This window comes from Arthrobacter sp. TmtSoilC79 (genome assembly GCF_059739405.1).
On the sequence record NZ_AP046051.1, the window covers coordinates 166,126 to 222,963 of the forward strand.

Here is a 56,838-nt window from a genome sequence, read left to right on the forward strand (position 1 = left end):
CCGGATACTCGCTGGGAATTGTGGCTGCCGCCCTCGCTGCCCTGTTTGTCTTGCCCGTGGGCGGATGGCGTGCAGTCATCGCCATCGGTGCTGCCCCCGTGGTTCTGCTTCCCATCATCTGGAAGTTCCTGCCGGAGTCCTTGGAATTCCTGGAATCGAAGGGGCGGAAGGCGGAGGCCAAGGCCTTGGCCGGCAAACTGAACATCGCCAACTACACGCCGGTGGTTCCCGCCGCTCCTGTTGCCGGTGTCCAAACGGACCCGTGGTGGAAAACCATCACCACCATGTTCTCCCGCAAGTACCTGCGCTCTACCGTGTTCTTCTGGATCTCGCTCTTCTGCGGCCTGGTCCTGGTCTATGGCCTGAACACCTGGCTGCCGAGCATCATGAAGAAGGCCGGCTACGACCTCGGCTCTTCCCTGACGTTCCTCCTGGTCTTCAGCCTTGCATCAGCCATCGGCGGCCTGCTCCTGGGTCGCGCTGCGGACAAGTACGGCAAGAAGCTCATCCTGGTGGTGTTCTACATCCTGGGCGGCCTGGGCATCATGCTGCTGGTCTTCCCGAACACCATGGTGGTCAACCTGCTGTTCGTCGCCTTCGCCGGTGTCGGTTCCATCTCCACCTCGCTGGTCCTCACCGGATACATCGCCGACTACTACCCGGCCAAGGTCCGCGGCACGGCGACGGGTTGGGCGTTGAGCTTCGCCCGGCTGGGTGCCATCTCCGGACCGTTGATTGGTGGCTGGATCGCAGGCTCCAAGCTTCCATTCGAGGCCAACTTCGCGATCTTCGCCGGCATTGCCGTGCTGGCCGCGGGTGCTGTGGCGATGATTCCCAAGCCGCAACCTGAGGTGCCCATTGCCGCCATCGACGTCGATCCTGACGACGCCGCCGTCGGTGCCCGCTAGGAGTGGTCATGGACAGGTTTCCGGAGGCGAGCGTCGAGCGAACGGTGGAGTGGGTGGACACCGACGCCTCCGGACACCAGCACAATTCAGCCATCCTGCGCTGGGTTGAGGCCGCCGAAGCCGAACTCTTCCGCATGCTGGACTTGCCGGATTATTTTCCCAACGCTCCCCGGGTCCAGCAAGTGATCAACTACAAGGCCAAGCTGTGGTTCGGCCAGCGCGTTACCGCCATGGTGAAGATCCAGGCGCTGGGCCGGACCTCCATGACCATGGCTTTCGAGGTAACGTCCGACGCCGGTGAGGTTGCCGCTTACGGGACGGTCACCACCGTGCACGTCCCCCAGGGGACCACTTCTGCGCAGCCTTGGCCGGAGCATCTGATCCGGGCGGTCAGGGCTGGGCAGGAAAGTTAGCCCCCCTCCGCCGGGATGGCAGTTAATGACAATGTCGAGCTCTGGGACTGTCATCAACTGCCATCCCGGCGTCTGAGGGTGTGGGGCTTCTAGCGCAGGCCCTTGAGGATGTTCTTGGGACGCTGCATCTCGCCATGCTTGGCGCCGAGGATGATGACCCAGCCGGCGAATGCGGGAATGGCCCACTGGAGTGCTTTCAGCTGCGTTTGGGCGGCCTTCAGCTCCTCCGATGCCCCGGCGCGCGGTTCGGTTGCACCCTCGGCCCCTTCACCGGAGAGTTCGTCCACTTTCTTGCCCACAATGCCTGCGTACAGGGTGACGGCAGCGCCTGCCAGGGTCACGGCTGTCTTGTAGACGGTGTTGGCCGCAACACTGTCCTGCTTGGCGATCCGGCCCTTGTTTTCCCATGCAATGGCCAGGTCCGCCGCCAGGTGCCCAGCGAAAGCCGCGGTCTGGATCGGCGCCCACTTGCCCCAGCCCTTGCTTGAAAGGCGGGTCCGCTCGGTGGGGTCTTTTGCCTCTGCAGCGGCACCATTGAGTCCGATGGCCCCCATCAGCGAGCCGCCGAACCATGCTGCGGCGGTGAGGTCGTGAATGGAACGGGCTACAAGATTTCCTGCCATGATGTGCTTCCTATCGTTGATACGGAAAGGACCCTTCGAGGCCGCGGGGCCCCAAAACAGCGTAGTTCTATAGTAAGCATGCTTACTAAGGCGGGGCCACCCGTTCGCGCGGTGGGGCACCTGTTGGTGCGACGGGGCACCTGTTGGTGCGGCGGGGCCGTGGCCGCTCGCACGGTTGATGGCGCCGACTCGATGGGGACGTTGGCCGAACCTATGATGAACTGGACTGGCGCCTGATGAGGGCGCGGAAATGAGGCTCTCCAGATGTTCGTCGTTCCGGCACCCCCGGTGCGCCACCAGCAGTTGCTCGTTACGATCTTCGGCCTCTACGGCCGGAACGCGGGCGATGCCTTGCCGGTTTCTGCGCTGATCTCCATGCTGGGCTCGCTCGGCTATGACGCGCCGGGCGTGAGGTCGTCGGTTTCAAGGCTCAAGGCGAAGGGCGTGCTCAAGAGCGTCCGCGAAGGCGGGATCGCCAAGTACAAGATTTCCGAGTCCGTCAGCGATGTGTTCCGTGAAGGTGACAAGCGCATCTTTGCCCCGGAGCAGCCCGCCCCGGTTGATACCTGGGTGCTTGCCGTCTTTTCGGTGCCTGAGTCCATGCGCAACCGCCGGCACCAGCTGCGCTCCGCATTGCTGGCGCTGGGGTTCGGTTCAGTGGCCAACGGTGTGTGGATCGCGCCGGCCCACAAGCTGGAGCAAGCCCGCGAACGGCTCACTGCCGGCGGGCTGATTGAGTTCGTGGACCTGTTCCGGAGCGACTACGTTTTTGATGGCCCCATGCGGCCCAAAATCTCCGAATGGTGGGATCTCAAGGAACTTGACGAACAATTTACCGAGTTCCTTGGGCTGTATGAGGGTGCGGAACAGCAGTGGACGCAAAGGGTCGGCGACGATCCTGAAAGGGCCCTGGCAGAGTCCACGGAAGAGCTGCGGCGCGACGCTTTCCGTTACTACATTCCCATGCTGACAATGTGGAGGAAGTTCCCTTACCGGGACCCCAACCTGCCCACCGACTACCTCCCGCCGGAGTGGCATGGGCCCGCGGTCCGCAGGACGTTCCAGGCAGTTCACCGCCTGGCAGCACCCCTGGCCGCAGCCCATGCACACGAGATCATCGCAGAAGCGCTGGATCCTGCGGCGGCCTGATTAGTCGCTGGTCCGTGGGGCATCAATGACGCCGAACACTTCGCCTTGCGGTCCCCGGACCACTACCATCCGGCCCAGTGCGTTCTCTTCCACGGGGCCAAGGAGGGTGGCCCCGAGCTCTACTGCCCGGGTGGCTGTTCCGGCAACGTAATCGCTGGCGAACCACGTCATCCAGTGGTTGGGGGTGTGATCGGGAAGTGCGGTGTCATGATGCACTCCGCCCACTTCCCGGCCATCGAAGGGCCGGCGGATCGTGGAGTAGACAAGGCCTTCTTCACTAACGTCCTGGTAGCTGACGTCAAAGACCTCCGCGTAGAAGGACCGGGCTGCGGAGTAGTCCCGTGTATGGAGTTCGTTCCAGCAGAGGGCCCCATGCTCATTGACGCGTTCAGCGCCGATGTGGGTGCCGGCCTGCCACACGCCGAACGTTGCACCAGAACTGTCTGCGGCAAGGGCCATCCGGCCGGATTGGTTGACATCAAAGGGCTCGGCAAGCAGCTGCCCTCCGGATGCGACGATTTTCTTGGCCGTGAGGTCAACATCGTCCGAGGCCAGGAACGTCGTCCAGGACGTAGGCGTGCCGGGATCCTGTTTGGGCCCCATTCCCGCCACGGCGCGGCCCCTCAGCTGGGCCAATTGATAGCCCCCGGCTTCCTGTCCGCCGGACACAAATTCCCAGCCGAACAGGTCTGCATAGAACGCCTTCGCCGCTTCGGGGTGGTCCACGCCCAGGTCCACCCACAGGGGAGTTGCTGCGGGCCAGTTTGAAATCTTGGTGGACATGGGACTCCTCGGGTCGGGGCGCTGGCGATGCAGCTGCTTCCCCAGGTGCTCGATGCGCCAAGCACCTAAGGAAGCAGCCACCCATAAAGTGCGCCCACGGCCCGATTCGTGACACTGTTTTCGGCCCCTTTTTCGGGCCGGCGTGCCGCGCAGCAGCCCATCGCAGGGCGACGCGGGAGCGTCGGCCGCGCCCCGCCGTCGTGCGTGAGGGTTAGACGGTGCGGCTCGCCTTGGCGAGGTTGTCCTGAAGCTCGACGGCGGTCTGCCGGACGACATACGCGGGACGGTCGCGTTCAACGCGCCAGCTGTCTTCCAGGGGGCCAACGTTGACGGTGTCGAAACCGAATTCGTCGTAGAGCTTGGTGACGAGCCCGGCGGCGTCCGGGAAGTCGCTCGCGGTGGCCAGCGCCCGACGGTTGGGCGTGCCTGCAGGGGTGCCGTCGGTAGTGATGTCCTTGGCGAAAATGTGGTTGAAGCCCTTGGCCACCTTGGACGTCGGGAGATGCTTCTGGAGCAGGCCGGAGGTGGTGGCTTGGCCGTTGTCCAGCTCCGGAATGCGGCCATCGCGCTCCCAGTAATAGTTGTTGGTGTCGATGACGATCTTGCCCTCGAGCGGCTCTACCGGGATGTCCTGATAGTTCTTGAGGGGAACGGTCACGACGGCGAAATCGCCTGCCGCTGCTGCCTCACCCGGCGTGGCGGCACGGGCCCGCGGTCCCAGTTCTGCCACCAGTTCACCGAGGGTTTCAGGTCCCCGTGAATTGCTGATGACGACGTCGTAGCCCAGTTCCACGGCTTTGCGCGCGATCTGGCTGCCAATGTGTCCTGCTCCGATGATTCCGATTGTTGTCATGCAGGCGGCAACCAAAAGTTGCACGCGCGTATTTCCCGCGTTACGCAATATTTCTATGAGGCCTATACTAAGGAGTCTTACTATGCTGGTTGGCATCGAAGACGAGGAGGTAGCGATGGCCGGACATTTGGAACTGGTTGAAACGCCTGATGGGGAATATCGGATTCTGATGGTGGACGGCGAGGACGTCCTGATGGGACTTTCCAAGCAGTTTTCATCAATGGATGAGGCTGTGGAGGGAGTTGCCGCCATCAGGGAGGTGGCGGGAACGGGCCTTCTTCGCCCGGCTTCAGCTGAGCGCTACGCGGTGCTGATGCTGGAAGAACCCGTCATCGATTCCGCACTCGCCGAGCAAGGGGCGCGGACCCAAGAGAAGGCGGTCAACTGTGGCAGCTGAGTCAACGCCGCATGAGAAGCGCGGGATTCTCTTCGACGTGGACGGAACCCTGATCGATTCCAGCTACTTCCACGCCATGGCGTGGTGGCAGGCCTTCCGGCGGGAAGGCCTGGACATCGAGATGTCGGCCATCCACCGGCGGGTGGGCATGGGAGGCGACCGGCTGATCCAGAGCCTTCTGCCCGACTGCACCGACGAGATGCAGGAAGACCTGAAGAGTGCCCACGGCGCAGTCTTTTCAACATTCTGGCCGACGCTGAGGGCATTCGACTCGGCGCGCGACCTCCTCGCGGCATGCTCCGATGCTGGACTGGCCGTGGGCTTGGCGTCGTCGGCTCAACAGCGTGACCTCGAGGTCAGCCGGCATATCCTCGACGCCGGATCCTCGATCGACGCCTGGACCAGCTCCAACGACGCCAAGGAGAGCAAGCCGGCGCCGGACATCCTGGTTGCGTGCCTGGAAAAGCTCGGAATCAGCCCCGAGGATGCCGTATTTGTAGGCGACGCAGTGTGGGACGTGAAAGCCGGCGCGGCCATTGGTGTTCCCGTGGTTGGACTGACCTGCGGCGGAATCAGCGAAACGGAGCTGCGCGACGCAGGTGCCGCGGAAGTTTACGACAATCCACGGCACCTGCTGGAGCACCTGGAAAGCAGCATCGTGGGCCGGCTCGCTGCGGGGTCGCGCGGGGCTTAGCGGGGCGAAAGCAGCATCGTGGGCCGGCTCGCTGCGGGGTCGCGCGGGGCTTAGTTGGACGCAAGCGCCTGCGGGTCGGAGTGGCGGCCGCGAGGGCCCGCCGGTGCAGGCTGGCTTCAGCGCGCGGGGGCTTAGCGGGGCTGCTGTGTTGGTTGGACGCAAGGCGGAGCTGCGGAGCCGTGGAGCTGTCCCGGGCGCCTACCGCTGGGAATCGCTGATGCCCTTGTCCCGTCCACGCCGGTTGCGTGCGGTCCAAATAATCAACGCAATGATAATTACCGCGGCTACACCGGCCAGTACCCAGGGAGTGGCGTTGGTGCGGGTCTGTTCCTGGGGATCGGACTCGCCGGTCCCGGGGTTGGCCGGGCCGCTGCCCGCAGGGTTGGGTGTGCTGGGCGCACCGGATGAGGGTGCGGGGTTGGTTGGCGTTTGAGTCGAAGGGCCGGACGGGTTGGTGGAATCCGCGGTGGGCGTCGGCGTCGTGGCGGCCACGTTGCCGTGGGTGGCGCCGGCCTGGGCGACACTGGCCTGAGCAGCACTTGCTTGATAACCGGGCGCTGCGCTGGCTGCGGCCGAAGTCGCGAGCATGGAGCCTGCAATAAGGGCGAATGCCGCTGTAGTGGTGGCTAGTCTTCGAAACATCGTTACCTCCAGGGGTCTAGGGGTTTTTCGTTATCCTCACACTAGTAAGGATACTGACTAAACCGTCCTGGTGGGTGATTTTCGGGGGTACCGCCCGGGCACAGGGGCGGCACCCATTCCTTTCCTAGCGGGTGAGTTTGGCGGAATCCGGTTCCTGGTCGCCGATGTGGCCAGGTGCGTTGGCGGCGAGGACACGCTGCACGAACGCGCTGTATTCCTCCATGTAATGCCGCAACAGGGCAGCGGTGCCTTCGTCCTTAACTGAACCGTCGTCGTCGTACGCGTCCGCGACAAAGCGGATGTACGCCTCAGGTGCGTTCAACTGCGGCGCGTCCAGGAAGCTCAACACACTGCGCATGGACGACTGCATCACCGCTGTCCCGATACCGCCCGGCGATGCGCCAATAATTCCCGTGGGCTTCCGGGCAAACGAGTTGGTGCCCCACGGACGCGAACCCCAGTCGATGGCATTCTTCAGGGCGCCGGGGATGGAACGGTTGTATTCAGGGGAGATGAAAAGGATCCCGTCCGAGGCCGCGATCGCATCCTTAAGTTCGCGTCCGGCCGGCGGGAAATCGGCGTCGTAGTCGGAACTGTAGAGGGGAAGGTCCTTGATGGCGATCTCATGGAACTCAAGCTCCGGAGGCGCAACGCTGATCAGCGCCTTGGAAAGAACCCGGTTGATCGAATTGCTCGCCAGGCTTCCCACGAAATAACCGATTTTGAAGGTATCCATAGTGGCGTTCCTTTCCGACGGCACGGCCGGAACCGGCTCGTCGACGGTGTGGTGGCTGGTTGCCCCCAGCTTCCACCGACCCTAATGGAGTTGTGCACATAGCGCAGCCCCCTACTCCCGCACGGACCTTCGCAGTCATAGACTCATGCCAACTGGTTCAGGAGCGTTCGGGAGAGTTCAGGAAGTGGGGTGGCGGATGAGAGCAGGCATTGCGCGCGAGGCGCTCGACGGCGAGAGACGCGTGGCCGCCACGCCGGAAACGGTCAAGCAATTGATCGGGCTGGGCCTGGAAGTTCAGATCGAGTCCGGTGCCGGATTGGCATCCGGACACAGCGACGACGATTACCGTCAGGCAGGCGCATCCGTGGTGCAGTCCCTGGATCTGGGGGCCCTGGATGTTTACTGCCACGTCCGTCCCATGGAACCGTCGACGGCGGCAGCCCTCCGCCGGGGTTCGGTCACCGTCGGATTAGGGTCACCGGCCTCCGAATTGCCTACCGTGCGGGCGCTCGCCGCAGGCGGGATCACCGCTTTTGCCCTTGAACTGGTTCCCCGGATCTCCCGCGCCCAATCCATGGACGCGCTGACGTCCCAGGCCCTGGTGGCGGGCTACCGGTGCGTCCTTGAAGCGGCCATGCGCTTGCCCCGCTTTTTCCCGCTGTACATGACGGCAGCCGGGACCATTCCGCCCGCCCGGGTGCTGGTGTTGGGCGCCGGTGTTGCCGGACTTCAAGCGATCGGCACAGCGAAGCGGCTTGGGGCCAGGGTTTCGGCCAATGACATTCGTCCGGCGTCGGCGGATGAAGTAGCCTCCATGGGCGGAACGTTCATCAAGCTGGACCTGGAAACAGCTGAGGCTTCCGGTGGGTACGCACGCGAACTCAGCGCAGACCGGGGGGCCTTGCAACGGGCACTCCTGGCACCACATGTGGCCCAGTCCGACGTCTTGATCACCACCGCCGCCGTTCCCGGCAGGAGGGCGCCGCTCCTGGTGAGCCGGGACATGGTCCAGGGCATGAAACCTGGCTCCGTGGTGGTGGACTTGGCTGCTGAATCGGGCGGCAACGTCGAAGGAAGCATCCCGGGGCAGGATATCCCTATCCCCACAGCCGACGGCCAGGGCGTTGTGACGCTGGTAGGCATCAAGGACGCCGCCTCCGCAATGCCCGCGGACGCCTCCCGCCTTTACGCAAAGAACGTGGCCAACCTGCTGGCGCTCATGACCAAAGACGGCAAAGTGTCCCCGGATTTCTCGGACGAAGTCGTGGCCGGGACTTGCCTGACCCACGACGGTCAAGTCCGGCACGCCCCCACCGCAGAGGCGCTCACGGCGTTTGCTGGCGAGACTGTGCCCGTCGTCGGTGGGAGTGCCGGCGGAGTTCCACGCGGCGGTCCCTCGCCAGGCAGTGTTCCGCCGGGCGGTGCCGGTTCCGGCAGTCTCCCGCCGGGCGATGCGGCTTCCGGCAGTTCCTCGCCTGGAGGTGCCGGTTCCGGCAGTTCCTCGCCTGGAGGTGCGGCTTCCGGCAGTGTTCCGCGCGGCGGTCCCGCACCCGGCAGTGAAGGAGTGCGCTGATGGACGGCATGAGCCTGCTGACCATTACAGTCCTGGCAGTGTTCGTGGGCTTCGAGGTTGTTTCCAAAGTCTCCAGCACCCTGCACACGCCCCTCATGTCAGGCGCGAACGCGATCCACGGGATCATCCTGGTGGGTGCCATCATTGTTGCGGGACAGGCTGCGGATCCGGGGGTGTTGGCGGTCGCCCTGCTGGCTGTCGTCCTCGCTACGGCCAACCTTGTAGGCGGGTTCGTGGTGACCGACCGCATGCTGGAGATGTTCCGCGGACGGCAACGGCCGCCGTCGAACGTTGGACAGCTTGGCGGCACTGGCGGCACTGGCGGCACTGGAGGTGCAGGAGGCGCGGCAAGGTCTGCAGGTCAGGCAAGTTCTGCAGGTCAGGCGGGTTCCGCGGCAGCCCGGCCGGTCGACTCCGCGGGTCCAATCAAAAAGGGGCGCCGGCAATGACGCTGCTGAACCCCACCTGGACCGCGCTTCTGTATCTCGCCGCGGCAGCCTGCTTCATCCTGGCCCTGAAGGGCCTGAACTCGCCCCGGACGGCGCGGCGCGGAAACCTGATAGGAGCCTTGGGTGCCCTGGTGGCCGTGGTCACGGTGTTCCTCTCCGTGAAACTGGATAACATCCCCTGGATCCTGGGGGCCATTGCCGTTGGCTCCGGCGTTGCCGCCCCTGTTGCCCGACGGGTGCAGATGACGCAAATGCCCCAGCTCGTGGCACTCTTCAACGGTGTGGGCGGTGGGGCTGCGGCGCTCGTGGCCTTGCTGGAACTTTCCCACACGGATGATCCATGGGTTCGGCTGGCCATCGTCTTCACCTTGCTGGTGGGGGCAGTCTCCTTCGCCGGTTCCGGGGTTACTTTTGCCAAGCTTCAGGGGCTCATGACCACCCGGCCCGTGACATTCCCCGGACTTCCCGTCCTCATGGCCGTGGTGCTGCTTGCTGCAGTGGGGGCAGGGGTGGGCGTGATCGTCACAGGCTCGCTTGCGCTGGCACTGGTGCTGCTGGTCCTGGGTCTTTGTGCCGGCATCCTTTTGGTTCTTCCGGTGGGTGGCGCCGATGTCCCGATTGTCATCTCGCTCCTGAATGCGTTTACCGGCCTTGCCGTGGCAGCGTCCGGGCTGGTGCTGGGCAACGTTCTTTTGGTGGTGGCCGGGACATTGGTGGGCGCATCTGGCACCATCCTGACCCGGGCCATGGCCGCCGCGATGGGGCGGAGCGTGGCGGGCATCATGTTCGGAGCGTTCAAGGGCGGCTCCACTGCCGGATCCACAGAGGTCAGCGAGCGGCCGGTCCGGTCTTCCAGCGCGGAGGATGTGGCGGTGCTCCTGGGGTATGCGCAGCGGGTCATCATTGTGCCGGGGTATGGCTTGGCAGTTGCCCAGGGACAGCACACTGCCGCCGAGCTCGCCTCAGCCCTGGAAGCGCGGGGCATTGAAGTCGACTTCGCCATCCATCCCGTGGCAGGACGAATGCCGGGACACATGAATGTACTGCTGGCCGAGGCCAATGTGCCCTATGAGTCGCTGAAGGAAATGGGTGACATCAATTCCGAATTCAAGACCGCCGACGTTGCTTTGGTAGTTGGGGCCAACGACGTCGTGAACCCTGCAGCGAAGACCACCTCCGGATCGCCGATTTACGGAATGCCAATCCTCGAGGTCGCCGACGCCCGGCAGGTGGTATTCCTCAAACGCTCAATGCGGCCAGGATTCGCCGGAATCGAAAACGAACTCCTTTACGAACCACAAACCACCTTGCTCTTCGGAGACGCCAAGGATTCCCTGACAAAGGTCCTCGGTGCCGTGAAGGGACTCTAGGAAAAATCGTTGAACCGCGTCATGTACTGGGCCGTGGCGGCACAAGTCTCTACAGAAGGCTTGTGACCGCTAGGAGTATTGACGTGCAGGACAGTAAGAAGGAGTCGGCGCCCGGGCCGCGTTTCGTCGAAGCGGAAGGCCGGGCCGTGACCAATTGGCGGATCCTCGTGGGTCAGACGGTTCAGGTTTGGCGGTACAACGAGATTGTCGACCAAGGCTGCGTGGAGTCTGTGACCTATGACGGAAAGGTTCTCTGGCTTGCCCAAAGCGGACCCATAGAGCGGCGGTTGGTTGAGAAAGAACGCGGAACCGGTCTCCGGCTCAGGCTCATGGACTGAAAGGCTTTCCTGGCCGGTCGGACTGATCCTAAGCTGGGCTGCACGAAGTACCCAATCATGTACGGCCCACATCCAAGGGAGGTTCCGACGTGACCGTAAAACTCAATAAGAAGGCCTATGATCACGCGAAACGTTTGATTCAGGACGGCAAAGTAGTCAAGGACATCCGCGATGACTGGAGTGAGCACGCCCCCTCCACCAAACAAGAGAGTGCCTTTCTGGACAAGCACGGGCACGCCGAATATTCCAAGTGGTTCCTGGGTGTGGACGACGAACACCCGGAGGACCAAAAGGGCCACTACAAGTTCCCCATCGGGGATTTCAAGAAGATCCACCGCTGCGGTGTGATCGCGGCCGAGAGCCGGGCGGGGCAGTACGACCACGACGACATTCGTGAGGCGCTGGGCAAACTGCTGGAGAAGATCGACCAGGACTGAGTCTAGCCACCCGGCTGATCCACTCCCGCCTACTTAGGAGAGTTCAAGCGGCGTCCACCCGCCCCGCAAGTGGCCCTTTGTTCCCCTACCCGGGCGGGAACACCGTGACCCGAGCGGGTGGGCTTTCCATGGAGCCCGGACTGTGTGCCAGGATTTCCGCGAGCTCCGCCAGCCGGTGTGCCCTCGCCGATTCTGCCAGCGAGAAGGGCTCACCTGGCCGGGAGAATACCAAGGGCCCGTGCCAGGCGGTCGGGATCTTGAGGATGTCAGCGGACGGCCCGACGGCGGCACTCAGGTTGGGGGCCGGGTGCTCGGGATCCACTTGGACGATTTTCGCGGACAGGAGCTCGGCAACCGCGTGTGGAAGTTCCTTCGGGTTTCCCGCAATACGGGTGGCGAGGCTCAAAGCCTTGGTTTGGCCATCAGCCATAGCCAAGGCGGTGGTGGGCCACACCTGGGAATCCCGCCCGCCGCCGTCGTCCAGTGCCTTTAGCAGTTCAAGCTCGGTGAGCTCTCCAGGGGCGGACAGCACAAACTCATCCATCACCGCCTGGGTAAGCTCCCCGGAAGGGGACTGCGTTCCCGGCATCGGATGCACGTGGACGCTGAGGATGTTGCTGTCCAGTTTGGCCAGGGACTTGGTGATTTTCTGCAGGGAACCAGGCTGGTCGAGAAGCACAGTCCGGGCACGCCAAAGGGAAGGTGCCAGATGCAAGGTGCGTCTCTGGCGGAGGGCTGCCGCGTGCAACCACCGCCTGAGCACCTTGGCAGCCGACGGCTCTGCTACCCAGATGACCAGCACGGTTGCGGTGACGGCCAGGAGCACGACCTTGGCTGCGTACGGGAGGTGGGTTCCCACCACGGCAGCATGGACCAGCAGTTCGATGGGAAGCATCACGGCGATATTGGCCAGGGTGAGCCGGGCCTTGGGCGGTTCGGGCAGTTGGCCACAGGCATCGCAGAGGAGATCCGCGGTGGCCGGAGTGCTCGCGCTGGGCTTCATGCTTTCATGCTGGCTTGTCCCTGTTTCGAACCCGTTGCTTGTGCGTCACGTTCCTGGGACAGTCTCGTGAACACGCAAGAACCCGGCGTTCTCAATGGGAGAACACCGGGTTCCTGGCGAAGAAACGGGAGGGATCGCTCGCGGAGAGCGGCCAGTTCCTACCGGGTGCGGTCGGAATCGAAGTCCGGATCCACGCCTTGGGATTGTCCTGCGTTGCGGGCGGCAGCAGCATCCTTCAGGAGGTCGCGGATCTCGGCAAGCAGGGCGGTGTCTGCGGGAAGCGGCTCTTCCTCGGGCTCCTCGGTGGAGAGACGGTCTTTGACCAGGGAATTGATCTTGTTCATGGGGGCCACGAAGATGAAGTAGACCACGGCTGCCGTGATCAGGAAGGTCACCAGGGCGGTCAGGACGGCGCCGAAGTTGATGAACGTTGCCGGGTTGTCCTGCCAGATCCGGAAACCGAGCCCGTCGGCGTTCATGCCGCCGGCTGCCGCGATCACGGGGTTGATGATGTTGTTGGTGAATGCTGCAACGAGCGCGGTGAAGGCACTGCCGATAACCACAGCAATGGCCAGTTCGATCACGTTGCCGCGAAGAATGAAGTCTTTGAAGCCCTTGAACATGGATGGTCCTCCCAATAGGTGCAGTGTCTGCCTCCAGCAGTGATCAAAATACCACTCGGAAGTTTCCAGCTGGTGTAACCGGGATGTGAGAGATGGTTGGCGGGAAGGGGGTGGGATGTGAGTGAGGGTTGGCGGGAAGGGGGTGGGATGTTGAGAGATGGTCAGCCGAGCAGCGACCTCGTGTGGTCGTTGAGGAACGTCCCCTTGGGATCGAACTCCCGCCGGACCTGGATGAAGGTGTCCAACTCCGGGTAGAGGCGTTCGAGGCGGCTGCGGGTCATGAAGTGGATTTTCCCCCAGTGGGCGCGCGGCTCGAATTCCTGCAGCACGGCGTCGGCGTCACGGAAGAACTGCCAGTAGTCGGTTCCGGGCTCGGTGGTCAGGGTGATGACAGTGCTGTCGCGGCCTTGGAACTGGGACATGTAGGCGTCGTCGGACTTCACCCAGCGGACCTCCACAGGGTATTTCTGCTCGGGGTACCTGCTCCGGATCAGCTCCTGGATGGCTTCGACGGCCACCAATCCGTCCTCGCTGCGGACAAAGTACTCCAGCTCATGGAACTGCGTTGTGAATCCGCCCGGATAGATGCGGTAGGAACGGTCCAACCGGGCACCTTCAACAGTGGAAAGCTGGCTCTCGTCCTGGACTGAAGCCGCGTTGTAGCGCTTGGTGTAGCTGCGGCCTCCCATGCTGTGATCAGGCGAACCGGGCAGGTCAAGGAGTTCACACGAGTCGTCCCCGGGGCACCACAGGAAGGAGTAATGCCGGTTGTTGTCGATGTCGGCCTGCCACGTGGACCTGGTTTCCGCCCACGTGGGGTAGGTGATCTCTTCCTGCAGGTAGTAGCTGTCCTCCACGGCCAACTCGACTTCCAGGAAGATCCCCAATGTGCCCAGGGCTGTCTGGGCTGCACGAAGTTCCCGTAGCTGGTCCTCGCCGATTTCCACGATCTCGCCGTAGCCGTTGATCAGCTTCACCCAGCGCAACTTGGAAGAGAAGCTGCCGAGGTCCTTGCCGGACCCGTGCGTGCTGGTGGCCAGTGCGCCTGCGATCTGCTGTTTGTCGATGTCGCCCTGGTTGCTCAGCGCCAAGCCCTTGTCCCACAAGGCGTCCCCGAACGCGTTGATGGTGGTGCCGGCCAATGCCCGGGCTCGGCGCCCCAAACGATCCGTGCCGGTGATGGCTGAGAGCCCGGACATGTCCATCAGGACCCCGCCGGTCTGAACCAAAGGCGAGGATGAGTGCCCTGAGCCGACCGCCCGCACAGGCAAGCCCTCGCGGATGGCGAAACGGACGGCGTCGAGCGCTTCTTGTTCATTCCCGGGCCGTACGGTGAAGGCGGGGGTAGCACTTTGGTTCCCGCCCCAGTTGGTCCACGTCGCGTCCGTGGTGAAGGGGGCTGCAGGGGTAGCTGCGGCAGGTACGCCCGAAACATTGGTGGTCATGGTGAAAGCTCCGTTGCTTGTCCGTGCGCTCACGCGCCGTGGTTGATCATGACGTGCTTGGTGAGCGAGTAGTCATCCAGGGCGTAGAGCGAGAGGTCGCGGCCGTAGCCGGAACCTTTGAATCCGCCCCACGGTACCTCGCAAGCCAGGACCAGGTGGGCATTGACCCACACGGTGCCGAAGTCCAGCTGCTTGGGAATCCGGAGGGAAAGGCTTGAATCGCGTGTCCAGACCGAGGCTGACAATCCGTAGGGGCTCTCATTGGCGCGGGTCACCGCTTCTTCGGTGGTGCTGAAGGTTTCCACGGTGACCACCGGCCCGAAGATTTCATGCGTGGCGATGTGCGCCCCGGCGGGCACGTCGGTGATGACTGTGGGCTCGATGAAGTAGCCGGGACCGTCCAGCGCGGAACCGCCGATGGCGACTGTGAGGCCTGCGGCCCGTGCTTCAGCCAGCGCTTCCTTGACCCGTTCAAAGTGCGGGAGGGAGATCATGGGGCCGATTTCGACGTCGTCCCCGGCGTCGGGCGCGCCGATCACCAAGGTGCTGACTTCCCGGACCAGGTGACTGGTGAATTCTTCGGCTACGGACTCGTGCACCAGGACACGGCAGGCGGCACCGCAGTCCTGGCCGGCATTCCAAAATCCGGCGTTCCGGACACCGGCAGCAGCTGCGCGGAGGTCGGCGTCGGAGAAGACCACAACAGGGGCCTTGCCGCCGAGTTCCAAGTGGACGCGTTTGACCGACTTCGCCGCCGTTTCGGCCACCGCCTGGCCGCTGACCACGCTGCCGGTGAGGGCTACCAGCGCGATGTCAGGGTGCTCGGAAAGGCGCTGTCCAACGGTCCGGCCGCGGCCGGTGACCACGTTGAGGATGCCATCCGGAATCCGTCCGGCCAGCACTTCCACCAGCTTCAGCGTGGACAAGGGGGTCTGCTCGGAGGGCTTGATGACGATGCTGTTGCCAGCGGCAAGGATGGGGGCGATCTTCCAGGCAGCCATCAGCAGCGGGTAGTTCCATGGCGTGATGACGCCCACCACGCCTACAGGTTCACGCAGGATCACCGAGGTGTGGCCGGTGGCGTAGTCACCGCCGGCCATGGAGGTGAGGGTCCGCGATGCGCCGGCCATGAAGCGGAAAGTGTCGATGGTGCTGGAGACGTCGTCCTCGGCCACGGCTTGCGGCTTGCCGGTGTTTGCGGACTCGATGGCCTCAAAGTCGGCCCGGTTCTCCTCGATGATGTTGGCAATGAGGTTCAGGACGTCGGCGCGTTCCTTCGGGGTAGTGGCACCCCAGGTTTTTTGGGCCACGACGGCGGCGGCAACCGCGGCGTCCACGTCATCGGCGGTGCCCGCCTGGACTGAGGCGATGACGGCCTCGGTGGCGGGATCAACGACGTCGATCAGGAGCCGGGTGGAGCCTGGGACGAAGGAACCGTTGATGAAGTGCCCCGCCGGAGGCAGGGGGAGTCCGAGTTGCTGGGGAAGAGAGGTGTGGGCGTCTGAGCGTCGCACGGTGAACTGCGCGGTCTGGGTGGTTGTCATGATGCGTCTCTTTCTGGGGAGGTTCAGGGGAGGTCTAGCGGGGGCTAACCCGGCGGAGGGCTGTTCAGATCAGGTCCGGGGTGAGTGCCGTTGCTGGGAACGTGGCTGGTTCAGTCTTCTTGCCGAACACCCGGGCCGCCACGTAATAGAGGGGAGCGACAACCACGAGTCCGACGATCCAGGAGATGTCCACTCCACCCATCGCCGCAGCCAAGGGGCCGGTGTAGATAGCTGTAGCCGAGAAGGGAACCTGGATCAGGGCGCCTGCCAGGTATGAGCCGATGGCGATCCAGTTGAACCGTCCGTACACGCCGCCGTCGCGCTTGAAGAAGTCTTCAACCCGATAGTCTCCGTGCCGCAAAAGGTAGTAGTCCACCAGGTTGATCGCCGTCCACGGAACCAGCACGTACATCAGGAAGGAGAGGAAGTTGGTGTAGAAGAGGATGAAGTTGTCGCGGGCAAAGAGGGCAATGGAGACAGCCACAACGAAGAGGATGATGGCGGCGATGGTGCGGGTCTTGGCACGTGGCAACCACGAGGGCCTGAAGGTCTGCCCGATGGTGAGGGTGCACAGGACACCGCAGTACAGGTTCATGGCGTTCGAAGCCGCAACTCCCAGACAGAAGATGCCCACGATAATGAGGGTCCACGGCTGCAGCAGGGTGCCGAGGCTGCCGACGATTTCGACGTCGCCGGTGCTCATGGACACCGCGAGGGTACCCACCAAAGCACCCAGGATCATGGGGAACAGCGTGCCCAGGACGCAACCTGAGTAGGAAGCCCAGAAGGCCGGGCCGGAACCGGTGCCCTGAGGCATGTAGCGGGAGTAGTCGGAGACGTAGGGCGCGTAGGCCAGCTGCCACAACGCGGAGACGGAGATGGTGCCCATGAAGCCCACCCAGTTGAAGTTGCCCGTCTCCAGGAAGTTGCCCGGCAAGCCATGGACCATCAGGATCCAGCCGAACGCCAGCAGCAATGCCAACCCTGCCGCGACGCTGAGGACGCGGGCATAGGCGTGGATGAGCCGGTAGCCAAAGATCGTGGCGATCACGCTGACCACGCCGATGATGATGATTCCGCCGTCAACGCTGATGCCGGGACTGACCGCGGCCATCGCTTCGCCGCCGAACACCAGGTTCGCCGCGAAGAAGCCCACGTACATGACCACCACAATGACCACTATCAGCAGGGCACCAAAGGAACCGAACTGGCCGCGGGTCTGGATCATTTGGGCCACACCCAGTTGCGGGCCCTGGGCGGAGTGCAGCGCCATGAAGATGCCGCCCACCACGTTGCCGATGATGATGCCCACGATCGCCGGAACGAATCCCAGGCCGAACACCGTGGTGGCGAGCCCGCCGGTCACGATGGTCATGATCATGATGTTGGAGCCGAACCAGATGGTGAAGAGATCCCGCGCCTTGCCGTGCCGCTCGTTGAGGGGGATCGGCTGGATGGTCTTGTCCTCGAGGCGTGGCACCTCGGTTGTGGTGGGCACGGTGTTCATGACGCACTCCGGGATGCTGAAGCGAGTTCGCGGACAGCTGCGCTGTTTGACTCGCTGCGGTTTGACTTGCTTCGGTTTACCATCAGCCCCAGCAGATCGAACACCAGGGTGGCGGCGGCAACGGTGGTGATGTCCGCGTGATCGTAGGCAGGGGCGACTTCCACGACGTCGGCGCCCACGATGTTGATGCCGTTCAGTCCGCGGAGCAAGGCCAGGAGTTCGCGGGAGTGGAGCCCGCCCATCTCCGGGGTGCCGGTTCCGGGAGCGAAGGCCGGGTCCAGGACGTCGATGTCGATGGAGACGTACACGGGGGTGTCCCCGAGCCTGTCCTTCACGCGCTGGATGGCGGCCGGAACGCCGATCACGTCCAGGTCCGAGCACCGAATGATCTGGAACCCGAACTCGTGGTCCCGGAGGAAGTCGTTGCGGTCATAGACCGGCCCGCGGATTCCCACGTGCATGGACTTGTCCTCCACCAGCAGGCCTTCCTCGAACGCCCGCCGGAAGATGGTGCCGTGCGTGATGGGCTGGTCGAAATAGGTATCCCAGGTGTCCAGATGCGCATCGAAATGCAGCAGTGCCACCGGACCGTGGACTGTGTTCAGGGCCCGCAGCATGGGCAGGGCGATGGTGTGGTCGCCACCGATGGAGATGAGCCGCTTGTCCTCGCTGATCAGGGGCAAGGCCTGCTCCTCGATCTCACGGACTGCCCGGGCGATGTCGTAGGGGGTGCAGGCGATATCGCCGGCGTCCACAACCTGGGCTTCGTAGACAGGTTCAACGTCCAGCTCCGGGTGGTAGCCGGGGCGCAGGAGGCGGGAGGCCTCGCGGACCGCGGCAGGACCGAAACGGGCGCCGGGCCGGAAGGAGGTTCCGCCGTCGAACGGTACGCCGACGATCGCAATGTCGTAATCCGGGACGCGGTCGATTTGGGGGAGGCGGGCGAAGGTGCCGAGGCCTGCATACCGGGGGACTTTGGTTGCATCAACCGGGCCGATGGGCTTGTGCGTTGTCATTGACGGATCCTTGGGGTGAGGGGTGCTCGCCGTTGAGCGGGAAGTACGTAATTCCATTGTTGGTGACGTGGATCACTCCGGATAGCGGTACATTGACTACAAATGGCCGAGCCGTTTAGACGAATGTCTAAGTCCCGCTGAACCGCGTGGCAGGACCCAACACAAAGGCCAGGAACCGGAGCGGAAACATGGCGATTACCGTCGCTGAACTCATCGCAGAGCCGCAACTAGGACTCACCCTCCTGGCCGGAAAAGCCGGCCTGGACAACCGCATCACCTGGGCCCACACCTCAGACCTGCCCAAGCTCTGGGAATGGGTCACCGGCGGAGAACTCATGATGACCAACGGCCTCTCCATACCCGCCGACGCAGCAGGCCAAGTGGCGCTCGCCGAGGCCCTCATGGACAGCGGTGCCAGTGCGCTGGCCATTGGCGAGAAAATGCACGCACCGCCCCTCACCCGGGAATTCCTGGCCGCCTGCGAGCAGCTCCCCTTGCCCCTGATCAACATCCCGTACCCGCTGCCATTCATCGCGATAGCCCGGTCGGTAGCCGAGTCCTCCCTGCTCGAAGAGTCGCGCCGGCTGCGGCAAACGGCCCGCGTCTACGATCTCCTCCGCACCGCCGGGGCCTCCGAGGACCATTGGCAAAGCCTGGTCCAGCGGCTGGCCACCGAACTCGACGCGGACCTGTTCGTGGTGGACCGCCGTTGCCTCCACCCCTGGCATCCCGACGGGCAGTCCCTCCCGGTGTTCCTGGCTGAAGAGTGGGCTCCCTTGTCCGGGCAGGTATCCCTCGCGGGGAAGAACTTCCAATGGCACCGCATCCGCGGCCGGCACGTGCTCACCATGGACATTCCCACCCATGCCAACGCGCTCCTGGTGGTGCTGCCCAACAACGAACCGCACCCGGACGCCGTCGTGCTTCTCCATGCCGCAACGGTGCTGGGACTGCAGTTGTCGCGCATTGTCTTGTCCCTGGAAGGCCGCCATCGCCTTGCCGGCGAGTTCCTGCTGCAGGCCATGGACGGGCGCCTCGGGGCCGCGGAGATGGAGAGCCGGCTGGCTGCATTCGACGTTCCGCCCGAGGAATTCCTGCTCGCCTCCCTGACGGCGGCCGCCGAACCAAAAGCGACCGACCAAAAAACTGCGGACGACGGCGACAAGCTGGCCAACGTACACATCGAACTGTGGCGGCACGGGGTTGCGTCGGCGTCGCTGAAGCGGAACAACAGGCTCCACGTGGTGGTCCCGGCAGGCGTGCCGGACGACGTCCTGGTTCATTGCGCCGGCCTGGAAACCTCGATCGGAATCAGCGCACCGGCAGCAGTGTCCACTATCCAACGCGCATTGCAGGAGTCCCTCTGGGCACTTGGTTCCGCCCGGGCCAACAAGCTGGGGCTGGCCCGCTATGCCGAAGGGCCGTCGTGGCTTGGGCTTACCGGATTCGAGGAAGGAACGGCGCTGGTGAGACGGTTGCTCGGGCCGATTTTCGACTACGAACAGAGCCAGGAAGGCGACCTCATCCTGACGTTGAGGACGTATTTGGACTCGCAGCGTTCCTGGCAAAAGACCGCGGCTGCGCTCTTCGCCCACCGGCAAACCATCATTTACCGGATGCGGAAAATCGGCGAACTGACGGGGCTGGACATGGGTGAAACGTCCACAGTTGCCCAGCTCTGGTTCGCCCTGCAGATCCACGAGGCGATGCATCAGTAGCCACACCTTGCTTGCGCTTTTTCGCGGGAAGCGGCTATGGTGTGAAGCGTGTCACTCATGGTGATGCAACGCTTTTGATCTGCGGCGGGAGAGTCCTGCCGGTACATCCAGTCAGGCGCCGTAGGAGCAAATCCTCCCCAGGAATCTCTCAGGCCCATGTACCGCCGCGGGTAGGCAACTCTGGAAAGCAGTCCGGGTAACCGGGCTCACCGACGGTGCAAGCAGACGGCATGTGGAAACACAGTCTGCGGAATCTCTCAGGTCCAATACAGAGCGGGGAGGAACCCCACATCATCGTGGCGCTCACTGGGCGCCTGAATCATGGAGTTCCTCTTGACTGTTCAATCAACCCCCACCGCCTTCGCGGACCGGCACATCGGCGCCCGCCGCCAAGCCGATGTTGACACCATGCTCAAGGTCATCGGCTACGACTCTGTCGACGGACTCGTGGACGTCGCCGTCCCCGATTCCATCCGCCAGGACACGGCCCTGAAGTTGCAGGACGCCCTTACCGAGGTGCAGGTCCTCGCCGAGCTCCGCAAGCTCGCGTCCAAGAACAAGACCGCCGTTCAAATGATCGGCCAGGGCTACTACGACACCGTCACGCCCCCGGTCATCCGCCGCAACATCCTCGAAGCACCCGCCTGGTACACGGCGTACACGCCCTACCAGCCCGAAATTTCGCAGGGCCGCCTCGAAGCGCTGCTGAACTTCCAGACCATGGTGCAGGACCTCACGGGCCTTCCCGTTGCCAACGCCTCGCTGCTGGATGAAGCAACTGCCGTGGCCGAGGCTGTGCTGTTGATGCGCCGGGCCAACAAGTCCAAGACGGCCAAGGACGGCAAGACGGTCCTGGACGCCGACCTCCTTCCGCAGACCATCGCCATTGTGAAGGGCCGCGCCGAAGCCCTTGGCTTCGAGGTTGTCATCACTGACCTTTCGGCGGGCCTTCCCGATGGCGACATCAACGGCATCGTCCTTCAGCAGCCCGGTGTTTCGGGCCGCGTGTTCGACCACTCCGCTGTGATCGCTTCCGCGAAGGAACGCGGCGCGCTGGTCACGGTTGCCGCTGATTTGCTGGCGCTCACCCTCATCACGCCCCCGGGCGAACAAGGTGCGGACATCGCCGTCGGAACTGCGCAGCGCTTTGGTGTCCCGCTGTTCTTCGGCGGCCCGCACGCCGCGTACATGGCCGTCCGCGAAGGCATGGAACGTACCCTCCCGGGCAGGATCGTGGGTGTGTCCAAGGACAACGCCGGCGTCCCCGCTTACCGCCTGGCCCTGCAGACCCGCGAGCAGCACATCCGCCGCGAAAAGGCGACGTCCAACATCTGCACCGCACAGGCCCTGCTTGCGATTGTTGCCTCCATGTACGCCGTGTACCACGGTCCCGAAGGCTTGAAAGCGATCGCCGAGACCATCCACGGCCACGCCCGCGTTTTGGCCGCGACCCTGCAGAAAGCCGGCCGCGAACTCGTCTCCGAATCCTTCTTCGACACCCTCACGGTCCGCGTCCCGGGCAAGGCAGACAAGGTCATCTCCGCCGCCGAAGCCCGCGGTATCAACCTGCGCCTCATCGACGCGGACACTGTTGGCGTTTCCGTTGATGAAACCACGACGCCGGAGGTCCTCGCCGCTGTGGCCGTCGCCTTTGGTGCCGGCCCGGTAGGGGACGCCACCGGATTCGAATTGCCCGCTGAGGTAGTCCGCACCTCCGATTTCCTGCAGCACCCGGTGTTCAACACGCACCGTTCCGAGACGCAGCTGTTGCGCTATATCCGCAAGCTGTCAGACCGGGACCTCGCGCTGGACCGCACCATGATCCCGCTGGGTTCGTGCACCATGAAGCTGAACGCCACCGCTGAGATGGAAGCCATTTCCTGGCCGGAGTTCGCCTCGATCCACCCGTTCGCTCCGGACCACCAGACAGCGGGCTGGCGCGAGCTGATCGAGGACCTCGAAGCGGACCTGACCGAGATCACCGGCTACGACCAAGTTTCCATCCAGCCGAACGCCGGTTCCCAGGGCGAGCTCGCGGGACTCCTGGCGATCCGCGGCTACCACCTGTCCCGTGGCGACGAGCAGCGCAACGTCTGCCTCATTCCTGCCTCGGCCCACGGCACCAACGCAGCCTCGGCAGTGCTGGCCGGCATGAAGGTTGTTGTGGTGGCCACGGCTGCTGACGGCACGATCGATCACGCGGACCTTGCCGCCAAGATCGAGGCCAACCGCGAGGTGTTGTCGGCCATCATGATCACCTACCCGTCCACGCACGGTGTGTACGATGCCGACGTCCGCGAAGTCTGCGACGCCATCCACGCAGCCGGCGGCCAGGTGTACGTTGACGGCGCCAACTTGAATGCACTGGTTGGCCTTGCCCAGCCGGGCAAGTTCGGCGGCGACGTGTCCCACCTGAACCTGCACAAGACCTTCTGCATCCCCCACGGCGGCGGCGGCCCGGGTGTCGGGCCGGTTGCTGCGAAGGCACACCTGGCTCCGTTCATGCCGGGCGACGCGAACAAAGCAGCGCACGAACCCGGTCACGGCGTTGCCATCTCCGCTTCCCGTTATGGCTCCGCCGGTGTGCTGCCGATTTCGTGGGCGTACGTGAAGCTCATGGGCGGGCAGGGTTTGACGGAAGCTACCAAGTCGGCGCTGCTGGCCGCGAACTATGTTGCTTCCTGCCTGGATGAGCACTTCCCTGTTCTGTACACCGGCGAGGGCGGGCTCGTGGCCCATGAGTGCATCCTGGACCTCCGTGAACTGACAGCCCGCACGGGTGTCACGGCCGAAGATGTTGCCAAGCGCCTGATCGACTTCGGCTTCCACGCCCCCACTCTGGCGTTCCCCGTTGCGGGCACCTTGATGGTGGAGCCAACGGAGTCCGAGGACCTTGCCGAGATCGACCGCTTCATCGAAGCCATGATCACCATCCGTGCCGAGATCGACCAGGTAGCCGGCGGTGATTTCACTGTTGAGAAGTCGCCGCTGCGCAACGCGCCGCACACGGCTGCCGCCGTCGTGAGTTCCGCCTGGGACCGCGAATACCCGCGCGAGCAGGCCGCCTTCCCGGTCCACCACCTCAAGCAGGACAAGTACTTCCCGCCCGTCGGAAGGATCGACGGCGCCGCAGGCGACCGGAACCTGGTGTGCTCCTGCCCTCCCCTCGAAGCGTTTGAAAACTAAGGACTCCCCACATGTCTGAGAATTACACCGCTCTCTATGAGCAGCACAAAAAGGCCGGCGCCTCCTTCACCGACTTCGGTGGCTGGCAGATGCCGCTCAAATACTCCTCGGAGTTGGCCGAGCACCACGCCGTCCGCAAGTCCGCAGGCCTTTTCGACCTCTCCCACATGGGCGAAGTCTGGGTCACCGGTCCCGACGCGGCTGCCTTCTTGGACTATGCGCTGGTGGGCAAGTTGTCCGCCGTCGCGGTAGGCAAAGCCAAGTACTCACTGATCTGCAACGCCGATGGCGGCATCATCGACGACCTCATCACCTACCGCCGGCCCTCACCCGAAGACGGCGTGGACAAGTACCTGGTAGTCCCCAACGCGGGCAACGCGAAGGTGGTTGCTGCCGCACTTCTGAAGCGTGCGGCCGGTTTTAACGTTGCGGTGGAAGATGCTTCCGCCGAGACGTCCCTCGTCGCCGTGCAGGGTCCGAACGCCGAAGAGATCCTCCTGGCGCTGGTGCCGGCAGAACAGCACGCGTTGGTCACCGAACTGAAGTACTACGCGGCGGTTGAGGTAGGGATTACTTTCGACGGCGGCATGCAGCAGCTGCTGCTGGCCCGCACCGGCTACACCGGCGAAGACGGATTCGAGATCTACGTCCCGAACCTCGATGCCGCCGGCCTCTGGGAAGCCCTGCTCGAAGCCGGCGAAGGCCACGGACTGATCCCGGCAGGCCTCGCTGCCCGCGACTCGTTGCGCCTGGAAGCCGGGATGCCGCTCTACGGCAACGAGCTCTCCATCCACGCTAACGCCTACGCCGCCGGACTTGGCCCCGTTGTTTCCCTGGCCAAGGAAAGCGACTTCATTGGCCGGGAAGCGCTCACAGCCATCAAGGCTGCCGGCGTCGGATCCACACTGGGCCAGAAGCTGGTGGGCCTCAAAGGCACCGGACGCCGCGCCGCACGCGGACACTACTCGGTCCTCAAGGACGGTTCGCTCATTGGCGAAGTCACCTCCGGCCAGCCAAGCCCCACGCTCGGCTACCCGGTAGCGATGGCCTATGTCGACGTCGAGCATTCAGAGCCGGGCACGATCGTCGAGGTTGACCTGCGAGGAAAAGCCGAACCGTTCGAAGTCGTGGCGCTGCCGTTCTACAAGCGGGTCAAGTAAGTCCCGGCGGGAGTGGCTTGGTGCGTCACGCCCGGCGGGTGTGGCTGGGTGCCTCACGCCCGGCGGGTGTGGCTTGGTGCGTCACGCCCGGCGGGAGTGGCGTCCTCCGCGGGCTCGGTCGCAGGAGCGCCCGCTGGGCGGACGCGATGCTCCCTTGGACGCCCGCTTCCGGACGTCACTCCCGCAGGGGCTTTGCGGCTCACGCCCGACGGGAGTGGCATCCTCCGCGGGCTCGGTCGCAGAAGCGCCGACTGGGCGGGCGCGATGCTCCCTTGGACGCCCGCTTCCGGAGGTCACTCCCGCAGGGGCTTTGTTGCCGGATGGCACTCCCGCAGGGGCTGCGCGGCTCACTTTGCGCTCGGACCAGGATACCGAGGCAACCTGCTGAAAGGCGGGTTCCAAGTCACCGTTCGCGGGAGCGGAGCCCTGTGACTGACAGAAGCTGAGTAACGAACTCCGGAAGCGTGCGCCCAAGGAAGCGGCACGTCCGCTCAGCGGGCGTCTTCGCGACCGAGCACGCGGAGGAGTTCGGTTCTCTGCCACCCAGCCCGGGACCGCGGAACACAACAGTTTTAGGCATACGAGAAGTAAGGAATTGGAATGAGCAAAGTAGTTGCTGGATTGAAATACTCGGCTGAGCACGAGTGGGTTGCCGTTGATGGTGACGGGCCCGTGGGGATTGGAATTTCCGCGGTTGCCGCTGATGCCTTGGGCGACATTGTTTATGTGGACCTGCCCGAGGTTGGTTCCACGGTGACTGCCGGCGAGACGTGCGGCGAGGTGGAGTCGACCAAGTCGGTCTCGGACCTCTACTCGCCCGTGACGGGGGAGGTGACCGAGATCAATGACGCCGTTGTCACCGATCCGGCCCTGATCAACAACGATCCCTACGGCGCGGGCTGGCTGTTCAAGGTGGCCGCCACGGAGGAAGGGCCGCTCATGTCGGCCGAAGAATACGCTGCAACGAACGGTGGAGAACTGTGAACCCTGTGTCTGTAACCGAGTATCAGCAAGTGGTGTCGGCGTCCTTGGATGCACAGCTGTCCGAGCTCGATCCTGAGATCGCTGCGAAGATCGACGACGAACTGGGCCGCCAGCGCGACGGCCTGGAAATGATCGCCTCCGAGAACCACACGGCCGTTGCGGTCATGCAGGCCCAGGGTTCCGTCCTGACCAACAAGTACGCCGAGGGCTACCCGGGCAAGCGCTACTACGGCGGGTGTGAGCACGTTGACGTGGTGGAGCAGCTCGCGATTGACCGGATCAAGGCTCTGTTTGGTGCTGAATTCGCCAACGTCCAGCCGCACTCCGGCGCCCAGGCTAACGCCTCGGTGATGCACGCACTGATCAAGCCGGGCGACACCATCATGGGCCTCAATCTCGCCCACGGTGGCCACCTGACCCACGGCATGCGGATCAACTTCTCCGGCAAGCTTTACAACGTGGTCCCCTACGGTGTCCGCGAGGACACGCACACCGTGGACATGGCCGAGGTTGAAGCCCTGGCGCAGGAGCACAAGCCTGCACTGATCGTGGCCGGCTGGTCCGCTTATGCGCGGCAGCTGGACTTCGCGGAATTCCGACGGATTGCCGACTCCGTGGGCGCCTACCTGATGGTGGACATGGCCCACTTTGCCGGCCTTGTAGCAGCGGGACTGCACCCGTCGCCGGTCCCGCACGCCCACGTCACCACGTCCACCACGCACAAGACCCTCGCCGGTCCGCGTGGCGGCATCATCCTCTCCAACGACGCCGACATCGCCAAGAAGATCAACTCGGCCGTGTTCCCAGGGCAGCAGGGCGGACCGCTCGAGCACGTGATCGCGGGCAAGGCCGTGGCATTCAAGATCGCCGCTTCCGAGGAATTCCGTGAGCGCCAGGAACGTGTCCTCGCGGGCTCGCGCATCCTCGCCGAGCGACTGGTCCAGCCCGACGTCGCCGCCAAGGGGATCTCCGTGGTGTCCGGCGGAACCGACGTTCACCTGGTCCTCGTCGATCTCCGAAACTGCGAGCTCGACGGCCAGCAAGCCGAGGACCGCCTCGCCGCCGTCGACATCACAGTCAACCGCAATGCCGTGCCCTTCGACCCACGCCCGCCCATGGTCACCTCCGGTCTCCGGATCGGCACGCCGGCTTTGGCTACCCGCGGGTTCGGGGAGGCAGCCTTCCGTGAGGTTGCGGACATCATCGCCGAAGTTTTGATCGCCGACGCCGACGCGGACCTTTCCGGCCTGCGGCACCGGGTTGATGTCCTCGCGAAGGCGCACCCGCTGTACCCGGGGGTCGCGAAGCTCGGCTGATTGGTTGCATTGGCCGATGGGCCTGAAGTCCTCGGCGGGCTCGGTCGCATAGGCACCCGCTGAGCGGCTGCGATGCTCCCTTGGACGCCCGCTGCCGGATGCCTAGGCCCGAGGTGGCCTGCCGGGTGGTGTGGGTTTGCTGCTGGGGGTGCCGTGCGCATGGAATGTTTGGCAGTGATTCCTCGAATTGGAGGGTGTGTCAGGGTCCTCGGGGTTGGGCCAGGTGTCCTCGGCGGGTTCGGTCGCTGAGGCATCCGCTGGGCGGATGCGATGCTCCCTTGGACGCCCGCTGCCGGATGCCTAGGCCCGAGGTGGCCTACCTGGCGGTGTGGGTTTGCGCCGGTTCGGGGGTTAGCTGCTGGGGGTGCCGTGCGCATGGCATGTTTGGCAGCGATTCCTCGAATTGGAGGGTGTGTCAGGGTCCTCGGGGTTGGGCCAGGTGTCCTTGGGGGGCTCGGTAGCAGAGGCACCCGCTGGGCGGATGCGATGCTCCCTTGACACGCCCGCTGCCGGACTCCTAGGTCCGAGGGGGCCTGGCGGGTGGTGTGGGTTCGCCCGGTTCGGGGGTTAGCTGCTGGGGGTGCCGTGCGCATGGCATGTTTGGCAGTGATTCCTCGAAGTGGAGGGGGTGTGTCAGGGTCCTCGGGGGTTGGGCCAGGTGTTCTGGGCGGGTTCGGTCGCAGAGGCCCCCGCTGGGCGGATGCGATGCTCCCTTGGACGCCCGCCGCCGGATGCCTAGGGGGGCCTGCCGGGTGGTGTGGGTTTGCGCCGGTTCGGGGGTTCGCTGCTGGGTGTGCCGTGCGAACGGCATGTTTGGCAGCGATTCCTCGAAGTGGAGGAGCGCATGCCGGCGTCCGTGATGCGCACGGCATGTTTGGCAGCGATTCCTCGAAGTGGGGGGGCGTATGCCGGCGTCCGTGATGCGGACGGCATGTTTGGTTGGGGGCCCCGAAATGGGGGCTGAAGGGTTTGAGGGTCCGCTCCGTTTGTTGGGGGCGGGGCGGGTTCTGTTTCGTTTTACTTAGGTTAGGAAATGACCATGGCCGTTGGGGTCTTTGATCTGTTCTCTGTGGGTATTGGTCCGTCGAGTTCGCATACTGTGGGGCCGATGCGGGCTGCTGCGGTGTTTGCTGGTGAGTTGAGGGACGCTGGTGTCCTGGGTTCGGTGGCGTCGTTGCGGGTGGATTTGTATGGGTCGTTGGCTGCGACGGGACGTGGCCACGGGACCATGACTGCCACGCTGTTGGGCTTGGAGGGGTATCACCCTGAGCTGATTCTGCCTGAGGAGGTGGAGGCGCGGTTGGCTGCTATTGCTGAGACCGGTGTGTTGAACCTGGCTGGTGCCTCTGGTCAGGGGGTGGAGCTGCCCTATGCGGTGGAGGACATGGTGTTGCATCCGTTGACGGTGTTGCCGCGGCATACGAACGGGATGAAGTTTGCTGTCTCGGATGCTGAGGGAAACATCGTGCGGGAGGCGACGTTCTTCTCGGTGGGTGGCGGGTTCATTGTCCGTGAGGGTGAGGAGAACGCCGCTCAGCAGGAGTTGGAGGAGTCCAAGAAGGAGTTGCCGTTGCCGTTTAGGACGGCGGCGGAGTTGTTGGGCCGGTGTGCGTCCAAGGGGTTGGGGATCAGCGACATCATGTTCATTAATGAGCGGGCGTCCCGGTCCGAGGAGGAGATCCGGGAGGGTTTGCTGCATATCTGGTCCGTGATGGAGGCCTGTGTTGAGACGTCCTTGAAGCGTGAGGGTGTGCTCCCTGGTGGGTTGCGGGTCCGGCGTCGTGCTCCTGATTGGTTAGAGCGGCTCCTGAAGGAGGACAAGGACCGGAACGATCCGAAGTATTGGCAGGAGTGGGTGAACCTGATCGCGTTGGCGGTCAATGAGGAGAACGCTTCGGGCGGCCGGGTGGTGACGGCGCCGACCAATGGTGCTGCGGGGATCATTCCGGCGGTGTTGTATTACGCGTTGAATTACGCCCCGGGGATGGACAAGGCTTCCCAAAAGGATCGGGATGATGTGGTGGTGAAGTTCCTCCTGACTGCTGGTGCTGTGGGTGTGTTGTATAAGGAGCAGGCGTCCATTTCGGGTGCTGAGGTGGGGTGTCAGGGTGAGGTGGGGTCGGCGTCGTCGATGGCTGCTGCTGGTTTGGCTGAGGTGATGGGTGGTACGCCGGGGCAGGTGGAGAACGCGGCGGAGATCGCGATGGAACATAACCTGGGGTTGACGTGTGATCCGATTGGCGGGTTGGTGCAGATTCCGTGTATTGAGCGGAACGCCATTGCTGCGGCGAAGGCGATCAACGCGGCGAAGATGGCGTTGTGGGGTGATGGTACGCACCGGGTCTCGTTGGATGAGGTGATCGTGACCATGCGGGAAACGGGCAAGGACATGTCCGATAAGTACAAGGAAACAGCGATGGGCGGCCTCGCCGTCAACGTCGTCGAATGCTGAGTTGTGAGGCCCGCTGTGCACGATATGCCGAGGCCGAAGGGCGCAGAACAGGCCCCGCAACGCAAGAATCTACAGATCAACACGAAGGAACCCTATGACTCTCGCACCTGAAGGCCGTAAGTTGCTGCGCGTCGAGGCCCGCAACGCCCAAATCCCGGTTGAACGTAAGCCTGAGTGGATCAAGGCCAAGGTCCAGATGGGTCCTGAGTTTGTCCAGCTCAAGAACCTGGTGAAGAAGGAAGGCCTGCACACCGTGTGTGAAGAGGCCGGCTGCCCGAACATTTTCGAGTGCTGGGAAGACAAGGAAGCGACGTTCCTGATCGGCGGGTCCGAGTGCACCCGGCGCTGTGATTTCTGCCAGATCGATACCGGCAAGCCCTCCCCGGTGGACATGTTCGAACCCACCAAGGTGGCCCGCAGCGTCCAGGCCATGCAGCTGCGCTACGCCACGGTGACCGGAGTGGCCCGTGATGACCTGGCCGATGAGGGTGTCTGGCTGTACGCCGAAACGGTCCGGAAGATCCACGAACTGAACCCCGGCACCGGGGTGGAGTTGCTGATCCCGGACTTCTCCGGCAAGCCTGAGCACATCGCGGCGATCTGTGATTCCAAGCCTGAGGTGTTCGCGCACAATGTGGAGACCGTGCCGAGGATTTTCAAGCGGATCCGTCCGGCGTTCCGGTACGAAAGGTCCCTGGATGTCATCACGCAGGGCCGGGATCTGGGCATGGTGACCAAGTCCAACCTGATCCTGGGCATGGGCGAGACCCGCGAAGAAACTTCCGAGGCGCTGCGGGACCTGCACCAGGCCGGGTGTGACTTGATCACGATCACCCAGTACCTGCGCCCGTCCGAGCGGCACTTGCCGGTGGACCGGTGGGTCAAGCCGCAGGAGTTCGTGGACCTCCAGCACGAGGCCGAGGAGATCGGTTTCCTGGGTGTCATGTCGGGTCCGTTGGTGCGGTCCTCGTACCGGGCCGGGCGTTTGTGGGCCACCGCGATGCGGAAGAAAGGCCGGGACATCCCCGCCGAACTCGCCCACATCGCAGAAGGCATCCAGGACTCCGGAACCACCCGCCAGGAAGCCTCCACCATCCTCGCCGCCCACAGCTAAGCACGGCCAGGCACGGCCAGGCACGGCCAGGCACGGCTAGGCACGGCAGGCACGACTAAGCACGGCCAGGCACGGCTGGGCACGGCCAGACACGGCCAGGCACGGCTGGGCACGGCTGGGCACGGCTAAGCAGGGCCAGGCACGCTCCACGCCCTCCTGCACCAAGCCCGCAAGGGCCACGCCATGCTTTGGAGAACCACTGACGGACATCGCGGAAATTCAGCGGTGGCCGCATGGAGGTGGGCGTCGCCGTATCCAGCTCTACAGCTTCAACTCCCTGGAAGCGCTTCCGCAACCCGGTTTACGCCCTCAGCCAACACCCGGAAACGTTGATTAACGACGGCGGTCAGCAACCTCCTGGAGGCGGCTGACCGCCGTCGGGGGTTAAGTCATGAACCCGCAGGACTCGAACGCCAGCGCAGTTTTTGCTCAAGACGCGCACAATGTTCGCGCAGGGCCGCGTGCCGGTGCGCTTCAGGGGATCCCGAAGCGTGGGGACGGCACTCGGAGCGGCTCAACCAAAAGTGAGTACCCGCCGCCCCGCCGTGCCTGCATTCCCACCTGTCCATCCAAGTAGTCCGCAACCCAAAACTGAGTACTTGCATCCGGAATGAGCGTATTTCCGACTCCTTGTTCGGCCCGAAAAATGGCGTACAGCCAAGGGTAGCCACGCAAGCATGCCGCACAGAAACATTGGGGGCATCGCTTCATCCGACAACAAAGTTCGGATGCTGGGGGTTGCGAGGCGGCTCCCCGGGACAGAGAAAACCAAGGAGTCTTATCATGCGCAAGCTTTCCAAGAAGAGCCGGATCACAGCCGCCGTCGCAGGCGTGGCATTGGTAGCTGTGGGCGGCGGAGCCGCATACGCCTACTGGACCACCACGGGCTCGGGCAGCGGCTCAGCGACCAACTCGGCCGGCGGTGGAACGGTTACCCTCCATGCAACTTTTGCCGGCGGACTTGCCCCCGGAAACCAGGTTGACGTGGCCTACACAGCCGACAACTCCACCACCTCCGGCACAGTGGTTGGCGCCCTCACCGCGAACGTGACCACCAACGTGTCTGGTTGCCTGCCCGCATGGTTTGAGGTCACCGCCGTCACCAGCAACAGCCCCGTGGCAGCAGGCGCCGCAGGAACCTCCGTGGGCAGCGGCGTCCTGAAGTTCAACGACAGCACCACCGTGAACCAGGACGCCTGCAAATCGGCGATCGTGACGGTCAACGTCTCCAGCCTCTAGCACCGGCCTGCCGGGGACCATCCTGTGAGTGGTGGTCCCCGGCTGATCTTCCTGCCCAGCACTGAACCGTCCGAAAAGAGCTTCCATGGACCCCCGGCCAGAGCCCAATGAGCCGTTGCACCGAATCGGAATACCACTGCGCGCGCTGCTCCTGGCGCTGGTAGTGGCTTTCGTGCCGGTTGCGGCACTCGCCGCAAGCGGCGGACAGGGAACAAGCGGCGCGCAGGGAACAAGTGGCGGGCAGGGAAGCCAGGCCAAGGCCGGTAAGGGAATCACGGTGACTTTGTCGCCTTCGAGCCGCACAGTCGATCAGGGGCAGTCAGCCACCTACACGATGTCCGTCGCATCCACTGGAGGATTCACGGGACCGGTAACCTTCGCCGCCGCGGGCCTGCCGGCAGGAGCGGCAGCCGCGTGGTCGCCGTCGTCGGTGGTTTTGACCTCCGGAAGCACCGTCCAGGCCACGGTCACAATCTCCACAGCTGCAGGTACCCCGGCCGGAAAATCGGACTTTACCGTGAAGGGAACGGCCGGAAGCATCGAGTCGTCGACGCAGGCGCAACTGCATGTCCTGGAAGTGAAACGGAGCTTTGACGTGAGCGGTAGTGTCAACGGGCTGCTCGCCCCTGGAGTCACCCGATCCGTGGACCTGCTGATCTCCAACCCCAACAACAAGGCCATCGCGGTGACCAATCTGACGGTTGCCATCAGCCAGGTGGTCAGGACAGCCGCCGCGACGGCAGCCAACCTGCCATGCACCACGGCTGACTACACGCTCACCCAGTACGCAGGAACCTATCCGCTGACAGTGGTGCCAGGGGATCGAACCCTGTCATCGCTGGGAGTCCCCGAGCCGAAGAGGCCCCAGATCACCATGCTGGACACTTCCCGGAACCAGGATGGTTGCAAAGGCGCAACCATCCAGCTCACCTACACCGGCACTGGACAGGCGAACTGACATGACGACGACAGTCCGCACCCCGCGCACCCCGGCCCCACGCACCCAGGCACGGGGCAGAATTGCCCGAACGGCCGCTGCCACCGTGGCCCTGTGCATCCTGGGCGGGGCAGGATCTGCCTATGCCTATTGGGCAGCCACGGGCATCGGCAGTGGCTCAGCCACGAACGGCACCCTGCAGAACGTCACGGTGGACGCCTTGGTCCCGGGCGACACCCTGCAAACCAGCTTGGTCCCGGGCGGAACCGCCGACGTCCTTCTTCGCGCCTCCAACCCGAACCCGCACCCGGTGACCATTTACGGCCTCGCAGGCAACGGGTCTGTGACGGCAGATGCCGCCCATCCCGGCTGCACCACCACTGGGGTCACCTTCACTCCGCCAGTTGCGCCGCTTGCGCCTCCTGTGGTGATCCCGGCCAACTCCTCCATCCTGCTGACGCTTCCCGGCGCAGCCAGCATGGGGGCTTCGTCCCTCTCCGCCTGCCAAGGCGCCCAATTCACCATCCCCGTCACGCTGGAGGTGCGGAAGTGAGCCCGTTCGGTCAGAACCGACCCCTCCCTACACTGTTCGGCTGGAGGAGCAGGCTTGCAATCATCGTGGCCGGCCTTCTCCTTCTCTCGTGGGGCGGACCCGCTGCCAGCGCCTTCTGGGGCTCCATCAGCAGCGGACCGGCCGCAGCAAAAGCGGACTCCCTGGCCCAGGGGGCACGGCCTGCGGCGAGCATTTCCGGCGCCAATGTCACGGTCTCGTGGACGGCAAGCACGACGGCGGCAGGCCGCCCCGTGACCGGCTACAGTATTGCCCGCTACAGTTCAGCGACCGCCGGGACCAGGATCCCGGCTACAGGTGCGTGCGCCGGAACAGTGGCGGCACTGAGCTGCGTGGAGAGCGCAGTTCCCGCGGGAACCTGGTACTACACCGTGACCCCCACGCTTTCCCTGTGGCAAGGAACCGAAAGCCAGCGAAGCACAGCAACGACCCCGGTCACCGACACCACCCCGCCTCTGGCCCCGGTGGTGACTGCGCCTGGGTCCGTCAACCAAGGAAACGTCAGCAGTGTTCCGGTCAGTGGCACGGCGGAAGCCAATTCCACAGTGGTCCTGACCATCACCGGCGGCGGAGCCCAGGCTGTCACGCAAACCATCACCACCGATGCGGCCGGCAACTGGACAGCCGTGCCGGTCAACCTGGGTGCGTTCAGCCCCGGGACCATCACCTTCTCGGCAAAGGCCACTGACGCGGCCGGCAACACAGGTCCCGCAGGCACGGCGACGGCCACCAAGGACGTGTCATCGCCGACGATCACGGGTGTCCAGCTGATCAACGGAGGCGGTACCAGCGGGAGCGGAGTCATGGCCTCGGGCGACAAGGTGGCCCTGACGTTCTCCGAGCCACTCAGTGCAGGGTCCATCTGCACTGCGTGGACCTCCAACACCGCCCAGACCCTGACTGGCAACGGTGTGGTGACGGTGTCCGTCAATGCCGCCAATGAGCTCACTGTCACCAGTAACGGATGCAGTGTTGGCACCGTAGGGCTTGGGGCCATCTACAATTCGGGACCCCTGTCATTCGTCGGGAATGGAAACAACGCCTCCAGCCTCGCCTGGACTCCCACTGCGACCTCCGGCACCCTGACCATCACCCTCGGTGGAGTGAACACCAGCGGTGACAAGGTGATTTCTTCCACCTCGGTATTCCCCAGCTACAGCCCGGCCCCCGGGTTGAAGGACCTGGCAGGAAACGCGGTGGCACCGGGGTCAGTTCCAGGTACTCCTTCCCGGTTCTGAACGCTGGATTTCGTGAACAGGACCCACGATTTCGTGAACAGGACACTCGACTTCGTGAAGCGGACCAGCGATTCGTGGCCGGATAGTGCGCTCTGCCGGCGTGATTCCGGGCACTATCCGGTCGCAATTCCGGAGCAGCCCAGCGTCCGGAGCGTAACCTTGAAACGGACGCCAGCGCCGTCGTCGTACGTTTGATCCTGCGACGAAAGGCGAGCCGCCCCCTTGAAGGCTGTAGCGGAAATGTTCACGATGGGTCCTGGAAACAAGGACCACCATCCCGCCCTCCGCTGCGCCATAGGTGTGTTCGTTCCGCTGATTACGCTGACGCTGATCGGGCGGTTGGACCTGGCTGTGTTTGCCTCCTTCGGTGCATTCACCGGAATTTATGGCCGCAACGAGCCGCACAGCTTCCGCTTCCGGAGCCAATTGCGTGCCGGCGGCTTAATGCTTTTGATCATCCTCCTGGCCGCTTTGATGGCCCGTTTTGCCCAGGCTTCCGGGTTGGAGGGTGCGGCGTATTCCTGGCTCCTGACGGCCGCGACCACCATTGTGGCCGGTGGTTGTTCCGTGGTGGTGGCTGCGTGGCGGCTCCGTCCAGGCGGCTCCCTCTTTCATATCTTTGCGTTCGCCGCCATTGCTTCCATCGCAGCCCAGCCACCACTGTGGGAAGCCATGCTGGTGGCCATCCTGACAACCGGGTTCTGCCTGCTGATCGGCATGTCCTCGCGCATTGCCAGCAGTCATCGAACGCCTTGGAAACGCCCGCCGCCCATTCGTCACACGGGCGCGGAGCGTCGGGCGATCTGGCTTGAGGGCGGCGGCTACCTGGTGGCAGCAGGCCTTGCGGGAACCATCGCGACGTTGGTGGGGGAGCGTCTCGGGTTCGGGCATACCTACTGGGCGATGGTTGCCGCGGTGGTTCCACTGGTGGGCCACTCGACGCGCCACCGGGTAAGCCGGGGCATCCAAAGAATCGCCGGTACGGTGATCGGGCTGGTGCTTTTGGCGGGCATCCTGTGGCTGAACCCTGCACCCTGGGCCATGGTCCTGGTGATTGCGGCATGCCAGTTCGGCGCGGAAATGTTCATTGCCCGGCAGTACCTCGTGGCGCAGGTATTCGTGACTCCGCTGGCGTTGATAGCTACCTTGTTGGCGGCGCCCGTTGATCCTGCGTTGCTCCTGCGGGACCGCATCATCGAGACCGTCATCGGTGCCGCCGTCGGCGTCGCAGTAGTAGTGGCGCCGGCCCTCTGGCGACGGCTGCGTTCGGCACGATCCACTGCCTGAACAGGGGCAGGTCGGCGGACCCTGGAGTTATCACCTAGTATCGATTGGTTAGACAAGCGAGATACATGTCTAGCAAAGGACTGGTGATGAACGACAAAAGTGAACGTCAGGGCTATTGGTACGGGCTGGAGAGCCGCAAGCAAATGGGCGCCGTGGACGTCCTGAACGCGCTCAGGGACTATCGCTCGGCCGAGGCTGACATGCGTCGGCGCACCCGCGCTTCCATGGGCATGGGCGAAACCGACCTCGTGGCCTTGCGCTACCTTCTGGAAGCCGAGCGGGCGGGCCGCGACGTGGGCCCCAAGGAGTTGGCGGTCCGGCTCGGAGTGACGTCTGCTTCCATGACCTCGCTGGTGGATCGCCTGGTGAGGTCCGGTTACGTCACCCGGGAACCGCACCCTACTGACCGGCGCGCCCTGATTCTTCGACCCACTGCAGGCTCGGACCAGGAAGTCCGCAGCACGCTGGGGGACATGCACACCCGCATGATGGAGGCGGCTGAGAGCCTTAGTGGCGAGGACTCTGCCGTTGTAGTGGAGTTCCTCCGGCGTATGAGAAAGGCGATCGACAGCATCGCAACTCCTTAGGCCGCCGACTGGACTTAAGTGATAAGTACACATATAACTAGATAGCCAAGCTACTTACTAGGGAATGTGTGGGAAGACGATGACAGTCGCGCTGCGTGAACCAAGTTCCACACCAGTGGCTGAGAGTGACGTACAGGTTGTGGCCGATCAGGTCATCCCCATGGGACCCGTGCACTGCGGATCGCACATGGCCATCTCGGCTGGACCCGCCTACGACGCCATGAAATGGGTTTCTGTGGAGCCCATTTGGCCGGAATGGGCCTGCGGGTGCGGCTTCCGTATGGACATCGACGCCATCGACCCCGTCAGCGGCGTCTGGATCGCAGCTCTCCGCCGCCAGAGTCTCCAGCACGAACTCGCCATCTCCCAGAACACCCTTGCCCTGGCTTTCCGGAAGGCCGTTGACGCCGGAGCCAACCCCCAGGCGCTTGCCGAGGTGGCCGGCGTACCTGCCGCCGAAATCGAAACCCTCCTGGCATGACCACGCTTGACGTTGCGGCCGTCCGCGCTGATCGCGGGGCCGGGTGTTCAAGCATGGCCAGGCCGGAGGCAGTCGTGGAACATACAGTCCACGGGCCCGCTCCGCGCACAGCGGGGGAACGCGCCACCCTGCAACCTGCGGCTCCCCTTCAAGACGAGGTAGTGCTCGGCGGACGGTACCGGCTTGGTGGGCGCCTGGGCGGCGGCTCGGAAGCCTACGTCAATGAAGCCCTTGACCTGCGCACCGGAAAGCCCGTGGCCGTCAAGATTTTCAGGGCAACAGATCCCGCAAAATCGCAGGCCGCCAAGGACGCGCCCTTCCGGCGGGAGGTGGACATCCACAGCCGTCTTCGCCACCAGAACATCGTGGCGGTGCTCGGTTCCGGTATCTGGGAAACCACAGATCCGCAGGGCAGCCGTAACTATCTGGTGATGGACCTGATGGATGGAAGCGACCTCCGCTCAATCCTCCATGACCGACCGGCCACGCCTGAGCAGACTGTGGCGTGGATGAGCGGGATTGCCAAGGCACTCACGCATCTGCACCGCCGTGGAATTGTCCACAACGACATCAAGCCCGGCAATATCCTGGTGGATTTCAATGCAGCCCCGGACAGCCTCGGGACCGCGAAGTTGACTGACTTTGGGATAGCAATCGACGGTCGCCATGCTGCGCCCAGGTCGTCGTCGGGAACGCCTCACTACCTAAGCCCTGAAGAGGTGTGCGGCGGTACGTCCACATCGGCCAGTGACATCTATTCGCTGGGCTTGGTGGCGCTTGAATGCCTGACCGGAACCAAAGCGTTCCCAGGCCCTCCCCTCGAGTCAATGGTTGCAAGGACTCTGGGGGAACCCCGAATTCCCGGCACGGTTCGGCGGCGTTGGTCCATGGTGCTTCATGCCATGACCGACCCCGATCCTGCCGGCAGGCCGTCTGCCAGCCAAGTCGTCGGAATGCTCCGACGACTCACCTGGTAGCCAACAATCAGGTCGATAGCGGCATGCGTCCTTGTGCCGAACTGGGTCCTACTTATGAAAGAGAGATGAAAAATGGGAATTATCGGTTGGATCATTTTGGGTTTGATTGCCGGCGCCATCGCAAAGGCGATCATGCCCGGTAAGCAGGGTGGCGGCTGGATCACCACCATCCTCCTGGGCATCGTGGGTGCCGTTCTGGGTGGCTGGATCGGCAGCGCACTGTTCAAGGTGGGCATCAACGAGTTCTGGTCGCTGTCCACTTGGCTGCTCGCCATCGGTGGCGCACTGCTGGTCCTCGTCATCTGGGGACTGGTGACGCGCAAGAAGGCCTAACCGCCTGGCATCGCCTGTCACTATCGGTGACCAAGGAGGCCCCGACGCTGCAGAACATGCAGCGGCGGGGCCTCCTTGCTGTCTCCGGTCCGGATGTCAGCGCGCCAGGATCCGTGCCTTCTGGGCCTGGAACTCCTTGTCAGTGAGCACGCCGGCACCCTTCAGTTCTCCGAGCTGCTTGAGTTGGGCGAGCATGTGATCGGTCGGATCGACGACGGCGGACGGTACAGGCGGCGGGGGCGGCGGTACCGGAAGCGGTGCCACGGGAGGTCCCGCTGCCGCGGCGGCTGCGGCTTCCTCGGCGGCAAAGCGTTGTTGTTGCCTGCGCTGCGTGCGGCCAAGTACTGAACCCACGACGGCGGCACGGCCCGCGGTCCTGAACAAACCCATGGTGGTATCCCTTCGGTGGTGGAGCGTGTCAGCTGGCTGAATAGTCCAGTGCCAGGTCGATGAGGAGCCGCGCGCCGAACCCCGTGGCGCCTTTGCGTCGCCAGGCGTCGTCCTTGTCCGATTGCATGGTGCCCGCAATATCGATGTGCGCCCAGGGCGTTTCGCCCACGAATTCGGCCAGGAACAAGGCGGCAGTGGTGGAACCGGCGTAAGGTCCACCGAGATTGGAGATGTCGGCGACGTCCGAATCCAGCTGGGGACGGTAGGCCCGTTCCAAGGGAAGCTGCCACAGCTGTTCGTCGGCCCGCCCACCCGACTCCAGCACCAGGTCCACCAGCCGCTGATTGTTACCGAACACCGGAGCCGTGAGCTGTCCCAGGGACATCAAGGCTGCCCCGGTGAGAGTGGCGATGTCCACGATCCCGTCCACCCCATCCTCCACAGCGAGCGTCAGGGCGTCGCACATCACCAGGCGACCTTCGGCGTCGGTGTTCTTCACCTCTATGGTGAGTCCGCTGCGCGTGGTGAGCACGTCCCCCAACTTGTAGGCGGAGCCCGAAGGCATGTTGTCCGTGCACATCAGGAACCCGGTGACGGCGGCTTTGCACCCGAGGTCACGCAGCGCGGTGAAGACCGCAAGCACCGCCGCCGCGCCGCCCATGTCCATTTTCATGAGCAGGTGCATGGGGTCGCTGGGTTTGAGGCTGACGCCGCCGGAGTCGTACATGATGCCCTTGCCCACCAGTCCGAGGTGGCCTGTGGCGGACCCGTCCGGTTGGTAAGTGAGCTTGATCATCCGCGGTTCCTGGGCGCTGCCGGCGTTGACGCCCAGAAGGCCGCCGCAGCGGAGGTCAATGAGTTGTTGCTTGTCGAACTCTTCAACCCCGAATCCGAACCGTTTCCCAAGCTCCTTCGCCGCCGAAGCCAGTCCAACAGCGGTGAGGTGGCTGGGAGGAGCGTTGCACAGGTCCCGGGCGACGGTGGTGGCCCGTACCTTCACGCGGCCCGTCTCCAGCCCCCGCGAAGCTGCCTCGACGTCCAAACCCGGCGCCAGGAATTGGACCTCTGCCAGGGGGGTTCCTTTGCCTTTGCTCTTGAGGGTGTCGTAGTTATACCGGGCCAGCAGCACGCCTTCGGCCAGAACCTGGCCCAGCCTCCCGGCGTCGAAACTTGCTGTCCCGGCCCCTCCGGAACCTTCGGCCTGTCCGGAACCGTCGGCCCCTCCGGAACCGTCGGCCTGTCCGGAACCGGCAGGCAGTTCGAAGCCGATCCGCGAATGCTTCTGCGTGGCACGGACCAAAGCCGCCGCGGCCTTGCGCCAGCCGTCGGCGTCCAAGGAGCCCGGCTTTCCACCGCCAACGGCAACCACCAGGGTTCCTGAGGCATTGGCCAGCTGCAGGGTGGTCCCCGGGGTCCCGTCAAAACCTGCCTTCTCCAAGGTTTCCCGGTGCAGGCCGATGGACTCCGGAACGTCACCTTCCGAGGGCACCAGCACACCTATCGCGTCGAGCGGGCCGAAACCGTCCACAAAATGCAGCTCAGGTTCGGTACCGCCCAGGGAGGGGAGGACCGTGAAGTCTTCCGGGATCAGTTTGTAGGGTTCGTGGTTCACCGTTTCGCCCGTTCTCTTGTGGTTGGGACAGCTGTGGTTGGAGCGCCCGGAGTAGAAGCAGCCGGCGCCGAAGAAGCCGTGACAGCTTGGTCCGGCAGCAGGCCCGGCTCCGGGATGGCATCGGGATCGTCGGGTTCCAGCTGTTCAGGCAGGTCGCCTTTCATGCGGCCAGGCATGCGGCCGGCCGGAACAATCGCCAGCAGGGCGAGCCCGGACAAACCCAGCAGGGAGATCTGCAAGGCCCGAAGCCTGGCTTCCTCATTGACCTCGGTGGCGGCTGCCAGTTCGGTGGGACTGCTGACGCGGTCGCCGATGACAGCCTCCACCTGCGCATTGGTCATGAAGTCGGCCTCGTTGACGTTGACCTTATAGATCAACTCCTGGGAGACGTCGGGATGCGCGGCGGCGCCGCTGGCAATCAGGCTGGACAGCATTCCGACGGCGAACGCGCTCGCCACCGCGATGCCGACACTGCCGGAGAGGTTATGGACCAGTCCGCGCCAGGCTCCGACGTCGCCGGCCAACTCGCGCGGAACCGCGCTGAGCAGCGTATTGAACACCAAAGCGACGATTGCGCCCTGGCCCAACCCCAGGAGGATCAGGCCGAGTACCACGAACAACTGGCCCCAATCGTTGCGGATGGTGAAGGCAAGAAGGACCAAGGCGCCGGCCACCACTACGAAGCCGCCCTGGGCGATGGTTCGCGGCGGGAACTTGTCGTACAGGAACGCCACGAACGTGCTCGCGAGGAAGATGGACAACGTGTAGGGGATGATCGAGAACGAAGTCTCAATGCTGGAGCGTCCCTGGACGATCTGCATATACAGGGGAATCAGGAAGTTGGCTGCCGTACCGACGAAGAGCATGATGGCCATGCAGGCCGTCACGGCAAGTTCGGAACTTGATGCCAACACCCTGAGGTCGAAAATCCGGGGCAGTTTGGCATCCTGGCGCTTCCGGATCCACATGAAGAACACCTGACCCGCGATGGCTCCGAGGAGGATCAGCAGTGGCGCAGGGGAGAGCCCCAGGATGTCGAAGGGTGCCTGGTTGGTGGCGAACCAGGTACCCCAGGCGGACAGGCCGCTGAAACCAAAGCTCAACAGGATGACGGCCACCGCGGCGATGATGGAGCCGGTCCAGTCGATCTTCAGTTGGGGTTGCGCCGGGACGGTTTTGAGCTTGAAGCTCAGGAGCAGGTTGATGGCACCGAGGATCACCATGAGGCCGAACGAGTAACGCCAACCGATGGTGGTGGCGAACCAACCGGCGACCAGCAAGGCCAGCACACCGGCAGCCGGGATGGCCGCCGCCAGGAGTCCAATGGCTTTTGCCTGCTGCTGGTCCTTGTAATTGGTGGCGATAAAGACCGTGAGGGCAGGGGCGATCAGGGCAATGACAGCGCCGGAGGAAGCCTGCGCAATGAAGAGCATCGCCGGGCTGAGGCTCAACGCCACCCCTGCCATGGCGGCGGCATGAATGGCGACGGCGATCTGGAACACCTTGCGCGTTCCGAACCGGGCACCCAGCTTCGCTCCCAGCAGGATGAAGGCCGCCATCGAAAACGTCCCGGCAGTAATGGCAGTGCCCACGGACGTCGCTGCTGTGTCCAGGTCGGTGGTGATGCCCTGCATGGAAACCGTCAGGGCGTTGACGGCGAACGATGCCTGGATTTGGGTGAGGACCACCACGATGAGGGGCAGCCATGAGGCCGCCTTGACCGGTGGCGGTGTTTCAGTGATGGTGTGGTCGCTGGCCATGTCGTGCTCCTGGTGTGCTCTGCCCGTTCACTGGGAAGGGGCGTTTGGATACCTCACTACGGGGTTGGCGGAACGGTGTGCAGGTTTGCCTTGGTCTTGGTCTCCGATCATTGGGTTTTCGGGTTCAGGAGTCCTGGGTCCGGGAAAGCGGGCTACGTCTGAAGGGGCCAGAACACGGGTACCAGCAGGATGGCCACTGCCGCGTACAGCGCCATGATGGCCAGGCCGAACTTCCAGTAGTCTCCGAACCGGTAGCCCGCCGGCTGCATGATCATCATGTTGGCCGGCGTTGCCACAGGAGTCAGCAGGGCGGCGGAGGAGGCTACCGAGACGCACATCAGCACGGCGTAGGGGTTGATGGCTGACTCCTGGGCCACGGAGAGGGCAATGGGGATGATGATCAAGGCTGTGGCCGTATTGCTGATCAGCTGGCCCAGGACGGCGGTCACCACGAAGAGTCCCAGGAGCAACAGCAAAGGGCCGCCGTTTCCTACCACCGACACCATGCCCTCAGCGAGGATCTCGGCGGTGCCGGTGGCGGTAATGGCCGTGGACAGCGGAATCATGCCGGCCACCAGGATGAGGGTGGTCCAGGCCATGGAACGGTGGGCTTGCTGGACTGTCACAACACGCAGCACCACCATGGCCAGGGCCGCCAGCGTCGCTGCCACCGGCGCAGGCACGAGGTTGGTTGCCAGCAGCACCACCATGGCGCCGAGGACGATGAGCGCAGGCATGGCCCGCGGCCCCAGGGGAACTGTTTGGCGGCGGATGGTGTCCGGCGAATCAACCAGCAACACATTGTGGTCCACGGTGTGCTGGTCAAGCGCAGACCAGGTGCCTTGGAGCAACAGCCGGTCTCCGGCAGTGATCAGCGTGCGTCCCGACGACTCCGGCTCACCCGGATGGTGATGGGCCAGCACCACCAGGTCCCCGCTGTCTGTGACCATTCCGGGGTAAGCCTCGGTACCGACCAGGTTTGAGCGGGGTGCCACTACTACCTCGGCCACCCCGTAGCTGCTGCTGATCAGTCCGCAGGTTGCGTCGTCGTCCTGGCTCAGGCCGTGCCGGGCGGCAAGGGCGTCGATAGTGGGCTGGCCGCCGCGCACCACAATCTCATCGCCCTGTTCGAACACCGCGTTTTCCGACGGCTTGCCGTCTGACCCCTGCACGCTGATGAGGTGGAGGTGGCCGCCGTCGTGCCCGTCCTGAAGGCACGCCACAGGCTGGCCTACCAACGCAGATCCTGCCGGGATACTGAGCCGGCTCAGGCCCTCCCCGCCGAGGTAATGGTCCATGAGTGTCCGGCCGTGGGAGCCCAGGTCCTTGGGGAGGGCATCAGGGGTCCGGGTGGGCAGGAGCTTCGGGCCCAGCCACAGGGTCAATCCGATGGTTCCCAGCAGCAGGGGAAGCCCCACAAGCCCGAACTCGAAGAACCCGATTCCCTTCCCCGTGGCCTCCAATGCTGCGTTGAGGATCAGGATGTTGACGGGCGAACCGGTCAGGATCAGCAAGGAACCGGCATGGGCAGCGAAGGCCATGGGCATGAGCAGTTCCGATGGCCGCCGTCCCAGCCGGACCGCCAGCACCACCACCATGGGCAACAGCGCTGCGACCGCTCCGTTGACACTGATGAGTGCAGTCAGCAGGGCGGTCAGAACCATCATCAACACCATCAGCCGGGGACGGCTGGTACCCGAGAACCTGATCAGCAAACTTCCCAGCCAAGTGGTTACTCCCGCGGCATCGATGGCCTCCGCCACCACGAACAGGGCAGCGATCAACACCACCGTTCCGCTCCCGAAACCGGCGAAAGTCTCGTCCAAACCCACAATGCCGGTGCCATAGAGGGCCAATGCTGCTCCGAGGGCCACAACCTCCACAGGCAGCCGGTTCCACACGAACGCAGCGATCACCGCGACCAGCACCACCAGCGTGACAATGACGTCCGTGATAATGACGTCCGTCATGGGTGCCTTGGGTAAGCCGTGGGCTCGTTGGCCAGCATTCTTTCAGACTAGATCCGGGTCAAAGCCGCAGGGTCACCCCAATCGGGTGAGTGATGGGCGTCCTGCGAGGTCACCGCCTACGGAAGGTGGCCGAACTTGTACGCAGCGGCAACAGCATCGTGCCGTGTCCCGGCTCCGAGTTTGGAATAGATGATCCGGAGGTGGGTCTTGACGGTGTTCACGGATAAATGGAGTTCCGACGCCATTTGGTCCTGCGACAAATGCGAGGGGAGCAGGGCCAAAACCTCCCGCTCCCGGGGAGTCAGCAGCGGGGCGAGCCTGGCATCGGCAGGCGACCGCAACGCCATCAAGCGCTTGGCAAGTTCTTCTTGTGGACCGTGCGTTCCTGCCCGTTCCACCAGCAGGTCCATGACCTCCTGAGGAGCGATCGCCAAGGGCCTGAGCACTCCAACAGCGTCCGCCTTGGCCAGAGCATCTTCCAGGAGCTTGCCGGCCAAGGCCCGCCGCCCCGTGCGGATGGCCATGGAGCATTCCAGGATATTGACGTGAAGCCACGTCCATTCCAGCAGTGGTTCCGCTACGCCCATGTGCAGTGGCCGGAGCCGCTCGGTTGCGGCGTCGAAGCGACTGATCCCCGCGGGTCCTTGCGCTCGCAGCAGGCACAGTTCACCGGTCCCGGGAATGAGTTCCTCGGCCCACTCCAGGACTTCGCGGGCACGCTCTGCATGCCCCAAGGACAGGGCTGCCGTATGTTCAATCACCGCGATGAAGGCTGCCATGGGCTGGGCGAAGAGATGGCCTTGGCCAATCCTCAGCCGGGCTTGGCGCATACCGTCCAGGGCGTGCCGCCTGTCCCCTGAATCAAGGTGGGCGCAGGCAGTGATCAACTCCAAGGTGGCACGCATTGCCGCTCCCACTCCCTTGGAAGAGGACCCCAGTTGTCCCAGTTCGGCGCCGGCCGAGGAAGCATATTTCAGCGCCGCAGCAGGTTCGGCGCCCAAGAGAGCAGCCGCCGCATGCATCAATGCACCCACCGACCGGCCGGCCCCGGCCGTCCACGCGTAGGCCGGCAGCTTCTCCTCCGCCTGCCTGAGGTACTCGCCGGCCCGGCGGAGGTGGCCTTGCATGGCGGAGATGCCGGCAAGCTTGAGGTATACCTTGCCGGCAAGGTAGCAGTTGCCGGCTTCGGTGGCCTCGAGCAGAGCCTCCTGGGCCTCGTTCTCCGCTGCCGCATAGTCCTGCTCAACCACTGCCGCGGTGACCGAGACCATCCTTGCTTCGATCCGGATATCGCTCTGCCGGGACATGGGGAGGGCGGCGTACCCGGTTGTCGCCTTGGGATCCTGGCTGGCCCAGTCCCCGCTGAACCAGGAAAGCCGTGCTTCTGCCAAGGCGCGGAGCTCCGAGAGTTCGGAGGGAGGGTTGTCCGTCCACGAACGGTATGCCGCCGCCAGGTATCGGGCAGCGGTAGTGGGCTGGCGGCTTTCGACGTGCGCCAGTGCCGCCACCAGGCAGAGCTTGGGACTGGCCGCCAGGACGGAATCCGGCAATGCTGCGATGGCCCTCCGAACGCGAGTGACTCCGCCTGATCCCAGGAGGGCTGCTCCGTGCCGTTCAAGGAGTGCCCCGATCAAGCGTGGTTCAGCCGAGTCCATGGCGTGCCGGAGCGCGGCCTCGGGTTCGCCGGCTTGCTCGTGCCACTGCGCAGCTATCGTGTTCAGGCGGAGCACTTCATCCGGGTCCTTGCGGGTCAGTTCGGCCCTGAAGTACTGCCTGATCAGTGGCCGGACCAGGAAGACCTTGCGTCCGCTCCCCGCCGATTCCACCAGATCGCGGTTATCAGCCAGTGCCGAAAGGATGCTCCCGGCATTCCGGTGGCCCGCAAGGGCATTGGCCTGGGCAGCCACCAGGACGCGGCACATGCTGGTGCTGGACAGCACGTGCCGCTCGTCCGGGGTCAGCGTTTGGACAATCTCGTGGTCCAGATACTCTGCGAGCTGCCGGTTGTTGGCTGCAATGTCACCCACAGGCGCTTCGAGGTCTGCAGCCTTGCGCAGTGAACGCAGGGCAAGCACCACTGAGGCCGGCCAGCCAGCCGTTTGGCGGAACAGCTCGCCCAGTTGATGCGTTCCCAGCAAGGTGATGGTCTTTGCCGCAAGGGAGTTGATTTCGTCCAGGGAGAAAGCAAGATCCTGTGAATGCAGTTCCATGATCCGCCCACTGAGCCGTGGGCGTCCCGGGTCAACCGAGGCGCCCTCGCGCGCTGCCAGGACAAGCTGCACTGGCAGGTGCGCCTGGCCCAGCAGCGCCGGAATCCAATGATCGCGGTCAGCGGCAGGGAAGCCCTCCACGCCGTCGATCACCAGTCGGACGGTGTGATCGGCGGCGGCCAACCCTTCCGCCAACAGGCTAAGGACTTCATGGGCGTTTGTCTCGAATCCCGAGAATCCACTAAGCGCGCTGGGAGGTATCGCGGGGCACCGCCGGAGCGCGTGAAGTATGGAGGGCCAGAAGGCCGGGGTGTCCTGTTGGTCCGGGCTTACCCATGCGACGGTGTGCATGCTGCCGGCAAGCCATTGCCCGATCAGTACGGATTTGCCGAAGCCGGCCGGGGCGCAGAGAAGGATGGTGTCGGGTGCGGCATCGAGTCTTGCCACAAGCCGGGGCCGGGCCAGCAGATCCAACGGCGGTTTGGAAACCGCGATCAGTTGCGGGCTTACGAAGTCCGGGCGGGTACCACGCAGGTCATCCACTCCTTCAGTGTAGGGGCGGGAGTTCGAGGATTCACCCAGTACAGGCGATCCGCGCGGCGGCGTCCGGGCGTAAGGATTATGGTGTCCGCCGTGGGACGCTTGGGCGAAGCCCGGAAGGGGGTTTCACCGTGCAGGCTTTCAAGGACATCATGAGTGCCGCGGATTCAGGCTGGGTGTACCCGCTTGGGGCTATGTTCGTGGCGTTGTCGGCGATCTTCCCGCCCATCCCCACCACGTCCCTGTTTGTGGCTTTGGGGGCGCTGTCCGCTACCGACAACCTTCCCAACGGCTACCTCCTGGTGGCCGCCATGCTGGCAGGAGCGGTTGCCGGAGACCTCGGTGCGTACGAGTTGGTCAGGCGCAGGGACATGGCCAACTGGAAGATCCTCCAGGGTCCGCGGACGCAGAAGGCCCTGCATGCCTCCCGGGAACGTTTATCCAAGCACTCCGCCTCCTGGGTCCTGACCTCGCGGTTTGTTCCGCTCGGACGGCTGACCATGAACGTAGCCAGCGCCATCACCCCGGTCCCGCGTGGCAGGTTTGTCCTCTACTCAGTAGCTGCGGGCATCCTGTGGTCCGCCTACTCGGTGGGGATTGGTGCCCTGTCCGGGCTTCTGCCCGGGCTTTCCACGGAGTTCGCCGTGGTCATTGCCATCGCATTTTCGCTGCTGCTGGGCAGGGGTATCAGTGCAGCCGTGACCTGGTATTTGCAACTGGACGACTGACTGGATCCGGCCATGTTGATGCGCGGGGCAGCCCTTTGCTGCAACTTACTGCGCGGCGACACCACTTACTGCAACGAGGACGTCAGCCGTGCCAGGTTGTCCAAGGCCACCTGGCCCAGCGGCCGCCGCAACCAGTCCTCCAGCAACAACTCCGTGCTCGCCGCCCGGTAGCTGTCCTCCACAGCCCTCATCCGGTCCACGATGGACCGGCCGTGGACCAGCACCGAGACTTCCATGTTGAGGCTGAACGAGCGGACATCCATGTTGCTGGATCCAATGACGGCGACGTCGTGGTCAATGGTGAAGTGCTTTGCGTGCAGGACCTGCGGGGCCCGGTACAGGTAGATGCGGACTCCGGCCCTCAGCAGGACCTCATAGTAGGAGCGCTGGGCGTGGTAGACCATGGCCTGGTCGCCCACCTCAGAAACAAAGAGCTCCACGCTCAGGCCCCGCGAGGCAGCGGTGACAATGGCCAGCTGGATGGCTTCATCCGGAACAAAATAAGGGCTGGTGATGCTCACGCGGTGCTCGGCCTTATAGATGAGCGTGGTGTAGAGCTTGAGGTTGTTGTCGTTGTCGAAACTTGGGCCGCTGGGCAGGACCTGGGCGTCGATGAGCTCCGGTTCCGAGCCAAGGATCACCGGTGAAGTATCCAACGGCAGCAGCGTCTCCGATTCGCTGTACCAGTCCGTGACGAACACGGCGTTGAGCTCACGCACCGCCGGCCCCTCCAACCGGACCATCAGCTCATGCCACTGGAGGCCGCGCCGGATGTTCCGTTTCTTGTTGTAGGAGGCGTCGATCAGGTTTTGCGAGCCGGTATAACCAACCTTTCCGTCCACCACCACCAGTTTCCGGTGGTTGCGCAGATCCGGGCGCTGCCACTGGCCTTTGAAGGGCCGCAGGGGCAGCATGGCGTGCCATTCGGCGCCCATGTCCTCAAAAGCCTGGAGCATGTCCCGGTACTTGGGGCCGCCAACCGCTGCAAGATGGTCAAAAAGCACCCTGACAACCACGCCGCGTTGGCGGGCACGGGCCATGGCATCGAAAAACGGCGATGTGGTGGGGTCCAGCGCCAGAATGTAGAACTCGACGTGCACGTACTCTTCAGCGGAGTCCATGTCTGCGATCATGCGGTCAAAGCACCCGCTGTAGTCCTCCAACAGCTCGGCACGGTTGCCGCCCACCATGGGCAGCGCGCCGAGCCTGAGGTTAAGTTCGACGGCGGAACGCAGCCAGGCGGGCCAGTCATCACTGTGGCTGACTGCTGAGAGGCCGGGCGTGCGTCCAAGCATCAGCTCGTTGACCAAGCGTTGCTTCTCACGCCGGGCTTTGGGGAGTTTGCCGCGGCCAACCAGCAGGAAAGCCACGGTGCCCAGATAGGGAATGAAGATGATCGCCAGCACCCAGGCAATGGCGGACGATGGTTTCCGGTTGGCTGAAACCATCACGGCGGCAACAGCTCCGAGCACGATGTGCAGCGCCAACAGGATTAAGGCGACGGCATCGGCGTCGTTCAGTAGTCCTTGCACGTTGGGCTACTTGGCATTCTGCTGCGGGATGACCACTTTTTTGATGATCAGCAGTATGGAGGCTGTGGTGGGGCAGGCGATCAGCGCTCCCAACAGGCCCAGCAGCGTCCCGCCTATCATCGCGCCGATCAGGACCAACGAGCCCGGGATGCTGATCGCTTTGCCCACAACGCGCGGGGTCAGGATGTATGCCTCAATCTGCATATAAGCCAGCATGACGAGGAAAACAACCAGCGCCGTTGAAGGGGAAGTGAAGAGGGAAACAACGGTCATGATGGCGGTGCTGATCGCGCTGCCTACCAGCGGGATGAGGGTGATGGGGAATGCCAGGACGGCCAGTACTGCCGCGTACCTGACCCCGGCCACTGAAAGGAGGATAAAGGTGAAGACCGCATTGAACAGGGCCAGGATCGACATGCCGCTCAGGTATTTGCCTACCGAGGCAATAATTGTTTCGGCAATATCTGCAAATGATTCCCTGCGCGATGCAGGAACCAAGGCGTAGAGGCTGGATTTCATGACCTCGTGTCCTGCTACAAAATAGAGGGTCAGGACAACCACGAAAACCACGGCGAAAGTTCCGTTCACCACGTTGTAGCCAACCTGCACGGCGCCACCGCCAATGGCCAGCCAGACGTTCGGATCCGCCGCCGAGGTTTCCAGCCATTCCAGCAGCGGGGTCAACGCTCCGCCCAGTGATCCGTTGACGTCCCGGAACCACTCCTGTTCGCCCACGGCGTCGAAACTGGACGGCAGCAAACGGACCAGCGCGGCACCCTCCTCCACCAGGATAGGGACCACGAAACGGATCAGAAGCGCCACCACCACCAGGAAGCCGACGGCCACCGCGAGCACGGCCCCGCCGCGGGAGAGTTTCCAGCGTTCCAGCCAGCGGACCAGGGGATACAGTCCCAAGGAGATGAATAAGGCCGCGAAGATCAACGTCAGCGAATACCGCAACGTGATGACCGCAGAACCCAACGCCAAGGCAACCAGGACGCCCAGCGCCGCTACGAGTCCGAAGCGGAACGGACCGCCCTCCAGCAGTGGGAATGCCTTCAATCGCGTCATGCGGACCCTTTCGGCTGTCTGTGGATGGCGGGCCGTCACCGGATCAGGCCAATGCGAGCTGCTTCAGGCGGGCGTACTCCGCTTCGGTAATGTCGCCTGCGGTGAGCAGCGCTTTTGCTGATTCGATCTGCTGGGTGGGCGTAGGGGCGCCGGCTACTTCCCGGATGTAGTTCTCGGCTTCTTCCACTGATTCACGGACGCGCATTTCGCTGCGAAGGGCCATTCCCTTGCCCCGCATGATGACGTAGATCAGGGCAGAAATGAACGGTGCCACGAACAAGCACAGAATCCAGAGGGCTTTCACGCCGCCACCCAATGCTTTGTCGCGGAGAAGATCGGAAATGATCTGAAAGAGGAGGATCAAATAGGCAATGAAGAAAAAAGCGACAATGATGCTCCACAACGATTCCAAGAAGTTCATGGTGTCTTTCCCATCGTTCGTTCGGCCCTGGGGCAGGGCCGTCGTCATCCGGCAAGGGACCCGTTCCCCGGCGGGACCACAGCACCATTCTCGATTCGCCCGCACCCTCCGGGGCCGGCCATTCCCGGGATCGGCAACGATTGGATGGAAAGATCACCCACTAAGGGTGAGCGGGGGCCGGTTGGCCGGATGACCGGTGGCTGGGCCGTTGCCCGGTGCGGTCACAAAGTCCCCACAACCTTCCCGTTGCGGTGCGCATCAGGAGGTCGGTTACGCTGCTCAAAGCCACACACCACCGCACGTTCCAGGGTCCCAATGACGCACTCTTCCTCCACCAGCCCAACTGCTGACCGCACCCCGGAAACCGCCGATACCCGAGGGCAGGTGCCGGCGCCGGACCGTTCTTCGACGGCGGTGGCCGTAGGGGCGTTTTCCATGGCGGCAATTGTTGGGCTGTTTGCGTTAATCCTGCACACGTTCGCGCAGGAGTCGCCCCGGCTTGGTCCCGTGTACGCAGGTTGGCCGGAGGCTGCAGCAGACTCGCCGCTCCCGGCGTTGCGTTGGTTCCTGAGTGACATGACCGAGCCCTTGTTCTTCGCGTCGGATCTCGCCGCCCTCGGTCTCCTGGCCGGCGCGGCCGTGGCATGGTTGGCCGCAAAGCGGGCGAGGACCTGGGCGGGTTCGATCAGCTATGGGACGGGCCTCTGGCCGTGGGTGCTCGCGTCGGCGTCGCTGAGTTTGCTCTTGTCCAACCTGGCGTTCGGATGGATGCTCGACGACGGGTGGCAGCCAACGTTCGTGCCATTTGTTTGCGTCGCTCCCGCAATGGTCATTCTGTACGGAGGCGGTTGGAAGACGTGCGTCACCGGCGCCGTCCTGGGAGCAGCCACCACAACGCCCCTGGCTTTGCTGCTCATTCCCGTGGTGTCCGGGCCCCTCGGCTTGCCCGTGGTGGTGGCAAACGTCCTGGCGATGTCCATAGGTTCCGTTGCCTCGTTCATGGTGGCAAGGCGGTTGCCGTGGCTTGGCCTTCGGGAGCCGGACCTGCCAGCCCAACAGCACCGGCCGCCGTCGAGCGTTCACCGCACTTTCCGCGACGACGCCGGATGGGGTGCGCGACGGGTGCTCAAGGACTTCACCGAAACGCACTTCTTTGCCAATGAAATCGCCGGAGCCGGCGTGATCATGGCCGCGGCTGTGGCGTTCGTCCTTAACCCGGGATTGCCGTCCTACGGTTCGCAGCTGTTGCCCCACATACTGTTCGCCCAGGCGCTGACCTCGGGAATCGGCGTCGTTCTCTGGCAGCGCTGGTACCGCGACGGCGGGTGGGCGGCAACGTATGCGTCGGTAGTGTCCGTTGCCCCTGCCGCCGTGCTGGCCTACGGGGGCTCGTGGTCCTCGGTGGTCGGTGGGGCCGTGCTGGGAGCCGTCCTTGCGCCGCCGATCGCCCGGGTGGTTTCAGCCAGGCTGCCTGCCGGTTTTCACCCGGTGATCGGGAACACCGCCGCCATGGCAGTGTCGACGGCGGTTGCCTTGCCATTGCTTGGGCTGCTGCCCCACTAAGGCTTGGGGGTCTTAGTCGGCGGCGCGGGTACCAGTCGGCGACGAGGGTCTCAGTCGGCGGCGAGCAACGCCTGGGGGGCTGCCTGCTTCATCCTGGTTTGCAGCCAGCGGAGCTGAACCTGCGTCTCCTGGTGGCATTCCTCAACGATGGTGAGCAGTTCCTGGTCGCGAAGGGCCGAACCCGCTTGGTGGATCATGGTCCACGTGACGTCCACCAGGCTGGCCAACAGATACAGGTCCTGCAGATCCCGGAGCATGCCAACAGGTCCGCTCCGCGTCCCGGACAAGCCTTCTGCGTGGAGCCGCTCGGGTTCGTCATCCGAGGTTCCTTCGCCGTAGCGCTCAACCACTGGCAGCAGGAGCTCCTGGTGGTGGTCGCACTGTTTGGCGAGGCTCTGACACAGGAAATGGATATCAGGTTCCGCGCCGTGGCCGGAGGAAACCTGCCGGAAGGATTCTGCGAGGGTACGTTCGCCCTTGTGAAGGAGCCCTAGGTAGAGGTGAAGGTTCACAGCGGCCCTCCTGCGGGACGTGAAGCTGTGGTGTTCGGTGCAGGGGCCGGGCCGTTTCCGCTTCGAATTTTCTCCACGTTCACTGCCGCATTCTTGAAGATCGGTTGTTTGGATACGGGGTCCCACTCGGTGATGGTGAGCTCGTTCGCGGCTGTTGCGTGCGGTTGGCCGGCGCCATCCTGCGAGGAATCCCAGTAACCGTAGTGGAAGGGGGCGAAGATCGTTCCTTGGCGGACGCCGCTGACGCGGACCGGTGCCTCGATCATGCCTCGTCGCGACGTTACCCGGACAATATCGCCTTCCGAGATGCCAAGCGCTGTGGCGTCCCCGACCGACAACTCCACCCACATCCGCGGGGCGGCAGCGTTCAGTTGCCGTGAACGGGCCGTCTTGGTGCGGGTGTGGAAATGGTAGGCGGTTCGTCCTGTGGTGAAACGGAGGGGGTAGTCATGGTCGGGTTCTTCATGTGGTGGGTGATACTCCGTGGTCTTCAACCAGGCGCGGCTGGAGGGTGCATCGGCGCGGTACTTTTCTTCCCCGACCTCGGCTCCCGTCAGGAGGTCATGGCCATAGTTTTCGCAGTAGTCCGGGTCGCTGGGGAAACTGGCGTCGCCGTAAAGGCGGGTGGTCCCTTCAGGATGCTGGTCGTTGCATGGCCAGGGGATACCGCTTCCGCCGCGGAGCTTGCCATAGCTCAGGCCGGTGTAGTCGCACGGCCGTCCACGTGAGCATTCCTTCCAGGCCTCAAAGGCTTCCTCCGGCCCCTGCCACGTCAGCAGCGGATCGCCGTCCAGCGTGGTGAAGCCCATGCGCCGGGAATAGTCCAGGAAGATATCCAAATCGCTGCGCGCGTTTCCGGGAGGTTCCACGGCCTTTTCGGAGAGGTGGACCACCCGGGAGGCATTGGTGAAGGTCCCGGTTTTTTCGCCCCATGCCGCGGCAGGAAGGACGACGTCGGCCAGCTCGGCCGTCTCTGTCAGGTAAAGGTCCTGAACCACCAGGAACAATTCCGGCTTGGCCAGGATCTCCCTGATCCGGTGAAGCTCCGGCAGCGATACTGCGGGATTGGTTGCCGAAACCCAGAGGAAGTTGATGGAGCCTTGCTCGGCATAGCGGAAGATTTGCATCGCATGCGTGGGTGGTGCCCAGTGCGGAATGATCGCAGGGTCCACGTTCCAAAGGGTTGCCAGTTCCTCGATGTGGTCCTGGTTTCCCCAGTTACGGAAGCCCGGCAGGTCGCCGTCGGCCCCGCATTCCCTGTTGTTCTGGGCGGTTGGCTGCCCGTTCATCTGAAGCAGGCCCGCACCCGGCCGGCCGAGCATGCCACGCAGCAGGTGCAGGTTGTTGACCTGGCAGGACGAGGCCGTGGCCTGGGAGGACTGGTAGAAACCCTGAAGGACGGTGGACAGCACGTTGGTGGAGGTTCCGAAGATGCGCGCCGCTGCCCGGATGTCGTCTGCATTGACTCCACACACCTCGGCCGCGGCCTCCGGAGTCCATTCCTCCACGGTCTTCGCCAGTTCCGGGAACCCCAGGGTGTGCTGGTTGATGTACGCGGAATCGTGCCATCCGTTATGCAGGACTTCGCGGACCAGGGCGTGCATCAGGGCCAGGTTGGTCCCCGGGCGGACGGCCAGGTGCACATCCGCGTGACGGGCCACCTCGGTGTTCCGGGGGTCCACGCATACCAAGTTCGGCGGGGTGGGACCCTCGAGCCGGTCCAGGATCCTTGACCACAGGACGGTTTGGGTCTCAGGCATGTTGTGGCCGTACAGGAAAACCGCATCGCAGCTGTCGATGTCTTCGTACGCCCCCGGCTGGCCGTCAGCCCCGAAGGTCTCCTTGAGTGCTGTCGCCGCAGTTGCAGTACAGAGGCGGGTGTTGCCGTCCATGTGGGGCGTCCCGATGCCGGCCTTACCGATCACGGCCAAGGCGTAGTACTCCTCGAGGAACAGCTGGCCGCTGGTGTAGAAACCGTGGCTAAGGGGTCCTTTGTCTTTCAGGAGTTTGGCGCTCTGGTTCGCGATCCGGGTCATCGCCGTGTCCCAGTCTGTTTCCACCAGGCGCCCATTTTCGCGCATGAGGGGTTGGGTCAGGCGGTCTTTGTTGGCTACGCCCTGCCAACTGGCGAACAGCCCCTTGGGGCCGAGCCGCCCCTTGTTGACCCTGTCCTGCGTCCGGCCACGGATTCCCACCATCACGCCGTCCTTGACCGCAATGTCGCACCCGCAACCGTTGCTGCAGAGCACGCAGGCGGACTGGACCCAATGATCGACGTCGGCTTCTGTCAGGTCGCCGGCGAGGGCGATGTCCGCGCGTTCCGGCCACTCGCCTCCACCCGGGAACGGGGTTCGGGTCCCCCAGATATCGGCGATGCGATCCACCATGATTCCACCTCTTTGCTTGCTGTACTGCCTACTCCAGAATTATCAGCATGCTTAGCATTCGTCCAGTGGCTACGGTGCTTTATCCGCTGGCTACGGCGCTTAATCCGGTGGGATGGTGGGATTGTGGCCCCGGTCAGCCGCCAACGTGATGGATCGTGAAGGCGCTCAGGAACCCGACGGCGGCCGTCAGCCCTGTGAGGTTGTGGTGTTCTTCAAACGCCTCGGGAATCATGGTGTCCGCAAGCATGGCCAGGATCCCACCGGCAGCAATGGCGGTAATGAAGGCAATGACGCTCTCCGGGGCGTTCTCCAGTGCCGTGTAGCCGATCAAGGCGGCCAGCCCACTGAAAACTGCGATGGCAATCCAGGTGCCAAAAACATACGCCGGTTTCCGCCCGGCCCTCTTCATGCCGGCAGTACTGGACAGGCCCTCGGGAACGTTTGAAATGAAGACAGCGGCGAGCATGGCCGGGCTGACCGCGCCCCCGGCGAGGAGTCCGACACCGAGAACCACAGATTCGGGGATGCCGTCAATCAGCGCCCCAATGGCGATGGCAGTTCCACTGCCGGGGCTGTCCTTCTCGGATGGCTGCGTGCCGCCGGATCGCTTCCTGTGCTTAGCTCCGGCGCGTGCCAACAGAACGTTCGAGCCCACAAAGATCAAGGCACCCAGGAGGAACCCAAGGACAGTGGGGATCAGCCCGCCGCCTTGGACAGCTTCGTCCACCAGCTCGAAGGCCAGGGCGGAGATCAGCACACCCGCACCGAAAGCCATTACCGTGGAGACAATCTTGGGCGGTACTTTCCACAGCCAGGCGATGCCGGCCCCGAGGACCAAGGCGCCACCCGCCAGCGTTCCCCACAACAAAGCCTGCAGCCACATCGGCATTTTGTCCCTTTCCACGGCTTCTACGGCCATTCACATGCATCAAGCAGTGTTTCACACGGGGTTGGTGGGGTTTGGGGAGTCTTGAGTTTTTCCTGAGGAAGTGTTGCGGGTTTGCAGGATTTGTTCTTGATCCTGCCCCGGCACAGTAGTTCTTGTCAGCCAGTCAGGCAGACACCAAAGAACAGGCCGGCCGGTCTCACGGTGGCCCACCGAAAGGACACTGATTCCCATGGCCATCAGCCTCAAGACCACCTCCGGCAAGATCCTCGCTTCCGTCGCACTGGTCGGCACCGCAGCCGCCGTCGCCGGGATGGGCACCTACGGTGCGTTCACGTCCTCGACCTCCGCCTCCCAGGCCGTCACCGCCGGCACCGTCACCATCGCCCTGGGCACCGGAGCCGCGAACACCCTCAACGTCCCGGTCACCGGCATGCTCCCCGGAGACAAAGCCGAAAAACTCGTCACCCTGGCCAACACCGGCAACTCCGACCTGAACAACGTCACCCTCACCACCTCCGCCGGCGCCACCGCCTCCCTGCTGACCACCGACCCCACCAACGGCCTGCAACTTAGCATCGAGAACTGCTCCGTGGCCTGGACCGGTACCGCAGCGCCCTACACCTGCGCCGGAACCAAAACCACCGTCCTGGCCAACGGCCCGGTCATCACAGCGAACAAGGTCCTGAACAACCTGACCTCCCTGACCTCCACCAAAACCGACAACCTCAAAGTCACCACCACCCTACCCGCCACCGCAGACAACACCTTCCAAGGCGCCACCTCCACCCTCGCCTTCTCCTTCACCGGCACCCAACGCACCGAAACCACCAAATAACACCACCAGTAACACCAAGAACACCCAGCAACCCCCGCCGGGTCTGATCGGATTCACTACCCCAGCCCGATCAGCCCCGGTCGCGGGGGTGGACTTTTCCAGAGTTCGGGCATGGCCTGCGGTGCCATAGCCCGCAGAGTCTGAATAGCCCTAGGTGTTCGAGCCACCAGCGTCCGCGCTCCCAGCGTCAGAGCCCCAGCGCCGCCAGCGTCAGAGCCCGCAGCGTCTGAGGCCTCAAGTGTCCGAGCCTGCAGCGTCGGAGCCGCGAGCGTCCGCACCCCCGGCGCCCTAAAGCCTCGGTGACCGCAGCAAGAGAAACACCACCAAGCCCCGCC

General features: G+C 63.9%; 50 protein-coding genes, 1 pseudogene and 2 riboswitches (1 of these 53 only partly in view). Of the genes and pseudogenes, 29 read left to right on the forward strand and 22 right to left on the reverse strand.

Translation table 11 applies throughout. The features are described from left to right. Both AC6JA3_RS00805 and AC6JA3_RS00810 read left to right on the forward strand, forming a co-directional pair. Nucleotides 1–908: the 3' portion of an MFS transporter gene (locus AC6JA3_RS00805; RefSeq protein WP_026547707.1), read on the forward strand. The gene continues 451 nt to the left of window position 1, outside the view; 908 of the gene's 1,359 nt are visible here — the last part of the coding sequence; its start codon lies beyond the left edge, outside the window; its stop codon occupies nucleotides 906–908. Between the two features lie 8 nt (nucleotides 909–916). Then, entirely contained in the window at nucleotides 917–1,321 is a 405-nt protein-coding gene (locus AC6JA3_RS00810; protein ID WP_026541150.1) for an acyl-CoA thioesterase, read from the forward strand. A gap of 89 nt (nucleotides 1,322–1,410) precedes the next feature. Here AC6JA3_RS00810 and AC6JA3_RS00815 read toward each other — a convergent pair whose 3' ends face one another. Beyond that, on the reverse strand, nucleotides 1,411–1,944 hold the full coding sequence (locus AC6JA3_RS00815; protein WP_497919842.1) for a hypothetical protein: 534 nt from the start codon (nucleotides 1,942–1,944) through the stop codon (nucleotides 1,411–1,413). Nucleotides 1,945–2,208: 264 nt separating this feature from the next. On the opposite strand from AC6JA3_RS00815, the gene AC6JA3_RS00820 reads away from it, so the two are divergent. Next, nucleotides 2,209–3,093: a PaaX family transcriptional regulator gene (locus tag AC6JA3_RS00820; protein ID WP_026541152.1), complete on the forward strand. Its 885-nt coding sequence runs from the start codon at nucleotides 2,209–2,211 to the stop codon at nucleotides 3,091–3,093. On the opposite strand, the gene AC6JA3_RS00825 is transcribed toward AC6JA3_RS00820, so the two are convergent. Together AC6JA3_RS00825 and AC6JA3_RS00830 are read right to left on the reverse strand one after the other, a co-directional pair. Then, on the reverse strand, nucleotides 3,094–3,876 hold the full coding sequence (locus AC6JA3_RS00825; protein ID WP_026547706.1) for a VOC family protein: 783 nt from the start codon (nucleotides 3,874–3,876) through the stop codon (nucleotides 3,094–3,096). Between the two features lie 211 nt (nucleotides 3,877–4,087). Next, a complete protein-coding gene (locus AC6JA3_RS00830) occupies nucleotides 4,088–4,729 on the reverse strand; it encodes an NADPH-dependent F420 reductase (protein WP_026541154.1) in 642 nt (213 codons plus the stop codon). 82 nt (nucleotides 4,730–4,811) lie between these two features. Here AC6JA3_RS00830 and AC6JA3_RS00835 point away from each other — a divergent pair, with 82 nt between their 5' ends. After that, nucleotides 4,812–5,126, forward strand: a complete 315-nt coding sequence (locus AC6JA3_RS00835; RefSeq protein ID WP_245232922.1) for a hypothetical protein — start codon at nucleotides 4,812–4,814, stop codon at nucleotides 5,124–5,126. Further along, nucleotides 5,116–5,820, forward strand: coding sequence for an HAD family hydrolase (locus tag AC6JA3_RS00840; protein WP_026547704.1), 705 nt, complete (start codon nucleotides 5,116–5,118; stop codon nucleotides 5,818–5,820). The genes AC6JA3_RS00835 and AC6JA3_RS00840 overlap by 11 nt, the downstream gene beginning before the upstream one ends. A 198-nt stretch (nucleotides 5,821–6,018) precedes the next feature. Here AC6JA3_RS00840 and AC6JA3_RS00845 read toward each other — a convergent pair whose 3' ends face one another. Continuing rightward, entirely contained in the window at nucleotides 6,019–6,462 is a 444-nt protein-coding gene (locus AC6JA3_RS00845) for a hypothetical protein (RefSeq protein ID WP_026547703.1), read from the reverse strand. Between the two features lie 124 nt (nucleotides 6,463–6,586). Further along, entirely contained in the window at nucleotides 6,587–7,198 is a 612-nt protein-coding gene (locus AC6JA3_RS00850; RefSeq protein ID WP_026547702.1) for an NADPH-dependent FMN reductase, read from the reverse strand. Nucleotides 7,199–7,394: 196 nt separating this feature from the next. Here AC6JA3_RS00850 and AC6JA3_RS00855 point away from each other — a divergent pair, with 196 nt between their 5' ends. The 5 genes and pseudogenes from AC6JA3_RS00855 (at nucleotide 7,395) to AC6JA3_RS00875 (ending at nucleotide 11,365) form a co-directional block, all read left to right on the forward strand. Further along, entirely contained in the window at nucleotides 7,395–8,771 is a 1,377-nt protein-coding gene (locus tag AC6JA3_RS00855) for a Re/Si-specific NAD(P)(+) transhydrogenase subunit alpha (RefSeq protein ID WP_245232921.1), read from the forward strand. After that, nucleotides 8,771–9,046, forward strand: a pseudogene (locus AC6JA3_RS00860) (NAD(P) transhydrogenase subunit alpha part 2); the annotation flags it as partial. The gene AC6JA3_RS00855 and the pseudogene AC6JA3_RS00860, both read left to right, overlap by 1 nt. Nucleotides 9,047–9,216: 170 nt before the next feature. Beyond that, entirely contained in the window at nucleotides 9,217–10,590 is a 1,374-nt protein-coding gene (locus tag AC6JA3_RS00865; protein WP_026547701.1) for an NAD(P)(+) transhydrogenase (Re/Si-specific) subunit beta, read from the forward strand. Between the two features lie 83 nt (nucleotides 10,591–10,673). After that, the gene (locus AC6JA3_RS00870; RefSeq protein ID WP_026547700.1) at nucleotides 10,674–10,928 is read left to right on the forward strand and encodes a hypothetical protein; all 255 of its coding nucleotides are present in this window, start codon (nucleotides 10,674–10,676) and stop codon (nucleotides 10,926–10,928) included. Between the two features lie 89 nt (nucleotides 10,929–11,017). Beyond that, nucleotides 11,018–11,365, forward strand: coding sequence for a hypothetical protein (locus AC6JA3_RS00875; RefSeq protein WP_026541161.1), 348 nt, complete (start codon nucleotides 11,018–11,020; stop codon nucleotides 11,363–11,365). 85 nt (nucleotides 11,366–11,450) lie between these two features. Here AC6JA3_RS00875 and AC6JA3_RS00880 read toward each other — a convergent pair whose 3' ends face one another. The 6 genes from AC6JA3_RS00880 to speB form a co-directional block, all read right to left on the reverse strand. Further along, nucleotides 11,451–12,368 carry an ACT domain-containing protein gene (locus tag AC6JA3_RS00880; protein ID WP_043433014.1) on the reverse strand — a complete coding sequence of 306 codons (918 nt, stop codon included), beginning with the start codon at nucleotides 12,366–12,368 and terminating at the stop codon, nucleotides 11,451–11,453. Between the two features lie 158 nt (nucleotides 12,369–12,526). After that, a complete protein-coding gene (gene mscL, locus AC6JA3_RS00885) occupies nucleotides 12,527–12,991 on the reverse strand; it encodes a large conductance mechanosensitive channel protein MscL (RefSeq protein ID WP_026547699.1) in 465 nt (154 codons plus the stop codon). Nucleotides 12,992–13,152: 161 nt separating this feature from the next. After that, the gene (locus AC6JA3_RS00890) at nucleotides 13,153–14,436 is read right to left on the reverse strand and encodes a D-arabinono-1,4-lactone oxidase (RefSeq protein ID WP_497919844.1); all 1,284 of its coding nucleotides are present in this window, start codon (nucleotides 14,434–14,436) and stop codon (nucleotides 13,153–13,155) included. A gap of 29 nt (nucleotides 14,437–14,465) precedes the next feature. After that, a complete protein-coding gene (locus tag AC6JA3_RS00895; RefSeq protein ID WP_497919845.1) occupies nucleotides 14,466–15,980 on the reverse strand; it encodes an aldehyde dehydrogenase family protein in 1,515 nt (504 codons plus the stop codon). Nucleotides 15,981–16,044: 64 nt separating this feature from the next. After that, a complete protein-coding gene (locus AC6JA3_RS00900) occupies nucleotides 16,045–17,487 on the reverse strand; it encodes a purine-cytosine permease family protein (RefSeq protein ID WP_026547696.1) in 1,443 nt (480 codons plus the stop codon). Next, nucleotides 17,484–18,503 carry an agmatinase gene (speB, locus tag AC6JA3_RS00905; RefSeq protein WP_209320088.1) on the reverse strand — a complete coding sequence of 340 codons (1,020 nt, stop codon included), beginning with the start codon at nucleotides 18,501–18,503 and terminating at the stop codon, nucleotides 17,484–17,486. Before speB ends, AC6JA3_RS00900 begins: the two co-directional genes overlap by 4 nt. A gap of 188 nt (nucleotides 18,504–18,691) precedes the next feature. Between speB and AC6JA3_RS00910 the strand changes: the two genes are divergently transcribed. The 16 genes from AC6JA3_RS00910 (at nucleotide 18,692) to AC6JA3_RS00985 (ending at nucleotide 38,083) form a co-directional block, all read left to right on the forward strand. Continuing rightward, nucleotides 18,692–20,221, forward strand: coding sequence for a PucR family transcriptional regulator (locus AC6JA3_RS00910; RefSeq protein ID WP_026541168.1), 1,530 nt, complete (start codon nucleotides 18,692–18,694; stop codon nucleotides 20,219–20,221). A 75-nt stretch (nucleotides 20,222–20,296) separates the two neighbouring features. Then, a riboswitch (glycine riboswitch) is annotated at nucleotides 20,297–20,395 on the forward strand. Beyond that, nucleotides 20,396–20,503, forward strand: a riboswitch (glycine riboswitch). Nucleotides 20,504–20,554: 51 nt separating this feature from the next. Then, nucleotides 20,555–23,407, forward strand: coding sequence for an aminomethyl-transferring glycine dehydrogenase (gene gcvP / locus AC6JA3_RS00915; protein ID WP_026547694.1), 2,853 nt, complete (start codon nucleotides 20,555–20,557; stop codon nucleotides 23,405–23,407). A gap of 11 nt (nucleotides 23,408–23,418) precedes the next feature. Continuing rightward, the gene (gcvT, locus tag AC6JA3_RS00920) at nucleotides 23,419–24,567 is read left to right on the forward strand and encodes a glycine cleavage system aminomethyltransferase GcvT (protein ID WP_026541170.1); all 1,149 of its coding nucleotides are present in this window, start codon (nucleotides 23,419–23,421) and stop codon (nucleotides 24,565–24,567) included. A gap of 600 nt (nucleotides 24,568–25,167) precedes the next feature. After that, the gene (gene gcvH / locus AC6JA3_RS00925) at nucleotides 25,168–25,551 is read left to right on the forward strand and encodes a glycine cleavage system protein GcvH (RefSeq protein ID WP_026541171.1); all 384 of its coding nucleotides are present in this window, start codon (nucleotides 25,168–25,170) and stop codon (nucleotides 25,549–25,551) included. Next, nucleotides 25,548–26,867 carry a serine hydroxymethyltransferase gene (gene glyA / locus AC6JA3_RS00930; protein WP_026541172.1) on the forward strand — a complete coding sequence of 440 codons (1,320 nt, stop codon included), beginning with the start codon at nucleotides 25,548–25,550 and terminating at the stop codon, nucleotides 26,865–26,867. Before gcvH ends, glyA begins: the two co-directional genes overlap by 4 nt. A 1,039-nt stretch (nucleotides 26,868–27,906) precedes the next feature. Continuing rightward, nucleotides 27,907–29,319 carry an L-serine ammonia-lyase gene (locus AC6JA3_RS00935; RefSeq protein ID WP_347783619.1) on the forward strand — a complete coding sequence of 471 codons (1,413 nt, stop codon included), beginning with the start codon at nucleotides 27,907–27,909 and terminating at the stop codon, nucleotides 29,317–29,319. Between the two features lie 94 nt (nucleotides 29,320–29,413). After that, a complete protein-coding gene (gene lipA / locus AC6JA3_RS00940; RefSeq protein ID WP_497919846.1) occupies nucleotides 29,414–30,433 on the forward strand; it encodes a lipoyl synthase in 1,020 nt (339 codons plus the stop codon). 783 nt (nucleotides 30,434–31,216) lie between these two features. Beyond that, nucleotides 31,217–31,672: a hypothetical protein gene (locus AC6JA3_RS00945; RefSeq protein ID WP_347782349.1), complete on the forward strand. Its 456-nt coding sequence runs from the start codon at nucleotides 31,217–31,219 to the stop codon at nucleotides 31,670–31,672. Nucleotides 31,673–31,757: 85 nt separating this feature from the next. Then, nucleotides 31,758–32,630: a hypothetical protein gene (locus AC6JA3_RS00950; protein WP_347782350.1), complete on the forward strand. Its 873-nt coding sequence runs from the start codon at nucleotides 31,758–31,760 to the stop codon at nucleotides 32,628–32,630. A 1-nt stretch (nucleotide 32,631) separates the two neighbouring features. Next, nucleotides 32,632–33,162: a hypothetical protein gene (locus AC6JA3_RS00955; protein ID WP_347782351.1), complete on the forward strand. Its 531-nt coding sequence runs from the start codon at nucleotides 32,632–32,634 to the stop codon at nucleotides 33,160–33,162. 65 nt (nucleotides 33,163–33,227) lie between these two features. Continuing rightward, nucleotides 33,228–34,418 carry an Ig-like domain-containing protein gene (locus AC6JA3_RS00960; protein WP_497919847.1) on the forward strand — a complete coding sequence of 397 codons (1,191 nt, stop codon included), beginning with the start codon at nucleotides 33,228–33,230 and terminating at the stop codon, nucleotides 34,416–34,418. A 222-nt stretch (nucleotides 34,419–34,640) separates the two neighbouring features. Beyond that, entirely contained in the window at nucleotides 34,641–35,705 is a 1,065-nt protein-coding gene (locus AC6JA3_RS00965; protein ID WP_347782353.1) for an FUSC family protein, read from the forward strand. Between the two features lie 86 nt (nucleotides 35,706–35,791). Next, complete coding sequence (locus tag AC6JA3_RS00970; protein ID WP_051421033.1) at nucleotides 35,792–36,292, forward strand: MarR family winged helix-turn-helix transcriptional regulator; 501 nt, start codon at nucleotides 35,792–35,794, stop codon at nucleotides 36,290–36,292. Between the two features lie 115 nt (nucleotides 36,293–36,407). Further along, a complete protein-coding gene (locus AC6JA3_RS00975; RefSeq protein ID WP_347782354.1) occupies nucleotides 36,408–36,773 on the forward strand; it encodes a hypothetical protein in 366 nt (121 codons plus the stop codon). Beyond that, nucleotides 36,770–37,750 (forward strand): serine/threonine-protein kinase, encoded by a 981-nt coding sequence (locus AC6JA3_RS00980; RefSeq protein WP_347782355.1) that lies wholly within the window; start codon nucleotides 36,770–36,772, stop codon nucleotides 37,748–37,750. The genes AC6JA3_RS00975 and AC6JA3_RS00980 overlap by 4 nt, the downstream gene beginning before the upstream one ends. Nucleotides 37,751–37,822: 72 nt before the next feature. Then, entirely contained in the window at nucleotides 37,823–38,083 is a 261-nt protein-coding gene (locus tag AC6JA3_RS00985; protein WP_026542698.1) for a GlsB/YeaQ/YmgE family stress response membrane protein, read from the forward strand. A 96-nt stretch (nucleotides 38,084–38,179) separates the two neighbouring features. On the opposite strand, the gene AC6JA3_RS00990 is transcribed toward AC6JA3_RS00985, so the two are convergent. The 5 genes from AC6JA3_RS00990 to AC6JA3_RS01010 all read right to left on the reverse strand — a co-directional run bounded on the left by AC6JA3_RS00990 (nucleotide 38,180) and on the right by AC6JA3_RS01010 (nucleotide 46,568). Beyond that, nucleotides 38,180–38,473, reverse strand: a complete 294-nt coding sequence (locus AC6JA3_RS00990) for an SHOCT domain-containing protein (protein ID WP_347782356.1) — start codon at nucleotides 38,471–38,473, stop codon at nucleotides 38,180–38,182. A 28-nt stretch (nucleotides 38,474–38,501) separates the two neighbouring features. Beyond that, nucleotides 38,502–40,085 (reverse strand): leucyl aminopeptidase family protein, encoded by a 1,584-nt coding sequence (locus AC6JA3_RS00995; RefSeq protein ID WP_347782357.1) that lies wholly within the window; start codon nucleotides 40,083–40,085, stop codon nucleotides 38,502–38,504. Beyond that, nucleotides 40,082–41,845: an MFS transporter gene (locus AC6JA3_RS01000; protein WP_091554420.1), complete on the reverse strand. Its 1,764-nt coding sequence runs from the start codon at nucleotides 41,843–41,845 to the stop codon at nucleotides 40,082–40,084. Before AC6JA3_RS01000 ends, AC6JA3_RS00995 begins: the two co-directional genes overlap by 4 nt. A 152-nt stretch (nucleotides 41,846–41,997) precedes the next feature. Continuing rightward, nucleotides 41,998–43,815, reverse strand: coding sequence for an SLC13 family permease (locus AC6JA3_RS01005; protein ID WP_497919848.1), 1,818 nt, complete (start codon nucleotides 43,813–43,815; stop codon nucleotides 41,998–42,000). 116 nt (nucleotides 43,816–43,931) lie between these two features. Beyond that, nucleotides 43,932–46,568 (reverse strand): winged helix-turn-helix domain-containing protein, encoded by a 2,637-nt coding sequence (locus AC6JA3_RS01010; RefSeq protein ID WP_347782359.1) that lies wholly within the window; start codon nucleotides 46,566–46,568, stop codon nucleotides 43,932–43,934. Between the two features lie 128 nt (nucleotides 46,569–46,696). Between AC6JA3_RS01010 and AC6JA3_RS01015 the strand changes: the two genes are divergently transcribed. Then, on the forward strand, nucleotides 46,697–47,293 hold the full coding sequence (locus tag AC6JA3_RS01015) for a DedA family protein (protein WP_347782360.1): 597 nt from the start codon (nucleotides 46,697–46,699) through the stop codon (nucleotides 47,291–47,293). A gap of 65 nt (nucleotides 47,294–47,358) precedes the next feature. Here the strand turns inward: AC6JA3_RS01015 and cls are convergent, their stop codons facing one another. From cls to AC6JA3_RS01030, 3 genes are read right to left on the reverse strand one after another with little or no spacing between them, the layout of a single operon-like run. Further along, a complete protein-coding gene (cls, locus tag AC6JA3_RS01020) occupies nucleotides 47,359–48,825 on the reverse strand; it encodes a cardiolipin synthase (protein ID WP_091554430.1) in 1,467 nt (488 codons plus the stop codon). 6 nt (nucleotides 48,826–48,831) lie between these two features. Then, nucleotides 48,832–49,896, reverse strand: coding sequence for an AI-2E family transporter (locus AC6JA3_RS01025; RefSeq protein ID WP_026542691.1), 1,065 nt, complete (start codon nucleotides 49,894–49,896; stop codon nucleotides 48,832–48,834). A 43-nt stretch (nucleotides 49,897–49,939) separates the two neighbouring features. Continuing rightward, complete coding sequence (locus tag AC6JA3_RS01030) at nucleotides 49,940–50,317, reverse strand: membrane protein (protein WP_026542690.1); 378 nt, start codon at nucleotides 50,315–50,317, stop codon at nucleotides 49,940–49,942. A gap of 315 nt (nucleotides 50,318–50,632) precedes the next feature. Between AC6JA3_RS01030 and AC6JA3_RS01035 the strand changes: the two genes are divergently transcribed. Continuing rightward, nucleotides 50,633–51,880 (forward strand): hypothetical protein, encoded by a 1,248-nt coding sequence (locus AC6JA3_RS01035; RefSeq protein ID WP_026542689.1) that lies wholly within the window; start codon nucleotides 50,633–50,635, stop codon nucleotides 51,878–51,880. Between the two features lie 50 nt (nucleotides 51,881–51,930). Here the strand turns inward: AC6JA3_RS01035 and AC6JA3_RS01040 are convergent, their stop codons facing one another. From AC6JA3_RS01040 to AC6JA3_RS01050, 3 genes are all read right to left on the reverse strand, one after another. Beyond that, nucleotides 51,931–52,392 carry a hypothetical protein gene (locus tag AC6JA3_RS01040; RefSeq protein ID WP_026542688.1) on the reverse strand — a complete coding sequence of 154 codons (462 nt, stop codon included), beginning with the start codon at nucleotides 52,390–52,392 and terminating at the stop codon, nucleotides 51,931–51,933. Further along, nucleotides 52,389–54,779 (reverse strand): molybdopterin oxidoreductase family protein, encoded by a 2,391-nt coding sequence (locus AC6JA3_RS01045; protein WP_035761202.1) that lies wholly within the window; start codon nucleotides 54,777–54,779, stop codon nucleotides 52,389–52,391. Before AC6JA3_RS01045 ends, AC6JA3_RS01040 begins: the two co-directional genes overlap by 4 nt. A 133-nt stretch (nucleotides 54,780–54,912) precedes the next feature. Further along, nucleotides 54,913–55,668, reverse strand: coding sequence for a ZIP family metal transporter (locus AC6JA3_RS01050; protein ID WP_026542687.1), 756 nt, complete (start codon nucleotides 55,666–55,668; stop codon nucleotides 54,913–54,915). 229 nt (nucleotides 55,669–55,897) lie between these two features. On the opposite strand from AC6JA3_RS01050, the gene AC6JA3_RS01055 reads away from it, so the two are divergent. After that, nucleotides 55,898–56,503: a TasA family protein gene (locus AC6JA3_RS01055; RefSeq protein WP_223944119.1), complete on the forward strand. Its 606-nt coding sequence runs from the start codon at nucleotides 55,898–55,900 to the stop codon at nucleotides 56,501–56,503. The last annotated feature ends 335 nt before the right edge of the window (nucleotides 56,504–56,838 follow it).

What these genes read in the sequence shown, in the direction of transcription:
- AC6JA3_RS00810 (WP_026541150.1), top strand. Translation starts at nt 917, where the DNA reads ATGGACAGGTTTCCGGAGGCGAGCGTCGAGCGAACGGTGGAGTGGGTG.
- AC6JA3_RS00815 (WP_497919842.1), bottom strand. Translation starts at nt 1,944, where the DNA reads ATGGCAGGAAATCTTGTAGCCCGTTCCATTCACGACCTCACCGCCGCA.
- AC6JA3_RS00820 (WP_026541152.1), top strand. Translation starts at nt 2,209, where the DNA reads ATGTTCGTCGTTCCGGCACCCCCGGTGCGCCACCAGCAGTTGCTCGTT.
- AC6JA3_RS00825 (WP_026547706.1), bottom strand. Translation starts at nt 3,876, where the DNA reads ATGTCCACCAAGATTTCAAACTGGCCCGCAGCAACTCCCCTGTGGGTG.
- AC6JA3_RS00830 (WP_026541154.1), bottom strand. Translation starts at nt 4,729, where the DNA reads ATGACAACAATCGGAATCATCGGAGCAGGACACATTGGCAGCCAGATC.
- AC6JA3_RS00835 (WP_245232922.1), top strand. Translation starts at nt 4,812, where the DNA reads ATGCTGGTTGGCATCGAAGACGAGGAGGTAGCGATGGCCGGACATTTG.
- AC6JA3_RS00845 (WP_026547703.1), bottom strand. Translation starts at nt 6,462, where the DNA reads ATGTTTCGAAGACTAGCCACCACTACAGCGGCATTCGCCCTTATTGCA.
- AC6JA3_RS00850 (WP_026547702.1), bottom strand. Translation starts at nt 7,198, where the DNA reads ATGGATACCTTCAAAATCGGTTATTTCGTGGGAAGCCTGGCGAGCAAT.
- AC6JA3_RS00855 (WP_245232921.1), top strand. Translation starts at nt 7,395, where the DNA reads ATGAGAGCAGGCATTGCGCGCGAGGCGCTCGACGGCGAGAGACGCGTG.
- AC6JA3_RS00865 (WP_026547701.1), top strand. Translation starts at nt 9,217, where the DNA reads ATGACGCTGCTGAACCCCACCTGGACCGCGCTTCTGTATCTCGCCGCG.
- AC6JA3_RS00880 (WP_043433014.1), bottom strand. Translation starts at nt 12,368, where the DNA reads ATGAAGCCCAGCGCGAGCACTCCGGCCACCGCGGATCTCCTCTGCGAT.
- mscL (WP_026547699.1), bottom strand. Translation starts at nt 12,991, where the DNA reads ATGTTCAAGGGCTTCAAAGACTTCATTCTTCGCGGCAACGTGATCGAA.
- AC6JA3_RS00890 (WP_497919844.1), bottom strand. Translation starts at nt 14,436, where the DNA reads ATGACCACCAATGTTTCGGGCGTACCTGCCGCAGCTACCCCTGCAGCC.
- AC6JA3_RS00895 (WP_497919845.1), bottom strand. Translation starts at nt 15,980, where the DNA reads ATGACAACCACCCAGACCGCGCAGTTCACCGTGCGACGCTCAGACGCC.
- AC6JA3_RS00900 (WP_026547696.1), bottom strand. Translation starts at nt 17,487, where the DNA reads ATGAACACCGTGCCCACCACAACCGAGGTGCCACGCCTCGAGGACAAG.
- speB (WP_209320088.1), bottom strand. Translation starts at nt 18,503, where the DNA reads ATGACAACGCACAAGCCCATCGGCCCGGTTGATGCAACCAAAGTCCCC.
- AC6JA3_RS00910 (WP_026541168.1), top strand. Translation starts at nt 18,692, where the DNA reads ATGGCGATTACCGTCGCTGAACTCATCGCAGAGCCGCAACTAGGACTC.
- gcvT (WP_026541170.1), top strand. Translation starts at nt 23,419, where the DNA reads ATGTCTGAGAATTACACCGCTCTCTATGAGCAGCACAAAAAGGCCGGC.
- gcvH (WP_026541171.1), top strand. Translation starts at nt 25,168, where the DNA reads ATGAGCAAAGTAGTTGCTGGATTGAAATACTCGGCTGAGCACGAGTGG.
- AC6JA3_RS00935 (WP_347783619.1), top strand. Translation starts at nt 27,907, where the DNA reads ATGGCCGTTGGGGTCTTTGATCTGTTCTCTGTGGGTATTGGTCCGTCG.
- lipA (WP_497919846.1), top strand. Translation starts at nt 29,414, where the DNA reads ATGACTCTCGCACCTGAAGGCCGTAAGTTGCTGCGCGTCGAGGCCCGC.
- AC6JA3_RS00945 (WP_347782349.1), top strand. Translation starts at nt 31,217, where the DNA reads ATGCGCAAGCTTTCCAAGAAGAGCCGGATCACAGCCGCCGTCGCAGGC.
- AC6JA3_RS00950 (WP_347782350.1), top strand. Translation starts at nt 31,758, where the DNA reads ATGGACCCCCGGCCAGAGCCCAATGAGCCGTTGCACCGAATCGGAATA.
- AC6JA3_RS00955 (WP_347782351.1), top strand. Translation starts at nt 32,632, where the DNA reads ATGACGACGACAGTCCGCACCCCGCGCACCCCGGCCCCACGCACCCAG.
- AC6JA3_RS00970 (WP_051421033.1), top strand. Translation starts at nt 35,792, where the DNA reads ATGAACGACAAAAGTGAACGTCAGGGCTATTGGTACGGGCTGGAGAGC.
- AC6JA3_RS00980 (WP_347782355.1), top strand. Translation starts at nt 36,770, where the DNA reads ATGACCACGCTTGACGTTGCGGCCGTCCGCGCTGATCGCGGGGCCGGG.
- AC6JA3_RS00985 (WP_026542698.1), top strand. Translation starts at nt 37,823, where the DNA reads ATGGGAATTATCGGTTGGATCATTTTGGGTTTGATTGCCGGCGCCATC.
- AC6JA3_RS00990 (WP_347782356.1), bottom strand. Translation starts at nt 38,473, where the DNA reads ATGGGTTTGTTCAGGACCGCGGGCCGTGCCGCCGTCGTGGGTTCAGTA.
- AC6JA3_RS01000 (WP_091554420.1), bottom strand. Translation starts at nt 41,845, where the DNA reads ATGGCCAGCGACCACACCATCACTGAAACACCGCCACCGGTCAAGGCG.
- AC6JA3_RS01005 (WP_497919848.1), bottom strand. Translation starts at nt 43,815, where the DNA reads ATGACGGACGTCATTATCACGGACGTCATTGTCACGCTGGTGGTGCTG.
- AC6JA3_RS01025 (WP_026542691.1), bottom strand. Translation starts at nt 49,896, where the DNA reads ATGACGCGATTGAAGGCATTCCCACTGCTGGAGGGCGGTCCGTTCCGC.
- AC6JA3_RS01030 (WP_026542690.1), bottom strand. Translation starts at nt 50,317, where the DNA reads ATGAACTTCTTGGAATCGTTGTGGAGCATCATTGTCGCTTTTTTCTTC.
- AC6JA3_RS01035 (WP_026542689.1), top strand. Translation starts at nt 50,633, where the DNA reads ATGACGCACTCTTCCTCCACCAGCCCAACTGCTGACCGCACCCCGGAA.
- AC6JA3_RS01045 (WP_035761202.1), bottom strand. Translation starts at nt 54,779, where the DNA reads ATGGTGGATCGCATCGCCGATATCTGGGGGACCCGAACCCCGTTCCCG.
- AC6JA3_RS01050 (WP_026542687.1), bottom strand. Translation starts at nt 55,668, where the DNA reads ATGCCGATGTGGCTGCAGGCTTTGTTGTGGGGAACGCTGGCGGGTGGC.
- AC6JA3_RS01055 (WP_223944119.1), top strand. Translation starts at nt 55,898, where the DNA reads ATGGCCATCAGCCTCAAGACCACCTCCGGCAAGATCCTCGCTTCCGTC.